Origin of the sequence: Nocardia sp. NPDC051052 (assembly GCF_044456045.1) — a bacterium.
GTDB lineage: Bacteria > Actinomycetota > Actinomycetes > Mycobacteriales > Mycobacteriaceae > Nocardia.
The window spans coordinates 1-57553 of the sequence record NZ_JBITFL010000022.1 but is presented as its reverse complement, the minus strand read 5'-3'; the positions used below and the strand labels follow the sequence as shown (position 1 = coordinate 57553).

The following is a 57553-nucleotide window of genomic DNA, read 5'->3' as shown; positions in this document are numbered from 1 at the left end:
CCGCAGGTGCCATGTCTGGATGCATCGAAGGTAGCTCTGGTCGCGGAGCGTTCGGGGCGCCGACATGGGTCGACGGAATACGCGTCCGTTGATATACCGTCAGGCCGTTGAGCAGCTGCCGTGTTCCGAATTCGCTGCCGATCCTTGTGGCCTGGGAGGGTCTCGGCGCCGGTCAGGGTTTCTCATAGCTTGGGGGCCTCGTTCCCGATCAGGGCTTTGGCGCCTGCCGCTGCGGCGGAGCCGGGGGCGGGCACCGTCGGCACGACATTCGCCCCGAGTTTGGCCGCGGCCCAAGTGGTCTCCCACCGCGTGATCACCTTCGCCGTGCGCAGGCTGCCACAGCACCGTCGCCGGATCGATGAACATCTCGTCGATCGAGTTGTTGAACAGCTCGCGGACGGTGGGCGTCGGTCCGGTCGGCGTCGATCGGGCATTGGATGGTCAGCAGCCTGGACAGAGCCGAGAGCTGCTAGGTTCCACGTCGTGCTCGCGCTCGAGATCTTCGACAACTACGTCTCCTGGCTCAGCGCCAACGTGCCGCTGGCGTATGAGAACCTCGCACCTCCCGCCGCCCCTGCTGAACTCGATGCATTGGACGAGGCAGTCGGCGCCACGATCCCGGCCGAAGTGAAGGCCGTACTCGCGGTCCACAACGGTCAGAAGGCAGCCCTCACGGCATCCGGGTCGGAGCACGGAGTCCCGTGTATTCCCACGCTGAACTTTCTGTCGACAACCGAAATTCAGAAACGCTGGAACTTTTGGGCAGAGATTCGCAACGGACCCGACATCGAAGCGCTCCAGGCCGGAGGCGATGTATTTCATGGTGCCGAGAGGCTGATCAAACCCCTGTATACCTCGCCCGGATGGATCCCGCTCTGGGCAGATCCGGTAAGGGAGGATTATATCGGAATCGACCTCGACCCAGCGCCCGCCGGAACGGTCGGCCAGATTATCAATTTCGGAAGGAATGAGGAAAAGCACTTCCTCTGCGCAACCAGTTTCACCGAATTAATTCGGATCCTGCTCGACGAAGTTCAGTCAGGCGCCTGGCAGGCCTCACAGATAGGCGACGACGAAGAAGCTGACGGCAGCTACGAGAACACAGAGATCCTGCCCTGGTTCGGCGACCCTGACGAGCAATTATTCAACGCACTATATTCTCGCTTCGAGACAGCACAAATGTAAGCTGATGCTCCACAGCAACCGAGCGTCTCGGCTGCTGTGGAGCCCGACGCTAACACCCTGCGTCGTACGAGACGCACAGCTACCGCGCCGCTCGCCCATCAGAATACTTCATAACAGACATCAATCACAAATCAGGGAAATCGAAAAGGCGCCGCGCTCCCAACTCGAGGAGTATAGTGGCAATACGACGAAGCGGCCCAGAGGATCGGGCCGCTTGTCATTTCAGTTGGCAGCGACGTTTTGATTTATGCGTGAATCCGACTCACCCGATACGCGCCAGGATAGCGTCTCGCTTGGAAACAGGCTTGATCAGATCGGCAATTCGACCGAAGCCAGTGGTTGGGCAGCAGTTACGGAGATTCGATATCCGCTGCCCAACTCGGAACGCGCCTACCGATTTCCCGCTTCAACTGCAGCATCTCGTACAACTCGGGAACGTTCGGTGCAGAAGCAGCAAACCATGCCGAAACACTGCGCCATGCCTGACGAGCCTCCTCGCCCTCAACGACATCCCACACCGGCGGATCATCCTGATCAAGCACTGCCCCGTCGATCAACCGGTATGCGTGTCCTTGATGAGCACTGAGCACCAGCATTCCGGGAACATCCCTGATGTCGTGCCGTACACGGTCGACGGTTACGGCTGCGGCACGCTTCGTGCCAGCGTCAAGGGCATGCACACCGAAATGTGTACCAGCGAACCATAATCCCGGTTGACCGCCGATGATCCGTAGGACCTCCCCGACCGCCGCCGGAACCCGGACCACACCCTTCTCCACAGCAAAACGATCGATCTCCTCATCGGAGGCACCGACAACCGACCCATCGACGCCTTCGAAAGTCCTAGATAGTTGAATTCTACCGCCGAAGCCGCATGACACCCTCGATGGTTCACTCCCAAATTACCTCGAAATCAGGAATTGAAGCCGTCTCTAGAATATCGCCGACCGGCGTTGAGCTGGACATCACCTCGAACTCATTCGGAACATTCATCCGAGATAGCGAGATACCGAACAAGCAGGCGTCACACCACAGCAGTCCACTGCCAGCACTGGTTCCCGGAGGGCCGATGAACGCAACCCTGACCGGCACCGCCGCACAGTTCGGGCAGGACGTCTGCGGCAGACTCGCCGGATCATTGATAATTCCGGAAAATACCTCCAACCATATTGCACGACCAACACGGTACCGAGGGCCGCCGGCGTCAGTGTTCTCGATCATCATTTTCCTGTCGCGTCATGTATGTACTTACCCACGGACTCCCACCATTCGTTCTCGGCAGCCCAAGCTCTGATCTCGAACTCAAGCACCTCCTTCGTGTTTCTGGGAGGCTGTTTCATACCCAACTGCTTGAGCTCGTCAGCGTGGAACTTCTCATGATACAAGGTGCGTGCCAATCTAGCCTCGCCGGTCAGGTATATAGTTTCCGGAGTCAATTTCATGAGACCGTCGTTAATAACTCTGATAAATTCAGCCCCCTTCCTGAACGCTTCAGGATAAAGCGTCACGCTATGCGGTGAGGTGGTTTCACCAAAACCCAGCCCGCGCAGGCTCCCGCGATAGTGCTCGAATCGGATACCGCTGATATCGATGCCGTACTTCTGCGCAACCGCGATCGTGGTTTCCTCGCCGAACCTCAGATCCCCCTTGAGCGGAGGCAGTTTCGGAAACTTCTGCGGCTTCCCAGCCTTCCGCATCAGTCGCGTCGGACCTGCGGTTACAGGTTCATACGCAGCGTGACCTACGCGCGTCGCTTCGGCACCGCGGCCGACGTCGGAGGTCGGGTTTGCCGGCGGACGGGAGCCATTGATGCTCACACCGAGTTCGGTATCGACCTCAACCTCAGCGGTTCGCGGGGCTGGCAGCCCGGCTCGTGGCGCATTTGAACCAGCGCGCGGCGGCAGGTCCGCCCAGGGCTCAGCGCCCTGCGCCGGGATAGACGCTCCGCGATCGGGGAGTGTTGTGTGCGGGTGGGCCGCCGGGGCCTGTACGGGCGGCTGGCTGACCTTCGCTGACGGCGAGCCTGCCGAACCGCCCCAGGCGGCCGGTGGCTGTTCGGCGGGCAAGCCGGCCTTCGGGACCGGTTTTGGGGCCGCTGAACCACCCCAGGAGAAGGGTGCGGTGGAATCTGCGATTCCGGCGCGGGCGGTGTTCGCTGCGATACCGGGTGCGGCCTTCGCCGCCGCGGCGGCCGCAGCGGCTTCACTGGCCAGGGCTGCGGCTTCGCGCGCCTTGAAAGCGGCGACAACCTTGGCGCCGGCGCGGAAGGCAATCCGACCGGCACCATCGAGAACCGCCAAGGTCGCCAATTCGAATGCCAGGTCCTCGAACTGCTCCGCGACACTAGGACCGTGACCGGGGTCGGTTGCCCAATGAATACCGCTGGCGTCCTCTATCAGCACACCGCCGCCGGCTACCTTGTAGACCTTGTCGGCGACAACACCCGGCGGCTTGGGAACTTCGGTTATTTCGGCATTGACCTCGGTGTCGGGGCGATGCACGAACCGCCGATTGTCGGTGTACTCGAATGCCTTCGGCTCTACTTCGAAATCATACTTGCCGCCGACGGCGAGGCTGTATTTGACGATTTTGGGTTGGCGGGCTTCGCTACTGTTCGGAATTACCGGTTTACCATCAGGCCCATAACGAATGATCGAACCCTCGACTTGAACTAGATGATTTCCACGAGCGTCGATCATCGATCCGTCCGGATGGCGATCGAACTCCAGGAATCTGTTCGGATCCGACAACTTGCCAGGTTTTTCACCGATCGAAACGACGTGATCTATATCGTTCTTACCGGCTATGCTTACCTGAACAAGTTGCCCGTCTTTCCAAACTGTCTTGATCAGCGCATTACTGTCGCCAGGCAGAGCCATGAGCATGTCGGACAGCTGTTGCGCAGCTACATAATCCTTGTTCGACGTATCGAAGCTGTTGCGATCACGACTGAGCGCCATCGCCGCCATTACCGCCCGATTCATCTGATCAGCGGCCTGCTTTCGCACATCACTCGCCCGGCCGGTGAGTATTTGCACGCCATCAGTAATCGTCGATCCGGAAACCAGCGACCCGACCGAATCGTATAGATCATTGCTGATCAGATGTCCGTACTTGTCGAAGACCTTTTCCCGGAAGTTATCCCCTTCCTTCTGCTGCACATGCAATTCGAGCGCTTTGTAGTCGAAGCCTTCTCTCGACGTCGGCGTCACGTCCCATCGAATGCCGGCATCATCGGTGTCATACCCATAACCATTGGCATTGATATCACTGATGAGTGCGGTATTAATTACGCCATTCGTGCCTGGCGTAGCAACCGTGCTGCTCGCCGAGCCGTTCGGATTGAGGTGATCGGTCCGGATCGTGCCGTCGTCGCGCACCTTGGAATCGGCCTGCGAGAGCGTTCCGTCGGGATTGATGGACTCGGTATGCGTGTTCTTTCCGTCGGCACTGATATCGGTCGAGATCGGGGCCGGGCCGGATGGGTCCTGGCCGGCCGGGACCGTGTAGATCTTCGCCTGGTTGGGTGATGCGCCGTTGGTTCCGTCGGGGTATCGCACCGACAATGAGCCGTCCGCGTTGGCCGTCCACGTTGTCACTCCGCCGTTTCCGTTGGAGACCGAGCGCACCTGGGTGATCGTGCCGTCGGCGTTTCGGATCGTGGTGTCGATCGTTTGCCCACCGGTGCCGGGCACGATCATGCTCGTGGCGGCAGCCCCGTTGTCTGCCTTGGTTTCCCACGGCACACCCTCCGCCGGCAGTGCCGGAGCAGGAGCCGGAGCCGGCTTGTCGGTGCCCGGTGCCGGGTTGCCCGGTGCGGGTTGTGGGTTCTGAATCGGCTGTACCTGCGGCACATTCTGCTGCGGCACCGTATTGTTCGCCGACGGGACCGGCACACCCTGCGACGGCTGGTTGCCTCCAGGCACCGGCGAGAATTGCGTCTGCTCGTCACGACGCGCCTGATTGGCCGCCGCCTGCTCCTCCGGCGCCATCGACCGGTCACCCGGACCGGTCTGGAAACTCACCGGCTTGATCACCGACGGCGACGCGAACGGCACGCCCGAACCCGGAGCCGAATCTGCCACTGTCGAAGCCGAATTCACCGCCGGACGGGCGGCCTCGACCATGTCCTGCCCTGCAAAGATCCGCGCCAACTTCTGACCGGATGAAACCGCGGTCATGCCGTGGAAGTCGTAAACACGTCCGCTGCCAGCACCCGCCGCACGGTCAGCCGACCCCCCATCGGTCGACAACGAGGCCAAATGAGCAGTACGCGCCGACGCCCACGGCGCCACCTCGCTTTGCCCCGGCCATGCCGAATCAGTCGCCACAACAGACCTCAATCACAATCAGAATTTGGAGAACGGAAGCGGCCGCACCGGACCACGGGAACGACAAAGCGACCCGGATGACTCCGGGCCGCTTGTCCTTTCGGGATGTTCAGATGTGTTCGCCGACAGCGTGTTCGGCTTTGCGCCCGCTACGCTACCGGCGCGTCGACCGCGATCCAGGAGCCGTTGCGGAAGACGTGGTGCTCGTAGTACATGATCTGCCGGCCGTCGCGCATCTTCTGTACGCCCAGCTCCCAGTAGCCGTTGAACTGTTCCCCGCCCGCGCCGATCCGCAACCGGTGGACCTCGACGCTGTCCATTTCGTACCGAATGATCAGCCGGGCCGTGTTGGACCGTTCATCGCATTCGACCGCCTGGATTCGCTTGAACCCTGGGATGTGGATGGTGTCACCGTTCAGCGTCGGCTGTACCTCGACGACCATAAAGCTCTCGTACATCGTTACTTCACTCTCTGTGGTTCCCGCAGTGAACGAGGTTGTGCTGCTTTAGATTTCCTCTTGCAGGGAGGACGGGATCCGGTAGCGAGCCTTCGGCGGCTCCTGGCCGGGCACATGCGAGCGAAGGAAGCCGCGCAGTTCGTCGATGTGTTGCTGCAGCGCGCGAATCAGCCGGATCGCTTCGCGGAAGCGCTTCTTGTCGTCTACCGCTTGGGTTTCCAGCACGTCTACGCGGGTGCGGAGTTTGCCGACCTCACGCGCCTGCCAGGCGGTGATCGCCCCGATGACGGTGGCGACCGCGATGCCGAAGGCCTGCACCAGTTCGGGATTCATCCAGTGCTGGCTCATTCATAGCCTGCCTTCCTGCCGGTCGACCGGGGTCACCACCGGTCGGATGAGCAACCCGGCGAGCACCGGGGTGAGCAGGCCGTACACGGCAAGTACCGCCTCGATCCACGCGGTATCGATCTGGTGGCCGAGCACGAAGGCGATCACGCCGGTGACGGCGACGAGCACCGACCGGATCAGCGCGGGTTCGGGAATCCTGTTGATAGACATCAGATCCGTCCTTGCGCCCCGGCAAGCAGCCGGTCGATCTTGAGTTCGAGCGCCTTCAGTCGCTGTTCGTTGCGGAAGTCCGCGGCGTCGGAATTGAGCACATAGCCCGCCACCGTGTCCCGGTATTCCGAGTCCGCGACGCGGGACTGGAAGCCATAGGTCAACTCGAAGTGCACTCTGCGCAACTTGTCGAGCAGTTCGCGCTGCTCCATATCCGAAAGTGCCATCAGTGCACTGCCTTTCATTCGTTCCGCCACATCGGCGCGAAATTGGTTCATATCCATGGCACCCGGGTCCCACTTGCCCTGTTTGGGTCCGGCCCATTCCTTGTGGCCGATCACCCGGTCGGCCCCGTGGCCGAGCTTGCGCAGTATCGCCGCGCAGATCCCGACGTAAGCGTCGTATTGCTGGTCAGACCAACCCTCGGTGCCGTTGTTAGCGGCCTCGATGCCGATCGTGTGATAGTTCGCGTTGTCCTCGGGCAGGCCGGGCCACGAACCGGCACCGGCATGCCAAGCGACACCGACGGCGACCACCGTCACGGTTCCGTCCTGCGCCAGATGCAACTGCGACAGTGGGCCTTCCAAAGACGGAATCCCATAGGCTATTTCGGTCGGCGGGGTATTCGAGCCACCGGTGTGATGGGCGACAATGCCCCATATTTCGCCGAAATCGCCGTGGCCGCGTTCCCGCCAGCCAGGGAATTCCACAACTCGCAGGCCCTCCGCGCGCAATACCTCCGCGAGCCATACCGGATCGCCGGTCCAAGACATGGTTGTCCTGCCTTTCTCTGAAGAGCTGAGAGTCAGGCGTCGTAGTACACGTAGGTATTCGAGCCCGACTGCACGGTTACGCCGCCTTCGGTCGGGGTCGCCATGCGGACCCAGATCCGGTCGTTGGTCACGAGGTGAGGGGAATGTCGCCGACGCCGAGCGCGGCGGTGCCGACCACAAAGTCGACGCTATTTACCTGAGTGTTTCTCTGCATCAACAGGACTCGCAGATGTCGGCTGGACGAACTCCAGTTCGCGGCCAGTTGAACCCAGCAACGCAATGTCACGCTGCCGGGGCCTTGAGCGCATCGACGTCGACTTCTCTGCGAAAGGGGGAAACTCAGCTCGGGACGGCGGGCATCAGGCGGCGTCGAAGTAGACGTAGGTGCCCGCACCGCCTTGAACCGTCGTACCGCTGAGGATGTTGCCGTTGACCATGTTCACCGCGATCCGATCGCCGGCCGCGACCGTAATCGCTTGCGCGGGAATGACCACGACGGTCTGTGCCTGCGCGAATTCGATGCTGGCGACCTCGACACCGTTGCGCACGAGCTGAGCCCATAGGCCGCCCGCGGCACTCCATCCGCCGGCCAGGGTGACCTGGGTTCGGACAACCACATTTCCCGGCGCGTCGACGAGCAGTGTGTTGGCATCCAGCACCGTGCTCGAGTAACCGGGGCGGACGACCCAGTTCACCAGTTGCGTGGTCTTGTTCTTGTCGGCGTTCTGGTTACCGTTCTTGTTCATCCCCATCGGTGCGACCGAGATGGGGACGCCACCTGCCACAATAAAGGTCATTCGGTCATCCCCTTCAGACTGGCCTGCAGCACGAATACCATCGCTAAACCTCGGCCGAAGGCGTTGCGCTCGTGGGGCTCTCGGGCTGAGCGGTAGGAGGTACGCCGGGCTCGTCCGGCTTCGGCGATGTGCCGGAACCGCCGGAGACTGGTAGCTCATTGACATCCGGCAGTGGATAGGACATCGGCCAGCCGACATACATGGATGCCATCAGACGGTCACTCCTTTGAGGCTGGCCTGCAGGCCCTTGCCTGCGCCGGTATCCAGCGTGGTGATCAAGACGGTGACCCGATCATTCGGGTTCAGGGTGTAGCTGAGCGGAATAGTGGTATCCCCGGTCTGATTCGCCGCGGGGATGGTCGTAGACGAGCCCGTCACGGTCATAGTGCCGTTCACCCGCAATTCGACGACAAGGTTTCCGGTGCCCGCGGTTTCGCCTCGATAGGTCACCGAACTGACCGCTACCTTGCGCTCGATACGCAGACCCTCCGGCATCACGTTGCCGACACCGGCGACACGAGTTCCGCTGTGCGACTTGAACGCGATGTCATAGATCTGGCCGACCGGCGTCGGGGTGCGGGCGTCGGACAACCGTGCATCCGTGCTGAGGATCGTATCGATCGCTGTGCGGACGGCCGCCGCGTCGACCGCGGTGAGCAATGTCCGGCCCAGTGCGGTCGAATCGGCGATCTGATTCGCCGGGTGGGTGTGCGCGGTGGGTGTGCGCGTATTCGTCAAACGCGGGTCGTCACCGGCGACCGCCGTGGTCGAGGTAGCGCCGATGACCGGCGGAAACGTCGCGGGCTTGCCGGTGACGCCGGCCCAGTCGGTGGTGCCTGCCTGACCACGGATGACGACACCCTGACCGTTCGGCGACCAGCCCCCCGCCGCCACGTGATAGACGTACAGCAGCCCGTCCGCCCTCACCACATACTGGGTGCCCTCGGCGGGAGTGGCGGGCAGCTGGGCATAGGTGCCGACCTGTCCATCGATCTTGATGCCTTCACCCCGCGGCCCCATGACAACGGCGTTACCGGCCGAGGACGGCACCGGCGAGACCAGGGTCAGATCGACCAGGCCGGTCGCTCCGATATCCGGCTTCTGCGGGTCGGCTCCCGGAACATACTCGGGCACAGTGAAACTGAAGGATTCCATCGGAACCCGTTCACCGTCGTAGGACAGGTCGAACGACACCCGCCAGGTCCACTGCGAGGGATTGGTGGCGGCGCTGGGCGCGACGAGCCGCACGCCCGGCCGACCTCGCCAGGTGATGAAACCCCACTGATCCAGCTGACATTCATAGTGACTCGGCAGCTGGACATAGGTCGCCGGGCCCAACTCCGCACCTGGGACGAGCACCTTCGGCGCGTCGGCGGTGAAGGTCAACGAGCCGGTCAGCGGGACGAACTCGGGGGTGTCACCGACGTCACCGTCGTCGATGACGTTTGCGAGAAAGCGCCCGACGACTTTGCCGTACTTCAACGGGGGCAGATCAGCCATGGATCAATGCCTTTCGGACAGCAGGCAGCCGGAAACGGCATACCGGATTGCGGAAATGAGAGCGGCCGTGTGTTCAGCCGGAAGGGAAATGCGGTTCGACTACACAGGTAGCGCGCGAACGTTGATATGCGAATAGCTGGAGTAGATGTTGTAGCTCCCGGTGCCCTCCACCCGATGCGCGACGACGTACAGCGTCACCGTCTGGTTCGCGGGTACCACGCCGAATGTCGCTCCCGGCTTTGTCGGATACTGAAAACCCGGCGAGATCAACACATACGCGACACGCGGGACCCGGTGACTCCACCCGTATCCGACGAGATCGCCGGTGGGACTGCCGATTCGAACCTCGATACTGCAGCGTGTCGGCTGTTCCGTCTGCACCTGCACGCCGCCCTCGACGAGTGGTCGCCATGCCGTCGGCTGTGCCGGAATCGTTATTGCGGCAAAGGTCTTCACATCGGCCGTGACGTTCTGCGCGGCACTGAATTGCTTCTCCCCGATCACCCATGGCCCGTTCGGCCTCGGGCTCGGTATGGGACGGAATTTTTGCGCCGCGGCATCCCAGGCGAGTACATGGTCCTGATCGAGTGGACGTTCCTGGTTGATCAGGACATCGGAGGCATCCTGGATCCGACCGGTCGCCCCCGGGTCACCTGCGTCGCCGGTCACACCGCGCGGAAAGGTGATCTCCAGTTGCTGGGCCGGCGAGGTGCCCGTGACCCGCGCTGCCGCGGCCGAACCGGTGGCTCCCGCGACGGCGGCTCCGGTCAGTTGGTTCGACGCACCCCGGCTACCGACCGTGCGGAAGGCATTGCTGAAGGCGATGAATCCCATTCCGGTCCAGTAATAGATGCTGTTGTCCGCGACTACGCGCCAAGCTTTCCGCGCGTCCGCCGTGCTGAGCCGAAGTTGGTACAGCGCGGCCACGTCGGCGATGTCGCCCTGCCACGACCACGGCCACGCCGCCTCGCCTTCCGGCCCGATCGCACCCTGGCTCCCTTCCCGAAGCTCGATCAGCGCTTCCCGATCGACCAACTCGAACGGGTTCACCGTGTAGGGCAGCCCGATCGAGTCGGCGACCCCGCGCATGGTGATCATGATGTCGTCCTCGTAGACGACGGTCGATTCGCTGTTCACAGCGTCGTCGGCGGTCACAGCGCCCCCACTGGTCGGGCCAGGCACACCATCTGCGCGTCGGCCATGAAGTATTCGTAGCTGGCCGTGCCGGTGGCCCGGCGCAGCAGCACATACAGCGTCACCGGCTGACCGGCAGGTACGACCCCGACGGTGCTGTCCGGAGTCATTCCGCGCACCCCGTAAAAGGGCTGGAATCGGGCACGAGTACTGGCGCCGGTCACGAAGCCGGAGCCGAGCGCGACAATTTGGCCGGCCTCCGAGCCGATCCGTACTTCGGCATCGATACGGGTGGTGAATTGATCATAATTCTCGGCGGACCGCACGACGACACCCCCGGTGATCATCGGACGCCAGTCGGTGTCTTGTGCTGGGATACTCAGCTGGGCAATGCTTTTCGTAGCGGCGGTGATACCGGTCTCCGAGCCGGCAAAGCCCGGACTGCCATCCCAAGAACGGCCCTCGAGCAGGGTCCACGGTCCACGTAAACCGGGGTAGGGCCGAGGCTTCCACTTCCCAGCGACCGAGTCCCAAGCTGGTACGGCTCGGTCGACGTGCGGACCGTCCGCATAGTCCGGCGCATTGCGGATCGGCCCAGGGCCGCCGACTTCACCCCTTTTGCCCTTGACGCCTCGCGGCACCGTCAGATTCAGCGTCAGATCGGGTGCGGTGCCGGTCATCGTTACCCGGAGGTCTGACCCTACGGGTCCGGTGTCCACCGCGCCGATGGTGATCGTGCACGGCTGACCGTCGGGTCCCGCGGCACCGAAAGCCGCAGCGAACTCGTCGAATCCGGTGCCATTCCAGTAGACCAGCGCGCCGGTGGACAAGACCCGCCACGCTTTGCCCGCATGCGCGATCGTCAGCTTGGGGGCGAGCGCAGAGAGCGCTGGCTGATCCGCGATGTCACCTTCCCAACGGAACGGCCGCGCGGGTGCACCCTGGTCACCCCGGTTTCCGGGCGTGCCGGTCATCAACTCCAGGGAACCGTCGCTTGGCGTACCGTGCATGGCCTGCACTACACCCGGCGCACCGACACCCTCATCGATGCCACGGATCTGCGTAGATGCGAAATACTCTCTTACAGTGGACATCTCACCTCACTCGATAGGTTCTGCGAAGACGACAAGCGACGCGCGGTCGGGCCTGAACCCGATCTTGATGCCGCCCGAGCCGACCTTCTCGACCGCGACCACCAGATTCGCGGGCTGCCCCGCGGGAACGGCGGCGAAATCCGAGGTCGGCGACAACGCTTTCGTCGTGGTGCCGTCGCGGTAGCACGGAGTGACCGGCATGTAGAGCCAATCGCCTGTCGCGGCGATGGAAGTGGCGACGATCTCGCCCTGCGAATGATGTACCCGCACAGTCGCTTCCGCGGCAAGCCCGGCGGTGTTGGGGTCCGCGCGACTGAACATGTGCCCGTACACGACGGGTCGCCAGCGGAAGGGCAATGGCGGGATGGTCAACGTGGCGGCCTCGACACGGCCGGTGTCCTCCAGCCGCAGCGCCGCGAAGTCTTCCTGGTACCACGACCAGGGACCGAGTCCGAGAGGCGCGGCCGACGAACGAAACTTCCGGCTGGACCGGTCGTAGGCGAACACACTGCCCACACCAGGGGTGCGCACCTTGTCGTAGTCCGGTGACTCGGTGATCTGTCCGGATGCACCGGGCGGCCCCTTCGGACCGCGCAGGCCGGCCGGTACGGTCACCTTCAGCTTCTGCTCCGCGCCCGTGCCGCTGAATTCGACGGCGGGCACGGTCAGGTCTTCTCTGCGCACGGTCTCGGTGACGGTGATCGAGGTCGGCGCGGCGACCGGCCCCCGCGTTCCGACCGCGTCCGGCGAATGCCGCCACTCGGTACCGGTCCAGACGTCCATACCGTTGTCGTCGAGCCGATGCCACCAACTGCCGCGATCCTCGGGACCGAGCCCGGTCGGCCGGGCCGCCGCGTTGGCGATCTCGCCCATTTTCCGGAACGTGGTGCGTGGTCGACCGCGCCTGCCGGGCTCACCGGGTGGGCCGGGCGGTAGGTCCAGATTCACGAAGCCGTCAGAGACGGTCGTCTGCGCGGTCAGGACTGGCAACCCGTCGACGTCGGGCGCCCGCCTGATCGTGATGTGGGCGGGAAAAGTTAGGTCCGCCATGGTTTCTCCTCTTCGAAAAGGCTCAGAAGATGAGCAGGTCGAGATCGGCGCCGACGTCGGTAGCCAGATCCTTGATCGCGGCGGCGACGCGGCCGAGCCGCTGCCATGCCTTGACGGTCGAGTCCTCTTCATCGGATCCGTCGCCGACCACGATGTGCCATTTGGCGGCGGTCTCGCGGTCGTCGGTGAAGGTCAGCTCGGTCACGTAATCGGTGAAGATCTGGCCGTCCAACGCGAAGCCGATCTGATCGCCGAGCCCATAGTCCGTACCGAGGATGTAGGGGGCGTTGTCCTCGACGGTGACCCGCTTGCTGGTGTAGCCGCGGGTCAGATGGATGCCCTGGCGAGCGGCGACCAACCCGTCCAGGTTGAAGGCCTTGTCACTACCCGAGATATACAACTCGCGGAAGGCGTACGGCCCGGCACGGTGCACCCGCTCCATATCGCGGTAGACGTTCCACGCGAGGAACACGTCGTTGAGCTGACCGCGGTAGAGCCAGCCGAGCCCGATCAGTGACAACAACCCCTTGATCACGACTTCGATGCCCGCGTTCACCCAGCCGGGCGACCGGCCGCCGACGATGATGTCGGTGGCGGTCGGCTTGTGCAGCGCGACCTCGGACTTCCCGATACCGGAGTACTCCCCTTCGAAGTACCACACCCATGGGAAATTTCGGAACGTGCCTTGACTGAGTCGCTCGCCGTACACCGCTTCGTATTCGGTGGTCGAGTTCAAATTCGGGTAACGCTTGGGCGTGGTGCCGTCGCCCGCGAATTCCTCGAACCAGGAACGGATTCCGTCGAGCAGCGTGCCTGTCGCGCCCACAACACCGGACTTGTCCACGGTCTCGAGAACGACGGTCGGCCGATCCAGGTAGAACCACTCCGGCGCGGGCTGCTCGTCCTCGCCGGGCAGGAAGAACCTGGCGGTCAGCATGACACCGGAGTCTTCGAGCATGGGCGCGAACAGCTTGTCGGCCATGTCGAAGCGCGCCGATGCCGCACTCCATTTACTGGTGTCGTGCATCGGATCCACCGGGACGACAGCGATCGGGAAGAGCAGGTTGCCGGTGCCGCCCCACTCCGGCAACTCGGCGTCCTGGGGTGGCACCCAGCCCGGCGCCTGCAGGCGCATCAGGTTGGTCGTCAGGTAGTTGGTGATGATGGTGCGGACCGGCCCGAACTGGATCATATGTCGCGGGAACTGCGCGAGGATCGGCGCGAAAGGGCTTGCCCAGCAACAGATCGTCGCGATGTGGTTCCAGCAGTGGATGGCTTCGATGTCGACGGTTTCGACGCCGTACTCGTCCCGGACTATCGACGCTTTGGTGATGTAGCCATCCCAGCGAAAACCCTTGGTGTTCACGGTGATCGGGATGGTCGCGTCTTCCTTGAAATCATTGTTGAAGAGGTGGTCGAAGTGGACCATGTCGCGTGGGCAGATCATCTTGAGTCCGCCAGGCGCGTTGCGCGGATAGGTGAATTCCAGCGAGAGGTAGCTGTGTTCCTCGCCGACCTCCTGCATCCATTTGTCCCAATAGCGCACCAGGACATCGGGATCGCGCAGCGATTCCTGCTCGTCCTTGTACGCCTTGTCCATGCGCAGGGCTTCGGCCTGCGGATCCCATGTCGGCATGCTCATCAGAACGGCCTCGACGATCGCGGCGTGACCGAGACGATCAGACTGGACTGCACAGTGCCGCCGTCGATCTGCACGATGATGTCGGTGGCACCCCATGGCGGCAGCGCGGTGAGCCATCGGCGGCCGGCCAGCTGGCCCCAGATATTCTGGAATATCGGCGAATTCCCGGAGTACAGGCGAGCGGTGCGGTGCCGCGGATGCGTATCGATCCGCAGCGTCTGGCCGGCCGTCAGCCTCGGCGTCTGCACCATCCGGGGTTGGGCATCGCCCGTCGGATCCAGAATCGCCCAGCGACCGGGACCATTCATCGTGTATCGCGGCCAGGCAGGCTGGTCGGCCGCGTTGCGCGCCCGCACCTTGCCCTCATTGAGTGCCGAAGTGTTGGTCCACACCGCGGTTTCCTCGAGATGCCGTTCCAGCGGGTCCATCGCCGTCGCGGACATCTTGTACAGCGCAAGAGCATTGCGTGCCGGATCGATCTCGCCGACCGCCTCGGGTGCGCTGTCGAGCTGCACCTGCTGAAACCGCCAGCCCTGATGACGGGTGAAAAACCCGATCGTGGACGGCTTGTCGGTGGACCAGCCGCGGAACCAGGCGTCGTGCACCGCGTAGAAGTCCCGAACCGGGTTGGTGCCGGTGCTTTTCGCGGACTGGGAGATTACGGCGATGAAGTCCCATTCCTTCTTCGCGCGGACCGACCGCTGGAAGGTCGCGCCGTCCTGGCGGGCGCCTTCGTTGACGAGCAGTTGCACCGGGGCGAACATGAATCCGGTCTGGTTCGACAGCCGGACGCCTTCACGACCGGCGTTCGAGCCGGACAGGTGCCACACCCGGCCGTTGATATCCCACAGGACGACCTTCGTGTACTGGCTGTCCAGTAGCTGGTGGGTCATCGGCCGAGCCCTCCTCCGCGTTGTTGCGCCACCGTGCGACGCCGGTGAACCCGCTCCACCGCGATGGCGGCGCTCTTGGGGTCCATGCCGTTGAAGTTGTAGATGTCTCCCCGGGCGGTGCGACCGCCCGGACCTTTGGCAAGGTCGGTCAGGCCGAAACCACTGCCGAGCTCCTCTTTCGCGGCGCCGGCCACGACTTCGATCGGCTTGGTGACGAACTCCGCGGCGGTGCCGGCGACCACCGAACCGATCATCGAGCCGACCGCGGGCGCCAGCGCGCCCAACGGACCGAGGAACGGGGCGACCAATGTCCCGGCGGCCGTACCGATCGTGCTGCCGATCGACGACGCCGCGCCCTTGATCGCGCCGGTGATACCGCCGACCACGCCGTGTTGCTGCAGGCCGCTGATGCCGCCTTGCAAGGCGGCGAGGCCAGTCCGCTGATCGTCGGTCATCTCCGGCGTCGGAGCCTGTGTGCCCGTGGGGTTCCAGTCGACGCCGGTGTACTTCTTGACGACCGAGGCGATGCTCGACGACCACTTGCCTTCGGGATCGGCACTCTTGTAGATGTCACCGAGCGCGTCGCCCTGCGCGGCGCCGAATTGGGCACCGGCCTCGACGATCTGGTTGCCGTTCTCGCCGAGCAGCGGCGCGAGGGTCGCGGCCGCGTCCCCGCCGAGTTTGCCGCCCGCGACGTTGAGGAAATCTTTGAAGCTGCTCTTCGTCGGGTCGTATATCTCGTCGCTCAGCGCGAGTGTTTGCGCCCCGAATCCCGCCGCGCCGACCGACGGCGTTCCCGCGGTCGGTGAATCGCCCTGCGGTACAAGATCATTCGGGGTGTCGAGGGAGCTATCCCCCGGGACCGCCGACCCGGCGCCCGGCTCGCCTCGCAGGCCGTTCTTCGTTGGCCGGTTGCGGATCAGATACGAACCTGTCGGGGATTGCTGGGCAGTCGACGGGCTGGCGCCGTAGCTGTAACTCGACCCGCCGCCACCGGAATACGAGGCCCGCGAGCCGGACGCCTCAGCGCCGGACTCGGTCTGCCGCGGCACCAATGAACTTCCGTCCGCGCCGCCGCCTGCGGCTTCCCCGGCACCGAGGCTGGCCGGCCCGCTGGCGCCGCCGGTTTCGCCGGACAACGTCATCGACGCCGATAGGCTGCCGCCGAACTTCGAGCCGATCAGACTGCCGAGCTGCTCGCCGATCGCCGGCGCCAACTCGCCTGCGGGGCCTAGCGCCGGTGCGAGCACCGAACCCAAGGCCGCACCGACTCGGCCACCCGCCTCCGTTGCCGCACCGACTATCCCCTGCGCCAACGCATTCGACAACGACCCCAGCTGGCTGAAGCCCTCGGGTCCCTCCGACTGACGGGCCGCATTATCGGTCGACGCGGTTCCGATCGGAGCCTGGTACGCGCGACCGAAACCGAGCGCCTCCGGCATGCCCTGGGTCCGCACCTGCATAGCGGCGCCCAACGGATTGGGTTCACCGAGACCGACCGGATCCGAGCTGGTCGCCGACTCCCGGGTCGGGGCCCCTGCGGTGCCACCGGACCCGAAGACCGAGCTCAGCATGCCGCCCGGCCCGAACGCGGGTGCGACTACCGAGCCGAGCGCGGCACCGGCGGCGCCGCCCGCGTTGATGGCGGCATTTCCGATGCCGCCCAGGGCATCTGCCACCAAGCCGAACAGGCCGAAATCCTGTGGACGGAAGGCCGCGTCGGATCCGGCCGTGCCGATCGGATTGCGGAGCAGTTCGCGCCACCGCTGTGCCGCCGAGCCTTCGGCGCCGACCAGACCACCGTCCGCGAAACCGGGCAGCATGCCGCCCAGGTAGGACGCGGATGGCACCCAACCGCCGTTGATCGCGGCCAACAGCGGCAATGCGGCAGATGTCGCCGCGGCGTTGACCACGAACTCGCCGGGGGACAACCGAGCAAGAACCCGATCTTCCCGTGACCCACCGGGGCCCGACACCATGCCGCCGCTCGCGAACCGCTGCGGCGTCCGGCCCCCGATACCCGAATCGGGCACGCCCGATTCATCGACCACCTCGTCGCCGGAGTTGTTGTTGCCCTTGCGATCCTGCGCCAGATTGGACAGGGTGGCCTTCGAGCTGACCCGGACGATCCTGGTCCGAGTCTTGCCGCCGTTGGCTTCCGGGTCGTAGCGGTTGAGCGCGCCGGTCGCGATCCAGTTCGTGAAGAACCTCGGCACCGCGCCGAGGATCTCGTGGAAAGCCTTGGCCAGCGAACCGATTTGGACGAAATCACCGGTGATCCCGTTCGCGGACACCGACGAATCGCCGGCTACCAGGATCGGATCCGCACCGGGGAGGGTGATGATCGAGGTCCCGGTGACCTTTCCGCCCGCCCAGACCGCGCCGCTCGGCAGCGTGACCTTGCGCCCCGGGGCGGGCTGGCCGCTGTTGGCCATGGCAAGGATGTCCGGCATCGCCATGACCGGCGGGCGTGTGGTCGAAGGGCTCCTCGAGTCCGGCGGAGTCCGCACATCGGAGCTCATTTGTTCCTCCACATTCGCATCTACTTTCTGGCCGCTGGCGCAGATCAACACCCGCGAGCTGTTACTCGTCCCAGTCGAGGAACTTGTTCATCTCGCCGATTCCGGTGGCCGTGCCGATTCGTTCGCGACCGGACTTCACGCCGGGCCGCGGGACGAGTTCCGGACGGTTGCGCCCGTTCCTGGCGTCGTCGGTCTTCGCCCAGACAAGCCAGCGCAGTGAATCGGTGATGTCGGCCAGCAAGAACTGGTCGAGTTGCCAGCGGTGGCTTTCGGGGTTCATCGCGCGAAACAGCGCGGATTCGGTGGGCAGCCATCTGATGATCGCCTTGAGCTCACGCCAGCCGAGTACCTCGGTGCCGAGCTGATGCAGGCGCAAGCCAAGCGTGATCAGGTCGTATTCGATTGCCTCGCAATGCTCTTCGACAAGAGCATCGAGGCTTAGGATTCCCCCAGGTTGACTCCCGAGTGGGTGCGCCACGCGTCGAGCAGCTCGTGGTAGGCCTCCGGATCCATGTCATCCAGCACGGCGAGCGACTCAGCGGACAGAGTCAGCTCCAGCAGTGTGTACATCGCGTCGACATCGCCGAGGCGGCGGATACGACGGATCAGACCAGGCTTGAGATAGGACAACGATGGCAGGTGCAACTCGACACCGTCAACCCGGTGGACGAAGTCGTCCTTCACCTGGACCGGGCGATTGAGGGTAATCGGAGCTTTCGGGGAAGTCATTGGTTCGCAGACCCTTTCATGACATGTTATGTGCGCAGGTGTTGGGGATTGTTCGGAAAATAGGGGCCCAACGGCGGCGGGCGGGCCTGCGCAAGGGTGTGTTTACCCGCCGCCGGTGGGGGCTTTTATCAGGCGGACTTGATGCCGTCGTCGAGGTAGCGGAAGGCCTTGACGCCGTCGTCGTTCTTGAACGCTTCGACGGTGATGTTGAAGCCGGCCAGTTCCTTGGACACGAACTTGCGTTCCTGGACCTGCGAGATCGAGGCGTTCGGCAGCACGATGCGCATCTTCTTGTCCTGGCTCAGCATGTCGAACACCCATGCGCGGCGCGGCAGCACCGAGCCGGTCTCCTTGATCGTGTACAGCTTGCCGCTGGTGGCCGACGCGGGGGTCGGGATGACGTTGCCGTCGCCGAACACCTGGGTGAGGACGTCCTCGTCCCACACCGCGTACAGGGTGAGACCGAAGCGGACCGAGTGCTCGGTCTGCAGGTTGGCGATGATGTCGGCGTTCCAGTCCTTGACCTGCTCGATCTTGCGCTCGCCCTTGGACTCGATCCCGTCCTCGGAGACGTAGCCGAGCGGCTTGAACGCGTCGACCGGCTTGGTACCCGCGCCGACCGGCAGCAGGGTGTTGATCGGGGCGACCAGCACACCGCCGGAGACGGAAACCGGAGTACCGGCACCGATGTACTTGCTAGAAGGTGCAGCCATGGTGATTCTCCCTTGGGATTGTTGCGCAGGCCCATGGGAATTGGTTATTCAGTTGTGGCTCCCATGAGGGGGAGTCAGGCGAGGGCTATGCCTCGCACGTTTGATGTAGCCAAGCCGCGCATTCCCAGAGCTGAGAAGAGCACGCGGGCTGACGCAGCGTTCCGGGTCAGTAGACCTGGTTAGCGGGTCGATCGTCGGAGACGGCGAATCCGCCCCAATCAACGATCTCGTAACCGCCGCTGCCACCTGGGAAGCCGGCGACCACCGAGACAAGTAGCTGCTTCACGGTCTGCTGGCCCCAGGTGTCTTTGTAGACGACATGAGAAATCCCCTCGTCGCCGCCCTTACCGACGGTCACGACGCAGTAGAGGGCATAGAATCTGACCTTGATCTGCGGATACAGGGTGACTCCGTCGGCACTCAGCTCAACCGGGTGAATATCGAAAATAAAAGCACTCGGGTCAGGATCACCGCTGGAGATGACGCGAACCAGCCGCGCATACCGGAATGGCTCCGCAATCCACTTCACCAGCAGTGTTTCATCCTTCTTTAGGCTGATCTCACGCTGTGTCACTGTTGCTCTCCTTGTTCAGGCGGTCAGTTGTGCTGCACTATCGGGTGATTCAGGCAAGTGCACCGCGCACGCTCAGGTCGGCGATGAGCACATGCCGCGGGGCAAGGGTCGCTGGTTCGGTAGCGTTCTCGATGCCAACGACTTCGAAGGAGTCACACCAGACGGTGCCGAGATAGCCAGGTATGGCGCTCGTCAGAATGGTGCGGATCAGACTGGCCAATCCGCCTGCGCCGCCGTTGTCATCGATGCAATCGAAGACGACGCGAGGGCGATCGATGATCAACTGCGGGCCACGCGAGTCCGCGCGATCGCCGAGATCCTGGCGCAGCTTTCCGTCGTTACGCACGACGCGAACCATGCGTGGTGGCCGCGGATCCTGGACCCGACTGCTCACGTGCGCGGTGTCGGAAGCGGCGGCAAGTTGGGTGGTCAGATAGTCGACCAGGGTTTTCTCGATGTCAGGGAACACGATTCGTTCGGCCATCGCGTTACCACCTTTCCGTGGCTATCGCGCCTCGCGGGCTTGTTCGATGCGTTGTCGCAGTTGATCGACGACTCCCGCATAGGCTTCGGTCTTGGTCGCGGCGTCGAAGGAGAGGCCGCGGGGATGGACGGCGTACCAGCGACCGTCGTCGGTCTGGCTGACCTGGATGTCGTCGAGGTCGTAGAACGACTCGGGATCCGGTGCGGGCCACTCGCCGTTCTCGTCCTTGGTGACATGGAGGCCGGTATCGAACGCACCGGGCGCACCACCCGGTGTAGCCGCCCAGCGGATCTCCTCCAACTCGGGATGCACTCGCACACCACGCTTTACGAGATATTCGGCGACCCGAGTCGCCTGCTTCATCCCGGTGACAGTCGGTTCCGCGGTCTTGGGCGACTGCGTGCTCTGCCATCGCGGCAGATGGATCACCGACAGCTCTTCGGCCAGCGCTTTAACCTGCGGATCCAACTCCGCGGTGTCCGCGGATTCGGCTAGTTTCCCGCTCAGAGCCTGCTGGATGAACGCGAGAAACTCCGGCGTAACCAGCTGCCCGGTATCGGTCTTCACATACTCCGGCGGCGGCTGATGATTGGCGAACTGGATGGATTCGACAATTTCTCTGTCAGACATGCTGTTCCCCTCGTTCATAAAATTCGGAGCGTCGCGCGTGACCGGATCACAGGCCAAGGAGGGGCAGGATCAGGGGTGCGAGATCGTAGGCCAGTTTCAGCAGATCGAGGACGATGGTGAGCATGGGTTCACCTCCTCTCCTCAGCGGTGCCGGGACGAGTCCGGCACGATGCGGCCCGCGGCGATCAAGGTGTTGAACGCCAGGGCTTTTCGACGGCAGTGGTCGATGGAGCAGGCGCGGTGAACGCGCATCGACTCGTGCGCCTGGTTCAGGGTGAGCGGGTTGGCCGGAGTCGCGTGGTCGGCCAGTTCGAGCAGTTCCAGGAGGGAGTCACCCATGTCGGACCTCGATTGTTCAAAAAATGTTCGGCATCAGATGTTTTGAGTGCCGATTGAATAAGTTGGAGCCCCACCCCCGATCTGGGGGCGTCGGGGGTGGGGCGAACGCCCCGGTCGCTTCTTCCGTCTACTACCGCGAGCGAGAGGGTCGGCGGGAGGCGGGAGCGGAAACCGGGGCGGGTATGTGGCAGGCTCTTGCCCGCTTGTCATCGATCTCGAGGAGGTTTCGGGGGCATGCCACACGTCGGGGGCGGAGCGAGATACGCTCTGCTGCTTCAACGTTCGCGGCCCCGATCACCGGAATGATCGGGGCCGCGACGGAAGCAAGTATGAAAGTTATTGGTAGTACCGGAGATTCCCGGGAAGTTCGGGATGAGGGCGCAGCTCTGGCGCTGCACAAAGCTTCACCTAAAGCCCGGCGGATGTCAACCCCTGAATACGAGTCGAAGTCGAAATAGCATGTCGGTGGCTGTTTTCGAGCGGTCTCGACCGGGTCGGTATAGGCCCGGAAACGACGATTGCCCCACCTCCTGCGAGGTGGGGCAATCACGTCTGCCCTCCGTACCGATACGCCCCGCGGTGTGGATCACGGCATATCGGGGTCTTCGATAACGCTTACTTCGCCGCGCCCGAGCCGGTGCCAAGCGCCTTGATGAGGTCGACGAGGGCGGAGGAGGAACCGGTGCCCTCATCCGCCACGTTGCCCTTGGCGTCGGCACTGAGGCTGGCGGAGCCGGTGTCAGCGGAGCCCGTATCGGCGGCCGAGGCCAGGCCCGAACCGGCCAGGATGATGCCGGCGCTAGCCGCGAACACAACGCCGAACACGCGAATCTTGCTCATTGAGAAATCTTCCCCTTGAAGAATTGAACCCTCCATCGGCGACCTGCTGGTAGCCGAGCAACATTTTTCTATCACAGGGAATCATCGACCAGCGACCTTTCAGCCACACCGTTGACGACGGTATATTGCCCACCGATAACGGGGCATGCACGGCGAGTGATTCGGAATAATATCTGCAAATCTGGTGCCTTACTGCGACTTCTACGGTTTCTCAGGAGACGCAGCGTCTGAATCCGCATACCAGCATGTTGACGACCTGCCAGTAGCATCCGACGGGCGGAGCGACATGTACCCAGCCCCTCGATTCAGCAACTACAGAGCATGAATCCAACAGACGTCCGACCCGGTACTGAGTACCCAGCAATTCAGAGGTTATGTTGTGATTAATTTCATATGAAAACACTGTAACTTTCGGCCACCAGCGCCGATTGTTCTGCGGATCTTGTTTCAAGACGTCAATTCGGGTCTTTCGCGTCGGCCCATACCCGGCGCCGCGTCGGATATGCTAGATGCTCGTCCAAAACCTCACCCACGGTGTACAACTCCGGCCACCCCGGCGCCCACGGTCCGGGGAGCGGCGCGATTTTCCCCGCGTTCCTGAGTGTTTGAATGCGCCGGACGGTAAGTCCCTGGTACTGCGTGCCGAGTTCCTTTGCCAGCGAGACGATCCCGGACGCGTTGAGCCGGTGCCGCCTGGCCTGCTCCACCATCTCCGCGTCGAGCAGCACCGGCGCCGCGGGCGGGCAAACAATCCACAGTGCCGCCTGCACCACGGTTCGGATCTCCTCGGGCGCACCCTGCGCACCCTCGGTCATGGCGAACGCGATCAGGTTCCGGTCGAGCCAGCGGGCGAGACCCGGCGTGGATGGTGCGCCGGTGTAGTCCAGACCGCGCTGCTCACAGACCAGCCGCACCCAGGACACGAGTACCGCGTGCAACTCATCGGCGGCCCGGGAGGCGGCGGGGTTGTAGGGCAGCGGCTGCTCGCTCGGCCGCCGGTTCATCCGATAGTCACCGCGAGTGCTGAGCCGGGACTGCCTGGTGAGTGAGATGCTGAGATCCTCAGCGAGGTCGGGAATTTCGCGAAGCAAATCGGCGAGCGCCCGGAGTTCGCCGCGGTCGAGGTAGAGGTGGTTGGGCTGCTCGGTCGCCGCCGAACCCGTCTCGGCAGACCAGTGCGCGGTGGTCGTCATGGTGTCGCTTCCTCTTCGGTGAAATGCCAGTGGTCGAGCGAGGTCACGGTGTGGTGGTCGCAGCGGAGCACGGGCGGATCGGGATTGACGGCGAGCAGTTCGGCGGGTGGATTGCGCCAGCCCGCGTCGTCGCACATCACGCAGTTGCGGGCGGCCTCGCGGCGCTGCACCGCGTCTATGCGGCGGTCGTCGCCGTGCGCGGCGTCCCACCGCTGCCTGGCCCGGCGGGCATCGGCGCAGGCACCGCACGGTGGCGGCGCCGGGTGAGTGCGGTGGATGGGACATTGCCGAGCGGGCGGTGCGGATCGCGCTCCCCTGGAAGCATTTCCAGGGTCATGGGCAGGGACAGGGGTTGCGGCTTGCTCTGGCAGTTGGTCGACGATCGCCGGAGCATCGGCTGAAGCTGTTGCCGCAGTGGGTGTTCGAGCATGTGACGCAGCACTTGCTTGCGCTCGAAGTTGTCGTGCCTGCCCGGAAACCTGTCCGCCTTTACGACCCGCGTCGGCCCGTTTCCGGCGCCGATCCTCGATCTCGGCTTTGGACATCTGCCGTTCGGCCCAGTTGTGGAATCGATAGCCGCCGTCGACGACGGTCCAAAGGCCCACCTCCACAAGCTTTTTCGCTTGCGTCGCGGAGCCGAGGCCACGCACGATCGCCGCGGGCACGAAGCCCTCGGTGAGCTGCTGCATCGACCACGAACCCGCCCGTACCCACAGGCCCATCGCGGCATTGCCCGCCGCGACGGCCTTGGGATGGAAGCCGAGCTGGTCGTCTACCTGGAACCAAGGCATCAGCGGGCTCCCACAACCACCTCACGGTTGATCGCCTCGGCGAGCAGCCGGGCGTGGCCGTGTCGGATGTAGTCCTCGGTGTGCCGCCCGTCGAACAGATACCCGCGGGCATAGGCGATGGCACCGCCCCAGGTGCGCCAGTTGGCGGGTGACCACCAGCGTTGCAGCTGGCGGCGGGTGGCGACCTCGATGATGCGCTGCCCCCAGCGCACCATGGCATCGGGCCCGGACACACTGAAATACGCACTGAGGTCGGCGATCAGGCGCAGCGGATTCCCGGCGGGCAGCGCGGTGATCGGATCACCGGCCGCGGCAACCCAATACGTCGGGATCCTGGGGATGTTCCGCTGCCCGATCACGCCGTAGCCGCCGGGATCCTTGCCGAGGCACCGCCCCGCGGGCCGCAGCGGGTCCGCGATCAATGCACAGGCAACCACCTCCAGATGCGGGAACAGGCCATTCCCGATATCGGCGGCGAGATCTCCCGCGATGCCGGCGCCCTGTGAATAACCGGCCAGCAGTATGCGATTGGGTGTCGCCTCGGCTGCTTCGATCAGCGCACGCCTGCCGATGGCGACGCTGTCGGCGAACGCGACGTGCCGTCCGTAGTCGGCCGGATAGGGCACCATTCGCACGACAAAACGCCGCGGGTCGAGGGCTTCGGCGAACGCAGCGGTGATCGCGTCGCCGTTCGGATGCCAGGTACCTCCGACCATCAGCACATCGATGATCTCGCCGGGAGCAAGCGACTTGCCGAATAAACGGCGACCGAAAATGGTCACGGGCCTTTACCTTTCGTCGACTGAGCGACCGGATGAGCCCATGACGGAACCATCCGATCAGGTCGGAATTGAGATTCGAGGAGCGCCGTATCAGCGCGGCGCGCGGAATACCGGACCGGGTCGAGCTGCCGCGGTTCCACAGTGATCGCAGGTATCCGCGGCTGCGACAGTCGTTTCCAGCCGAAGATTCGACGGGTGGGTGGCGATGGCATTGCCGAGTTCGGCACAGACGGGATTGGGATATCCGTAGTCGACGTACACCATCCGGTGATCCACGTCGACAATGACGCCGTGTTCGACGGCACCACGTTCGGCCGTGAATCCGGTGCAGCTGACCCGGGCGCCGATATGGTGCCGGAAGATTTCGAGGGCTGGGTTCGCGCGGCGGATCCGCGCCGGTTTTCTCACCGTGGGCTCGGTGCGTTGCCGGTGGGCGATTCCGCCGCGCCGTGCGGTGTCGCGACGAGCGTCGTACTGCGCACCCGTGGCTCACGCGGATCGTGAATGAGAACCACTGCGACGGCATGTGGTTCATCGCCGCCGAGATACGGAATTCCGGAGATTCCTGGGCGCCACGCGCCGAACCCGGCGAGGCGCGGCACGCTCCGCGCCACCTGATCGAGCGCCATCTCGGCGGTAGCTGATCGATCGCTCAACACGGCTGATCCACCCTGCGGCACAGAGTGATTCGCGTCACAAAATGTTTGGTACGACACGCCGGACTCCCCAGTCGAGACGCGCCGATCGGCCGGCGGCCAGCAGTGACAGTCATCGCATATCCCCCTCATCCGGCAGGAAGTCGACAACGCGGCAATTCAGCGCCGCGGCGATCCGAACGAGCTCGTCCACCGTGAACGAGCCGCGCGCGGCGAGCAGACTGCGCAGGTCGGATGCCGGCAGCCCGGAACATCCGGCCAAGTCCTCGAGGCAGCGCCCCGCGTCGGACATGGCACGTCGCACCTTCCCGGCAACCACGTGGTCTAAGTGTTCCATACGGAGCACACTAAGGTCCGTTCGGACCTGTTGCAACTCTTTCGTGACCTTTATGGGCGAAATGCCCCGTTGCCTGCGGGGATCCTCGGCGTTTTTACGGCATGTCGTTTGCCAGGTAGCCATTCGGACCTCAGAATGGTCCGTATGGGTGTGGAAAAGGTACCTTCGGACATCAACCGTGCGGTCGGCGCAGAGCTCAGGGCGGCCAGGGCTCGACGAGCTCTGACGCGCCCGCAACTCGCCGCGCTGACCGGACTCGGCGTCAGCACGATCCAGCGCTTCGAGAACGGCGATCGATCGCCGGACATGCAGCAGCTGCACGCGCTGTGCACCGCGCTCGACATTCCCATGCGAGAGTTCGTCGCCGCCGCATTGCGCGATGTCGAACGCCCGGAGGAGTAGCGCGAAACCCGAAGAGCGCCATACGCTGCCGTCGCCGCGAGGTCTCGGCGGAGCGAAAGCTAGTGCGCGCGAGCGCTGGCGGAACAACTACCGGCGAACCGTTGTGGCGCAACGTTTCACGGCCTGAATCGACACCAGGCGCCATAGATAGCGCTGCGGGGCGCTACCCGCTACGCAGCGAAACGGGTTACGCGCAGCGCGGATCGGCGCCGTCGACCCCCACCGTGTCGTCAACGACCACTCCGGTGGTCGCCTCGGCGTACTGCAATACCGCGTCGGTCGGATCAACACCCATCGCCCAGGCCGCCAACACGACGTCGCAGAGCGTTCCCGCACCCCGCACAACTCGCAGGGCGACTTCGTCTCCAATAGCCATACCCAGCATGACTGCTGCGTCGTTTCCCCGCCCCGCCGCAAACGGTCTGACTGAGTCGATCTGCTCCACGACTGGCATCCCCTTCATACTTCGCTCAACCTTGAGCCCCACTCCGAGACAGAACCGGACTGGCGTCCCGGAATCTGGCGTAGTTATATCCCATTCGCCGGGAGGTCGCTTACCAAAGTCACCCTGCCGCAGAATGATTCGTCGCCCCCTGGCTAACCAGCGACGCGCTGAGGGGTAGCCGGGAGATGGCTCGAGTCGCTAGGAGGCGGCGTCCGGTGGCCCGCCGACGGGGCAGGATCGGCCCCGGAGTCGTTGTGGTCACTCACATTTCACGACGGGGATCGGGTCGTACTTGACCGTCCTGGTGTGCCGGGAGACCTCGCGACCGGAGCGCTTGTCGGTGATGATGCGGGTGTCGGAGGTGGTGAAGCCCGGCGCGCCCTCGGAGGCGATGCAGTCCTTGCCCTTCGGCAGTTTGACGGTGGTCGGCTCGGTCGGCTTGCTCCGATCGCCGGTGACCGATTCCACCTCGACCGTCTTGGTGCCCCATAGTCGAACGGTCACTTCGGAATCCGTGGTGACGGCCTCGATGTAGACACCGGTGGGGGTGTTGTTGCGGAAGCTCAGATCGATCGCGCCGTCGAAGACGGTCGCCTCGCGCGCGGCCGGGTAACGGGAGATGTAGTAGCTGTGCTCGGTATGGCCCGCGTCCTCCATGCCAGCGAAGTACGCGGCGTTGTAGAGGGTGGTGGCGAACTGGCTGATGCCGCCGCCGACGGCGGTGCCCGGCCTGCCGTGGTCGATGATGCCGGATTCGACGTAGCCCTCGGCGGTGCCGCGCGGTCCGGTGAAGTCGTTGAGCGAGAACGTATCCCCCGGCTTCACCACCGCGCCGTTCACCTTTCTGGCCACCACTTTGATGTTCACGCCGGACGGACCGCTGAATCCGTTGGTGGTGAACGAGCCCATCGCCTCGACGACGCCCAGCCCCTGCGCCGCCTCGGTGGTGAGCTTCGGCTCCACCTTTTCGTAGACCGCCTGGCCGGTCCGCTCCTGCGGCGCGGCCAGCAGCGCGGTGAACTGCTCGAACGTCTTCGGCCAGTTGATCTTGTCGCCGACGACGGCGGGCACCACCGTCGGCTTGCCGCCGGTCAGCGCGAACGTCGCGTCCTTCGGCTCGATCTCCGTCGCCACCAGTTGCGGCCCCAGCAAACCGACCGCGATGTTCTGATCGACGGCGAGACCGAGCCCGCCCTGGCCATCGGGCACGAAGGAAATGACGGTCGCGATCTGCTCCGGGTCGAGCTTGGCCGATGCGCCCTTGCCCGCGAACGTGATCGGCGCGCGCACCGCGGGCTCGGCCACCGCGCGCAAGGCCTGATCGACCGCTTCGGGCCGCACGGTGAGGGGCGCGGGGTGCACCGGCAGGTCGACCGTGATGCCGGCGATCCACTGGTCGATCAGCTCGTCGCGCGCGGCGGACAGATCGAGCACCCGGCCTGGCACCGGCGCCACGGCGACGGGTCTTGCCTTGTCGAAGGCGATGGTGCCCTCGACGGACGGTCGATCGTGCACGCGCAGCGCGGTCAGCTGGCGATCCAGCGCGGCGTCGTCGACGGCGCTGGCCACCGCGACATCGCGGGTGGTGAAGAACGAGGCGAGCCGGGTGAACGGATTGAGTGGTTGCTTCCCGACGCGCGCCCAGGTGCCGTCCCAGTCCACCGCCAACCCCGCGGTGGCCGGCACGAGCCGACTCTGCACGTCACCGATGCGCAGCGGCAGCTCCCGGTCGGATCTGGGGGCGAGCTCCGCACGCAACCGCGCGTCCGCGGCGGCGGTATCGAGGCCGCCGACCTCGATGCCCGAGACGACCGTCCCGCGCGGCACCTGCCCGGCCGACAGCACCCAGTCGACCGCGTAGCCGATGCCGGCCACCGCGAGCACCGCACCGACCGCGACGCCGGCCCGCTTCACCACCGTGCGATTCAGCCGCTTCGGCGGGGGCCCGGAGATCGGCCGCCGCGGCGAGCGCTCGCCGGGCTCGGCCCGATGGGTGGCGCGCCGGGACGGGGTGACCTGGATCGGTTCGGTCGGTGCCGAGTCGTCGCCCCACTCTTGGGGGGCCGGGTTCGCCTCGTGGGCCTGGGTCGATTCGAGCAGCTGGCGTAAGCCGACCTCGCCCGCCGGTTGTTGGCCACGGCGTCCGGTGCTCGACTGGCTCGTCACGAACCGTCCTCCCCGCTCGGTTGAGTTGGGACTCACACGATGCGAGTCCTCGCCAACGATAGTGCGCGACGCCGCGACCGGCCGGTGAGCACGGATCTACAGCAAATTCCGTGCAATGCGGCATCGTCGTACACGTAAAAGGCCCCGCGCAGTTGCCGGGTCGGGGGTCTGGCAACTACGCGGAGCCGATCTGATTATCGGTGCGGCGCACCGCGCGTTACACCGCCGGACGGACCAGGATCGGATCGAAGCGGGACAATCCAGTAGACGAGTGTGCGGCCTCGCGCATTCGCGACTCGCAAGCGCTTCAACCGGCCACCGCACACACGAGGGAGATGGATGGCATGCAGCTGGGAATGATCGGCCTCGGGCGGATGGGCGCCAATATCGTGCGTCGCATCGTCAAGGACGGGCACACCGCCGTCGGCTATGAACGCCGCGCGCACCAGATCGACATACTGCGCGAAGAACTGGGTGCGGACTTCCAGGGCTCCACCGACCTCGCGGAATTCGTGCGAACGCTGGCGACGCCGCGGGTGGTCTGGGTGATGATCCCGGCGGGTGCCACCGGGGCAGTCATCGACCAGGTTACCGAGCTGCTCGAGCCCGGCGACATCATCATCGACGGCGGTAACAGCCGCTACCACGAGGACATCAAGCGCGCCGAACAGTTGCGCCCCAAGGGCATTCACTATGTGGACATCGGCACCTCGGGCGGCGTCTTCGGCCTGGATCGCGGCTTCTGCCTGATGATCGGCGGCGAGGCCGAGCAGGTGAAGTATCTGGACCCGCTGCTGAAATCCATCGCACCCGGCGTCGAGGCGGCGGAGCGGACGCCGGGGCGCACCGGCGAGCCGTCGGCGGCCGAGCAGGGCTACCTGCACTGCGGGCCGGCCGGCGCGGGACACTTCGTCAAGATGGTGCACAACGGCATCGAGTACGGCGCGATGGCCGCCTACGCCGAGGGGTTGAACATCCTGCACAAGGCGAACTACGGCGCCGAACACGACGGCGAGTTCTCCGCGGAGGAGACGCCGCTCGAGCATCCGGAGTACTACCGGTACGAGATCGACGTGCCCGAGGTCACCGAGGTGTGGCGCCGCGGCTCGGTGGTCGCCTCCTGGTTGCTGGACCTCACGGCAAGCGCGCTGTACGCCGATCCGAACCTCGATTCCTACAGCGGGCGGGTCTCCGATTCCGGCGAGGGCCGGTGGACGCTCGACGCCGCGATCGACACCGGCGTGCCCGCCCCGGTGCTGGCTTCCGCGCTGTTCCAACGGTTTTCGTCCCGCGGCGAGACGCTCTACGCGGACAAGATGCTGTCGGCGATGCGCAAGGCGTTCGGCGGGCACAACGAGCTGCCGGGTTCGTAACGAACGCCGCGGCTCCCGCGAGGTGCGGGAGCCGCGGTGCTCAGCGATTGGTCAGAAGCCGGCCGCCTGCGCCATCAGCTTGGCGACCGCCAGCGGGCCGTACCAGAACAGATAATTGATGCCGTAGAGAAATGCCATGGCGGGTAATCCTTTTCAGTCGAAGTTGCGGTCTATCCAGTCGATCGTCTGCATGCCGAACAGGTCGGTGCCCCAGCCGTAGATATCGGTGAGCATGCGGACCATGCCGCAGTCGGTGGGCTGGTAGGTCACGTCGGTGCCACCCGCCCGATAGATATCGGCGAGTTCCCGCGAGTCCTTGGCGGGCACCAGCGACATCGGCGAGTCGTCGGCGACGCAGGAGGTGATGGCCACCTTGGCCTTCGGCGTGCCGGAGCGACCGAGGATGTTGTCCTCGAACGCGCGCTGGAAGGCCGGTTCATCGGCGGGACTGAGCCCCGAGTTGAACAGGGTGTTCAGCGGCAGGAACGGCAGCCCGAAGTAGGCCGGCGTCTGGCACTGGGTGCGGAAGGCGTTGGCCAACCCGACGCCTGCCGGATTCAGCTTCGCGTTCACTGCCATCTCCGGGTACGCGGGCTCCAGGCCGAGCAGCGTCGCCAGTGCGAAACCGGAGCCGACCGAACCGTCGGCGACCCGCATGAAGTTGCGCGGATTGACCACCATGCCTTCCAGCACAGCGGATTTCACGTCGAGCTCCGGCGCGTACGCCGGCTGCAGCTCGGCGGCGAAGCCCGCGCCGACGCCGCCGCCCGCGATGCCGAACAACGCCGTCTGCGCCTTCGGGTCGAGTCCGGCCTCGCGATGCGCCAAAGCCGCACGGACACCGTCGAGTTGCGCGTGCGCGGCGAACTTGCCCGCGAAGACGCCGTGCGGCGCCCGGTCCCCGTCGTTGCCGACGTCGGAGATCATCACCGCGTAGCCCTTGTCGAACATCAGCGCCAGCGGGCCGAGCGCCGACCACGACGAACCGTCCAGCGGGTCGCCACCGGTCCACTGCGTGCTCGGATGGCAGGACCAGCCGACGCTGTCGTTGGCCTCCTGATAGGAGATCAGCTTCTTCTCCCCAACGGGCGCACCGTGGTTCGGGATCATCAGGATTCCGGTGCTGATGACCGGGGTGACACCGTCGATGCCGGTGGTCACGTACATCAGCTTGTACGCCTCGACGTCGGGCGGCGTGATGCCGAGAAACATCACGTCGACCTTCTTGGCCTTGAGCAGCGTTCCAGGCTGCTCGGCACCGGTCAGCGGCGGCTCCTGATAGAACGGGTCGTTGGCGAGCAGCGCCTGGAACGCCTGGTCCGGCGGAACCGGTTGCGCGCCTTGGATCTGCCCGACGACGAAACCGTTGAACACTCGGTCCAGTCCCGGCGTCGGCATTTCCCCTTGCGCCGCGGCGGTTCCCGCGCACAGCACCAGCGCGGTGGCCGTCGCGACGGCGGCGGTGAACAGTTTCATCTAGCGCACCGCCATCGTGTCGATCGGGGTCACCTGGATCTGCCTGGCCGCGGAATCCAGCAGCTGCGGGATGTTGAACAGCGGACGATGCGATTCCATTTGGATCTCGTAGGGCGTGCGCATCACGGCTTCCAGTGCGGGCCAGTTGTTTTCGACCTGGAACTTGTATTTCGGCAGCAGCTCGGTGGTGATGTAATCCCAGCGGGCGTCGAACTCCGACCAATTCCATTCCGGCAGTGGCAGCGTCACCAGCGCGGGCTGTCCGTTGGCCATGGTGACTCGCATGCGCACCGGATTGAATTCGCGCGGCGGTGCCACGCCCGCGACCGACGGCGATCCGGCGGCGCCGCTGACGTAGGTGATCGCCTCGCCGACGCTGCCCTTGTAGCCGCGGACCGAATCCCACTGGTCGCGAATCACCCATTCTTGTTCCCGGCGCAGCAGAGTTCCGTTGCCCGAGGCGATTCGGCCGTAGTCGCCGGAGGCCACCCCGCGCCAGGCTTCCATGATGTCGTCGCCGAACAGCCCGGCCGCCTGGAACTCCTGCAGCGCGGGCAGGCCCTCGGTGACGTAGGCGTCGTGCATGGGCATCAGATCCGAGAAGATGTTCTTCTGCATCACCAGGATCATCCCGATGATGTAGTGCAGGTCCGCCGGCGAAATCTGCGAACCCGCCTCGGCCAGCGCCAGCAGGCCGCGCGGAAGTTGGGCCACCGCTTGCGGTCCGGCGGCCTGCTCGACGGCGGCGATGACGCCGCGCGCGGATTCGGAAAGGCCGGGCAGACCGTAGATGTTGCCCATCATCTCGAAATCGACCAGCCCGCCGCCGAAGTCGGCGCCGACCTGCCCGCCCATGCCGGCCCACTGCAGTTCGCGGTGGTTGAGCTGCAGGTCTTCGTAGTAGCGGTAGGACCGGATCAGGTTGGCGCGGTTGGCCTCGACGCCCGCGCGCGGATCCCAGGACCGCAGGTCGATGCCCGCCTTGTCGGTCGCGTCGACCAGCCAGTACTGGTAGAGCAGGGCGGCATATCGAGTGGGCGGCACGCCTTGGGCACGCGCCTCGTCCAACAGTCCGCGCAGTTCGTTCACGTCATAGGGCAGCTCGGGGTTGACGCCGCCGGGGCTGGTGGCGGCATCCCGGTTCACCAGCGGCAGGTCCAGGTAGCGGTCCACCTCGCCCGCGGCTCCCGCCGGGGCCGTGGAAGCGAGTCCGAGACCGGTCGCGGCCACCAGAGCCAGTGCGGTGGCGCGCAGCGCCATACCGATTCGCATCAGCTGTTCAGCCTTCCTCTCTGCTAGCTCGATTCGAGTGATTCGTTAAGCCGAAGAGATGTTCTGCCGGTAGCTGCATGTCGATAAGGCAGCGATAATTCGCCTCACCGATCGCGTAGCCCCGGTAGCACAGTAGGTGACGTGCAGGTAAACACACAGATCAGCCCCGTCGCAAGAAGCGATGTGACGGGCGCTCGGCAGCCGAAGAAAACGTGTAACACGTAAGTTGCCTGCTAGTTGCTACTAAATCGGAGCACTGACGTGGCGAAATGCGGCGACGATGTGAATCGAAATTCATGAGATAGCTCACAAGGGATGCGAACGGGCCATCGAAGTGACGGGGGCTACCCGAATCTCACCGTCTCAGACAGAATAGGTCGGAAGCTACGTCCACGGACCGCGACCGCCGCGGCCCGGATAGTGGGGTGAATCCATGGCCGAGAAACATGTGGTCCGCAATGGCGAGGTCGACATCGCCGTCTACGAGCAGGGCAATTCGGACGGGCCGACCATCCTGCTGTTACACGGATGGCCGGACTCGCATCACCTGTGGGACAACGTCGTTCCGGAGCTGACCGCCCGGTTCCGGGTGTTGAGCGTGGACAACCGCGGGCACGGCGAGTCCACCAACCCGCCCGGCACCTCGGCCATTTCGACCACGACACTGGCCGCCGACTACGTCGCGGTGATCGAGGCGCTCGGCAACGGCGCACCCGTGCACGTGCTCGCCCACGACTGGGGCAGCGTCGCCACCTGGGAAATCGTCTGCGGCCCTGACGCCGGGCGACTGATCGCGTCGTTCACCTCGGTCTCCGGACCGAGCATCGCGCACGTCAGTAAGTGGGCGCGCGCCCGGCTGGCCAGGCCGACGCCGCGCAATATCGCGCTGCCGCTGGCCCAGCTCGGTTCGTTCGCCTATTCGACCTTCCTCGCGCTGCCGGGACTGCCGAAGGCCGTGATGAAGATGGGGATGAGCGAACAGCTGTGGCGCTCCGGGCTTTCCGCCGCCGAAGGCACGCCACCGGAGCGAATTCACCTGGCCCCGACGTTCAAACAGGACATGGCGAACGGGTTGCGCATCTACCGGTCGACCTGGGCCGCGAATCCGCTGCGGGCACGCGACCAATTCAGCACGGTGCCAACCCAGATCATCGTCGGCACCCGCGATCCGGCAGTGCGGCAATCGAGTTACGCCGACGAGGATCAATGGGCCGACCAGGTGTGGCTGCGGGTGGTGAAAGGCGGGCACTGGCTGCCGTTCTCGCATCCACGGCTGCTCGCCTCGGCCACCGTTGAATTGATCGACTCCGTGACGGGTTCGGCACCGGCCCGCGCCCTACGTCGCGCGCGAATGGGATTGTCACGCAAGCAGTTCGAGGATCAGCTCGTCGTGATCACCGGCGGCGGCAGCGGTATCGGCCGGGCAACCGCGCTGGCTTTCGCCCGCGCTGGGGCCGAAGTCGTGGTGTCCGATGTCAACGGCGTCGCGGCCGAGGCGACCGTGGCGTTGATCGCCCAGGCAGGCGGGGTAGCACACGCCTACGAGCTGGATGTGTCCGATGAGGCCGCGATGCGCAAGCATGCCGACGGTGTGATCCGCGAACACGGCGTGCCCGACGTGCTGATCAACAACGCGGGCATCGGGCAGGCCGGGCGGTTCCTGGACACCTCCGCCGAGGACTTCGACCGGGTGCTCGCGGTCAATCTGCACGGCGTGGTCAACGGCTGCCGGGCCTTCGCCGGTGCGATGGCCGAGCGCGGCAGCGGCGGGCACATCGTCAACCTGTCCAGCATGGCCGCCTACACCCCGCAGCAGGCCTTCACCGCGTACTCGACCAGCAAGGCCGCGGTGTTCATGTTCTCCGACTGCCTGCGCGCCGAATTGTCCAGCAGCGGAATCGGTGTCAGCACCATCTGCCCCGGCATCGTGCACACCGATATCGTGGCGAACACCCGGATGTCCGGCGTCTCCGCCGAGGAGGAGCGGCGCAGACAGCAGCTCTACGACCGGCTCTACCGGCTGCGCGGCTACGGGCCGGACAAGGTCGCCGCGCAGATCGTGCGCGCGGTACAGCAGAACAAGGACGTCGTCCCGGTGACACCGGAAGCCCGGCTGCAGTACGTCTTCGGACGCTTCGCACCGAGCGTGGTCCGCTTCGCCGCCGCCCGGGGCAGTTTGGTGCGCTGACCGAAAGAAGGTGGCACCCGGTAGGACCGGATGCCACCTGCTGTCAGGTGTTTTCGAGTTTTTAGCGCTCGACGATCGCGACGACGCCCTGGCCGCCCGCGGCACAGATGGAGATCAGCGCGCGGCCGGATCCCTTCTCCGCCAGCTGCTTCGCGGTCGAGGCGATGATGCGTCCGCCGGTCGCGGCGAACGGGTGGCCCGCCGCCAGCGACGAGCCGTTGACGTTGAGCTTGCTGCGGTCGATCGAGCCGAGCGCGCCGTCCAGGCCGAGGCGCTCCTTGCAGTACGCGTCGGACTCCCACGCGGACAGCGTCGCGAGCACCACGGAGGCGAACGCCTCGTGGATCTCGTAGTAGTCGAAGTCCTGCAGGGTCAGGCCGTTTCGGGCCAGCAGGCGCGGCACCGCGTAGGTGGGCGCCATCAGCAGGCCGTCCGGGCCGTGGATGTAGTCGACCGCCGCGACCTCGCTGTCGACCAGGGTGGCCAGCACCGGCAGGTTGCGCTCGGTGGCCCATTCCTCGCTGGACAGCAGCACCGCGGAGGCGCCGTCGGTCAGCGGGGTGGAGTTGCCCGCGGTCATGGTGGCGTCGCCCGCCTTGACGCCGAACACCGGCTTGAGGGTGGCCAGCTTCTCGATGGTGGAGCCGGGACGCAGGTTGTCGTCGCGGGTCAGCCCGAGGAACGGGGTGATCAGGTCGTCGAAGAAGCCACGGTCGTAGGCGGCGGCCATGTTCTTGTGCGACAGGTAGGCCAGCTCGTCCTGCGCCTCGCGTGGCACGCCGAATTCCTTGGCGGTGATCGCGGCATGCTCACCCATGGACAGCCCGGTGCGCGGCTCGGCGTTGCGCGGGATCTCGATGCCGAGCATGCTCGGGCGCAGCTGGCCGACCAGCTTGAGGCGGTCCTTGTTGGACTTGGCGCGGTTCGCGTCGAGCATCCACTCGCGCATGCCCTCGCTGACCCCGATCGGGGCATCCGACGTGGTGTCGGTGCCGCCGCCGATGCCGGCTTCGAAGCGGCCCTGCGCGATTCCGTCACCGACGGTGACGATGGCCTGGAGACCGGTGCCGCAGGCCAGCTGCAGATCGTGGGCCGGGGTGTACGGGCTGAGCTTGCTGCCGAGCACGCTCTCGCGGATCATGCCGTGCTCGCCGACCCGCTTGAGCACGGCGCCGCCGACCACCATGCCGAGCCGCTCGCCCTGCAGGCCGAAGCGGCTGACCAGGCCGTCCAGCGCGGCGGTGAACATGTCCTGGTTGGAGGCGTGCGCGTACGCCTTGTCGGAGCGAGCGAACGGAATCCGGTTGCCGCCCACGATCGCGACCGGGCGGGTGGTCTTACCGGTCTTGGCGGTGCTCTTCGCCGAACGGGATTTGGTTGTCACTCGAGTCTCCAGGTCTCGTTGGGGGTGTCCGGCGCTCCGGAGCCAGCGTGGAATTCTCCACTGATCGGCGCCCCGTCGCGGTTGGTTTACATTAAACTTACTCTGGAGTAAGTTTGTTGTCGACACCGTACCCCCGCAAATGTGTGTGAGCAGACCAAATGCCGGGGGAACAGCAGACCCGAGAACAGCATCGCGGCGTGAGCGACAGTCCCGGAGGCGGTAGCTTGCGAAGGTAGCTCGCGTAACCACGCAGGGACCGTGAACGCCGCAAAATCCAACACAGAAAAGGTAGGAACAGTGGCAGCCAGCAAGAGCAAGGGTGCGCCCAACCTCTACGGATCGTTCGTACACTCCTCCCCCGGTCAGTTCCTGGCGAGCAAGCTCGGGCTGCCGCAGCCGGAGAATCTGCGTCGCTACAAAGCGGGCGAAGCGCCGCTGCCCGGGCCGGTGCTGCTCGGCGGCAAGGGCCGGGTGGCCGAGCCGCTGCGCACCCTGCTGACGGACTACACCTTCGCCGATTCGGCCAGTGCCGGAACCAAGTTCGGCGCGCTGGTGTTCGACGCGACCGGCATCGGTTCGATCGAGGATCTGTCCCAGCTCTACGAATTCTTCCAGCCCGCCATGCGCAGCATCGCCGCCTCCGGTCGCATCGTGGTGATCGGCACGACGCCCGAGCTCGCCTCGTCGGTCGACGAGCAGATCGCGCAGCGCGCGCTCGAGGGCTTCACCCGCTCGGTGGCCAAGGAGCTGCTGCGCGGCGCCACCGCACAGCTGGTCTACCTGCACCCGGCGGCATCGACCGGCGCGACCGGCCTGGAATCGACGCTGCGCTTCCTGCTTTCGGCCAAGTCGGCGTTCGTCGACGGCCAGGTCATTCGGGTCGGCAAGGACGACGCCACCGCGCCGGCCAGCTGGGACCGGCCGCTGGAGGGCAAGGTCGCCGTGGTCACCGGTGCCGCGCGCGGCATCGGCGCCACCATCGCCGAGGTGTTCGCCCGAGACGGCGCCAAGGTGATCGTCGCCGACATCCCGGCCGCCGGTGAGGCGCTGTCGCAGACCGCGAACAAGGTCGGCGGCACCGCGCTCGCGCTGGACGTGACCGCGCCCGACGCCGCGGCGAAGCTGGCCGAGTTCGCCACCGAGCGCTTCGGCGGCATCGACATCGTCGTGCACAACGCGGGCATCACCAGGGACAAGCTGCTCGCCAACATGGACGACGGCCGCTGGAACTCGGTGCTCAACGTGAATCTCGCGGCGCCGCACCGGATCACCGAGGGCCTGGTGGCTCGTGGCGCGCTGAAGGAGGGCGGCCGGGTGATCGACGTCTCCTCCATCGCAGGCATCGCGGGCAACCGCGGCCAGACCAACTACGGCGCCTCCAAGGCCGGTGTCATCGGCATGGTCAACGCCGAGGCGCCGAAGCTGGCGGAGAAGGGCATCACCATCAACGCGGTGGCGCCCGGCTTCATCGAGACCGCGATGACCGCGGCCATCCCGCTGACCACCCGCGAGGCCGGCCGGCTGATGAGCTCGCTGCTGCAGGGCGGCCAGACCGTCGACGTCGCCGAGACCATCGCCTTCTTCGCCAGCCCGGCGTCGAACGCGGTGACCGGCAACATCGTTCGCGTCTGCGGGCAGAGCCTGATCGGAGCATGATGACGCAAGTGATCTCGCTGAAAGAGACACCGAAGAACGGCCCGCTGTACCTGAAGGCCGCGCTGGGCGCCGTGCCGCTGCCGCTGGTTTCGGCGCGCAAGTCGACGCTGCCTGATCGGGCGATCCAGCTCGACGGCCTGCGGGTGGACCCGGATCACCTGGCCGCCTACTGCCGGGCGACCGGGCTGCGGTTCGGCGATGCGCTGCCGCTGACCTACCCGTTCATCCTCACCTTCCCGATCGTGATGCAACTCGTTGTGCAGCGCGACTTTCCGTTCGTCGCGGTCGGTGCGGTGCACGCGGAGAACGTGATCGAGCGGACCCGCGACATCTCGGTGAGCGAGCCGCTGGATATCAAGGCGCGCATCGAGAATCTGCGCGAGCACCCGAAGGGCCTGCTGGTCGACGCGATCACCGAGATCAGCGTCGGCCGGGAGCTGGTCTGGCGGCAGGTCACCACCTTCCTGCACCAGCAGCGCACCTCGCTGTCGGGCGGGCCGAAGCCCGAACCCAAGCCGGAAGAGGCCGCGCCGCCGCCGTTGCGCACCTGGCGGGTCGATCAGAAGACGATCAACCAGTACGCCGCCGCGTCGGGCGACCACAACCCGATCCACGTTTCGACGTTGGGCGCCAAGGCTTTGGGGTTCCCGAAGACGATCGCGCACGGCATGTGGTCGGCCGCGCATATCCTCGGCACGATCGAGGGCCGGGTGCCCGGCAAGGCTACCTACTCGGTGAAGTTCGGCAAGCCGATCTTCCTGCCCTCGACGGTGAACGTGTACGCGGATCAGGTGACCGGCGGCTGGGATCTGGCCGTGCTGAACCCGAAGAAGGGGTTCCCGCACCTCACCGCGACGCTGCGCTGACGCACTGAACGAACAGGAGCCGCACCCGCGCCGGGTGCGGCTCCTTTCGTTTCAGCAGGGTGCCGCTTTGCCGCGAGAATTGTTGCGCGGCAAGTGGTTCAGCAGCTGCAGTCGCAGCAGCCACAACAATCGCCGCAGCCGCAATCACAGTCGCCGCAATCGCAACAGTCGCTGCAGTCGCAGTTGTTGATCCACGGCTGCTTGCGTTCGCCGGTGCACGGCTGAGTGTGTTCGGCGCAGCAGGCGTAGCCGGTGCAGTACGAGCCGAGGATGAGGGTGAGGGATTCTCCGAGGCCGGGGCGCTGACCCGTTCGCCGCGAGTGCATATGAACGTCGGCGCGGTCGTGCGTTATCCCGCAGGAGTGGCCGACTACGGTGCCGATGCCGTGGCCGAGTTTGCGGAGCACGGACGCCAGCGGGTCGAGCAACATCCAGCGGACGGTGGGCACCTTGTCCAGTTCGGCTTGCGCGACCGCTTCGCGCAGTCGCGAATCCGATTCCCGCAGCAGGTCATACGCCTGCGGCATGGTGGTTCCGGTGGCGGCGAGCGGATTGAACCGGCCGCGCGTCAGGTCCTGCTCATAGTCCTGCACGGCATCGGCGAGATGCGCGATCCGGCCGAATTGCCAACCCGCCGTGCGCATTGCGTCGACGTTGTCCGGGCGATCAGCCAAAACCGCCGTGTGCGCGAAGAACTCCGATGCGCAGAGTTGGGTCGGTGCGGTCAGTAGCGCCAGCGCGTCCGGCCCTTCGCCGACGGCCCGTTCCAACTGCGTCTGCGTGTTCAGCGCGGCGACGAGCGGTGCCACATCCAGGCCGATCCGCTGTGCGCTCACCTGCGCCTGCCCGGCCCACCGACTCGCGGCCTTCGCCATCGGTGTACGCGCCAAAACGGCCGCATCACCGTCGTCAACATGGTCACGAACCTTGGCCGACGCCAACAACAGTGACGCCGTCGCGGCCAGCCGCACACCGGGCGAATTCGCGGACGCGACCGACGCGCGCCGCATCCCCCGCAGTGCGCACCGCCCCGCAGTGCTGCGCTCGACCGCACCGCCGGACTGCGCCTCGGTGAGCATGCTCAACACGATCGCGTCGACATTCGTTGTCGCACGGGCCAATTGACCGTGCCCGTCCCGTAGCCCCAGACACAGCCCGCACATGTGTGCGCGCCATTCGGCCGCATCGATCCCATACTTCGCCGCGCCGTGCGAACACGGCCTGAGCAACCCGAACAATTCCGCCCCGTTCTCCCCGGCCGCCCTGGTTGGCGCCGGCCTGTACTTGGTGATCTCCGCACTCTGACAGGGGAGTCAACCGCACGGCAACCGCGACGCACCGATTACCGCGGGCAGCGCGAACCGACCGCTGTCGGTATCCGGGCGTCGCTTATTCCGCTTTTTTGCGTCCCGCCAGACCACGCCACGCGAGATCGTCGAGCAGGTCGACGGCCTCGGAGACCTCGATGCGGCCGCTGGCCACCCGGTCCGCGATGGCCTCGCCCGCGCCGATCACGGCAACCGCGACCACGTCGAAGTTGGTGCCGGGCTCGGGGTGTTTGGCACTGGATTCCAGCAGCTTGGCGGTCAGTTCGATGACGCGCTCGCGGGCGTTCTCGATCTCGGACGCGAACGCTTGCTGGCCGATGGCCTGCCGGTAGAGCACCTGCCAGGAGCGGCGATTGCGGTCGACGAACCCGAGGAAACCCTCCAGCGCGACCCGCACCTGTTCATGCGGCGACAGCTGCGGATTGCCCGCAGGCACCACCGATTCGATGAAGCGCAGCCCCTCGCGCTGGATGCAGGCGCGGAACAATTCGTCCTTGGAGCCGTAGTACAGATACAGCATCGGCTTCGATATCTTCGCCTCGGCGGCAATGGCATCCATCGACGTATCGTGGAAGCCTTTCCGCGAGAACACCTCGACGGCGGCATCGAGCATCTGCTGCTCACGAACCGCCCGAGGAAGTCGCTTCGTTCCGCCCGCCATCCACTCTCCTACCAATGGTGAATCTCATATATTACTCCAAGGTAAGTTCCGCGGGCCGTATTTGCTCAGCAGTCGCGGAAACAGTGGCTCAGCAGCGCGGAAGCGCGCCCTTGAAGGTGGCCATCCGCAACACCGACGCGTCGACCCGCGCCGAGGGCAAGCGGCCGGCCGCGACCGCCTGCTCGAGCTGATCGAGCACGCTGGATACCGCGCCGGTGCTGATCCACAGCGCGTTGTCGGCACCGGCGACCAGCGCGGCCTCCACCGCGTCGGCGATGGACAACCGGCTGGTGATCGCGGCCATACCGCTCAGGTCATCGGTGAAGATCGGGCCGTCGAACGGCGCGGCACCATAGCCGCTTCCCCCACGCAGCAACGCCATGACCTCCGGGCTGATGCTCGCGGGCACGTCGTTGGTGGTGAGCCCGGGGACGTCGAGGTGGCCGACCATCACGCCCGCGCCGGAGGAGATCAGGTTGCGGAACGGGACCAGGTCGACGGTCTGCAGGCGCTCCAGCGGCGGCGTGCGGACCGCACCGCGATGCGAATCGCCCGAGCCGGAGCCGTGGCCGGGGAAGTGCTTCAGCACGGTGCCGACACCGGCCTCGCGCATGGCCCGGATGTAGGCGTCGGCGTACTTGGTGACCACGGCCGGATCATCGGAGAAGGAACGGTCGCCGATGACGGAATCGTCGGGCTGGTCGCTCACATCGCTGTCCGGCGCGAAGTCCACCGTCACGCCGAGGTCCTTCAGCGCTCGCCCCCTGGTCAGCGTGGCGTCGTGGAACTGTTCGGCGGTCATGGTCTGCGCGGTCGCCCTGGCCGATGGCGCTTTACCGATCAGGCTGCCCACCCGGGAGACGCGGCCGCCTTCCTCATCGATGGTCACCATCAGCGGCACCTTGGCCGACTGCTTGACCTGGTCGAGCTGACCGCTGGTAAGCAGCGTGAGATCGGTCCAGCTGCCTACAAAGATTCCGCCGACCTGTTCGGTGCGCACCACATTCGCGGCATCGGCGTCGCCGGTGATGCCAACGGTCAACAGCTGCGCCAACTTCTGCCGCAGGGTGAACTGCGCGAGATAGCCTGCCGCGCAATCCGGTTTCGCGGATGGTGTTGCCTGCGTTGACGATCGAGCCGTCGATTCGGCACCCGCCGCCTGCGACGGCGTGGAATCGCCAGCACCGCCGCTCGAGCAGGCGGTCGCGACGGCGGCCAGCACGGCGAGCATGAGCAGGGGCGTCTTCCGCATGGAGGTCAACGGTACAGAGCGCTCGCGAGCCGCGGCTGCGCGAGGGCGCCCTGATCGCCCAGTGGGCCGGCCCGCGTGGTTACCCGGGCCGGGTGTCCTGACGCGAGATCGATTCCGCGCGGCAGCAGGTGGGCCGGGCCCGGCCAAGGTAGCCTTAATCAACAGCCGTGAGTCTCCCACCAGGAGGTCATCGTGCCTTGCGATCTGATGCTCATTGCCTACGACGGGTCCGAGAACGCCAAGCGGGCCATCGAATACGCCGGGCGGTTCCTCAGCGCGGACCGTGCCATCGTGCTCACCGCGTGGGAGCCGATGGTGCGCCAAGCCGCCCGCCTGTCCGGCCTGTCCGGGGTGATGCAGCCGGAGTGGGTGCCCGACGAGGAGATCGAGGACGTCGCCTACGTCGACGCCCGCACCGTCAACACCGAGGGCGTCCGGCTGGCCAAGCTCGCCGGGCTCAATGCCGAGGCGCGCACCGCCGAGTGCACCACGACCATCTGGAACGCCATCGTCGAATGCGCCGACGACCTGGACGTCGACATCATTGTCGCGGGCACCCGGGGCGCCACCGGCATCCGCGCCCTGATGCACAGCAGCGTCGCCGACGCGGTCCTCAAGCACTGCCACCGCCCGGTCCTCATGGTCCCGCCGGGCAAAGAACCAGTCGCCAAAACGGGCTAGCCGGCCCGCTCATCACGCAGCCGAGCGCTAGCGAAGTGGAGTCGTGAGGGCGCTCACGGGCAAGGCTCGAGGGGCCGGTGCGGGGTTAGGGTCGAGGGACTATGGATGGATTCCTGCTTGCCCAGCCGGACGGGGTGGTCCGGGCCTTCGGTAGCCGGGTCGCGTTCGACGAGGCTGATCGGGCGGTGGCCGCGCTGCGCGACGGCGCGGCGGTGATCGTCGGCGCGCTGCCCTTCGATCCGCGTAGACCTGCCGCGTTGAGCGTGCCCGAGCGGGTGCTGCACACCGCGGGGCCGTGGCGGCCCGCCGCGCTGCCCGAGCTGCCCGCGGTGCAGTTCGTCACCGAAATCCCCAGTGCCGCTGAACATATCGCGCGGGTGACGAAACTCGTTGAGCAGCTGAGGGATCCGGCGCAGCCGCTACGCAAGGTGGTGGCGGCACGCTCGGTGGTGGCGGAGGCCGCCGACGCATTGGAGCCCGAACTCGTCGCGGCCCATCTCTTGACGCGGCATCCGCACGCGAATGTGTTCGCGGTGGACCTGACCCCCGCCGGGCGTACCGGCGCGACACTGGTCGGCGCCACACCCGAGGTACTCATCGCCCGGCACGGCGACACGGTCACGCTCCGCCCGCTGGCGGGCACCGCACCGCGCCGCGCCGACCAGGACGACGACGCGGCCCAGGCCCGAGACCTGCTGGCCAGCACCAAGAATCGCGACGAGCACGCCTTCGTCATCGACTGGATTCGGGAAAAGCTCGCCCCGGTCTGCGCCGAGCTGGCCATCCCCGACGGCCCGGAACTGATCAACACGCACGAGGTGTGGCATCTCGCCACCCCGATCACCGGACGGCTGCGCGACCCCGCGACCACCGCCCTCGAGCTGGCGCTGCTGCTGCACCCCACGCCCGCCGTGTGCGGTACCCCGACCGATCTCGCGCTCGACACGATCGCCGATCTGGAGGAAGACCGCGGCTTTTACGGCGGAGCGGTCGGCTGGTGCGACGCGAGCGGCGACGGCGCGTGGGTGGTCGCTATCCGCTGCGCCGAGTTGTCGGCCGACGGACGCACCGTGCAGGCCTACGCGGGCGGCGGCATCGTCGCCGCCTCGGAACCCAAGGCCGAGCTCGACGAGACCACCACCAAGCTGCGCACCCTGCTCGGCGGCCTGCACTGCGCGATCCCGGCACACTGACCCGACCCGATGGGTGCCGCCCCGCGCGCGCTGATAGCGCCGTGAATCCACTGTGATCACCGCCCCAGCCGCGTTACCTGCCGAGAATCGGCGGGCTGAACGCACCGGAGACCGGACCGGGCTGCTAGGTTGACCGGGAATGTGCCTGCATCGATGTATTGGAGTGCCGCAATGAAGTTTGCTGTTCCTGGTGTTGCGAGTGCTGTCGGCGGCGCCGTACTCGGCGTGATCGCGGTGCTCCTCGTCACGGTGGCGGTACAGCAGAACTCGCGGCCGGACATCGACCGCAGCGGCGACAAGGACTCCTCGTTGCTGAGCAACGTCGAGTACGGCAGTCGCTGAGCTGACCCCCGCTTCACCTGCCGACTCGCTCGAACCGGCGGCGCGGCGGCACGATGCGGCCGCGCGCATCCGCGGCTCGCAAGCGCTCGGTACCGCGCCGCTGGGTAGCCGCTGGTTCGCCGCGACGGTGCTCGCGGCGTTCCTGCTGACCTTCCTGCAGACGCCAGGACGCACGGTCGCCGACACCAAATACGACCTCGCGCAGAATCCGCTGGGATTCCTCGAACGCGCCAGCCACCTGTGGAGCAGCCAGGCCCCGATGGGTCAGGTGCAGAACCAGGCCTACGGCTACTTCTTCCCGCACGGCACCTTCTTCTCACTCGGCCATGTACTCGGCCTGCCCGCCTGGGCCACCCAGCGAATCTGGTGGGCATTACTGCTGCTCGCCGGCTTCTGGGGCATCATCCGGCTCTGCGAGACCCTCGGCATCGGCAGCCGCGGCTCCCGCATCGTCGCGGCGGCCACGTTCGCGCTGTCCCCCCGCGTGCTGACCACGCTCGGCTCGATCTCCTCGGAGACGCTGCCGATGATGCTGGCGCCGTGGGTATTGCTGGCGCCGGCCGCGCTGGGCATCGGCTACCGAAAGCGGCGGCGGGCGAGCACCGCGCAACCACCAGAGCCACCCGGACGACGCGGCGGGGCGGCATCGGCGGCCGGAAGCGCGCTGGCACTCGCGCTGATGGGGTCGGTCAATGCCGTGGCGACGGTCGCGGCCTTCTTGCCCGCGCTGCTGTGGTGGGCCTCGTACCGGCCGAACCGGGAGTGGTGGCGGTTCACCAGAGCCTGGGTTCCGTTGCTCGTGCTCGCCACGTTCTGGTGGGCGGTGCCGCTGCTGCTGCTCGGCAAGGTGAGTCCGCCGTTCCTGGATTACATCGAATCCTCCGGGGTGACAACGCAATGGGCCTCGCTGGCCGAGGTGCTGCGCGGTACCGACAGCTGGACGCCGTTCGTCTCGCCGGAGCGCATCGCGGGCGCGGTGCTGGTCACCCAACCGGCGGCGGTACTCGCCACCGGGCTGCTCGCGGCCGCGGGCCTGGCGGGATTGGCCATGCGGTCCATGCCGTTTCGCGGGCGGCTGACATTGATCCTCTGCGTCGGGCTGGTCGGCATCTGCGCCGGATACGTCGGCGAGCTCGGCGGGCCGTTCGCGAATTCGGTCCGGGTGTTCCTGGATTCCGGCGGCGCGCCGCTGCGCAATGTGCACAAGCTGGAGCCGCTGATCCGCATCCCGTTGGTGCTCGGCCTCGCTCAGCTGCTGGCCAGGGTGCCGCTGCCCGCCTCGGTGCCGATGCCGCAGTGGCGCAGCGCGTTCGCGCATCCGGAGCGGGATCGTTCCGTCGCGGTGGCCGCGCTGATCTTGACCGCGCTGACCCTGTCCACCTCGCTCGCCTGGACCGGCAAGCTGGCCCCGCGCGGCGCCTACGACGCGGTGCCCGCATATTGGCAGCAGACCGCGGACTGGTTGCACCACAACGCTTCCGACACCCGCGCGCTGGTGGTGCCGGGCGCACCGTTCGGCAGTCAGGTGTGGGGACTGACCCGCGACGAGCCGCTGCAGGCATTGGCGAGCACGCCGTGGGCGATCCGCGACGCGGTGCCGCTGAACCCGCCGGGCACCATCCGCGCGATGGATTCGGTGCAGCGGCTGATCGCCGACGGCAGACCGTCGGCCGGACTCGCGGCGACACTGGCCGGGCAGGGCATCGGAATTCTGGTGCTGCGCAACGATCTCGATCCGGAGACGTCGCGATCGACCCGGCCGATGCTGGCGCACAGCGCGATCGAAGGTTCGCCCGGCCTGACGAAGGTGGCCGAGTTCGGCGATCCGATCGAAGCCAAGGTCATCGCCGAGGATCTGGTCGCCGACGGTGATCTGCGGCCCGCGTACCCGGCGGTCGAGATCTACCGGGTGCGGACACCGACGCCGGGAACGCCGACCGAGGTGCGCGGCGGAACCGGTGCGCCGCAATCGTTCCCCGGCGCGTACACGGTTCCGCTCGGCGCGGTACCCGTCGTGCAAGGCGGGCCCGAAGTGCTCGAGCGGCTGCACCGCGACCCGGGGACCACCGCCACCCCCTTCCTGCTCGCCGCCGACGCGACGCGCGCCGGGCTGCCGAGTGAACCGTTGACCGTCACCGACACCCCGATGGATCGGGAGTCGGACTTCGGTCGCGTCGACAACCACAATTCCGCCGTCCGCGCCCCCGACGACGCCCGCCGCACGCACAACCTGGTGCCCGACTACCCGGTGCCCGGCGCCGAACTGGTGCGCGGGGAATGGTCGGGTGCGACCATCACCGCGTCCAGCTCGGCCGCCGACGCCACCCAGCTCGGTGGCGCCGCACCGGGCAGCTCCACCGCTGCCGTCGTGGACGGCGATCCGGCAACGGCTTGGATCAGCAATGGCGCCGAACACGCACTCGGACAATGGCTTCGACTCGACCTGGCGCAGCCGATCCGCGTCGGGCAACTGACCTTCAGCACCAGCGCGGCGGCAATCGGCGATCCGGTGAAGTGGGTGGAGGTGCGCACCGCCAACGGCACCGTGACCACTCGCATCCCCGAACCCGGTAAGCCGGTGTCGGTTTCGCTGCCGGCGGGAAAGACACAGTGGGCCACCATCACCGCGGTCCGCACCGAGACCGGCAAGAGCGGCGGGCAGTTCGGCATCAGCGAGCTCACCCTGGACGACTACGCCGACCGCGAGCAGCCGGTCCGCGTCGACATCCGGCACCGGACCGTACTCCCACCGACGCAGGCGGGTGCGCGAGTCCGTTGGTGGGATCTCGGGCAGGAATTTCCCGGGCGCAGTGCGTGTTTCGATACGCCGAATCGCGTGCGCTGCAGCAAGGCCCTCGCCTTGGCGCCCGAGGAGCCCGGCACCTTCGAGCGCACGCTGCCGGTGCCCGAACCCATGTCCGTCACGCCCGAGCTGACCGTCCGGACCAGGCAGGGCCCCGCGTTGGAGGCGCTGCTCACCGACCACGACCACCCGGTGGCCAGAGGCAAGGCCGACGTCGGCGACCTGCGCGGCGCCGCGTTCGCCGCGACCGATGGCGATCCGCGCACCAGTTGGACCGCACCGGAAGACTCGGTGCGGACACTGACCGGCGCCAAGCCCACCCTCACCATCGAACTGCCCGAGCCCGCGCTGGTGACCGGGCTGGCCTTGACCCCGTCGCTCGGTGGCCTGCCCGCCGCACCCACCTCGGTGGCGGTCAACCTCGGCGACGGCCCGCAGGTGCGCGAGCTGGAAAAGCGCGATCCCGGCACGCCCGCTCGAATTTCCTTGCATCCCTATGTGACCGATCGCATCGAGCTGAGCATCCAGTCATGGCAGCCGGTGCTGGACATGACGGCGCTCGGCTTCGTCCAGTCGCAGCCGCCCGGCCTGGCCGAGGTGTCGGTACTCGGCCCGGACTACCCCGCGCCCGCTGCGCTGGACCGGGAGATCACCGTCCCATGCGAAATCGGCCCCACCATCAATATCGATGGACAGCTGCGGCGCACCACGGTGACCGCCACCGCGGACCAACTCCGTTCCGGCACCCCGGTTCCCGCCCGCCTTTGCGCGGACGACAGTGCGCCCCAGCCCGATTCCGGCGCGCTCGCGCTGCCGCAGGGCCGCGCCGATGTCACCGTCGGGCCGACCGACCTGTTCTTCGTCGACCGACTCCGCCTCGACCGCGCCGGGCTCGCCGCACCGGCCGAATCGGCTGCGGGGACCCGGCTGCTCGTGCTGCCGTTGAGCACGAACGTCGGCTGGCACGCAACGACTTCCGACGGACGCGCCTTGAAACCTGTGGTCATCGACGGCTGGCAGCAGGCCTGGCTGCTGCCAGCCGATGCCACCGGACCCGTCACCGTCTCGTTCCCCACCGACCGCTGGTACCGCCTCGGCATCTTCGGCGGGCTATTCCTACTCCTCCCACTGATCGCATTGGCCATTCCGCGGCGCGCACGTGCCCCCAAGAAGGTGGCATCCAAGGCGGATCCCCTGCCTGATCAGGCCGACTCCGAAGTGAATGCCATTGGCGGCGAATCGGATTCCACACCGCGTACCTGGGGCCCCCGCTGGCTCGGCGCGATCGGCCTGGCGGCCGCGGCGACCTTGATCGCCGGTCCGGTCGGAACCATCATCGCCGCAGGCACACTCGCCGCCGCCCACTTCTATCCACAGTTCGCGCCGAGAGCGCTGGTCATCGTGGCGGGTGTCGGCACGGCACTGTCGGCGGCCGCGCTATCGACCGGCCCGTGGCGCGCCTCGGGTGGCTACCTGGGCGGTTCGCTGTGGGCACAACTGCCCGCCGTGCTCGCGGTGGTCGCGGTGGGCGTCGCCGCGCTGCCGCCCGGTCGACCATTCGGGCTGCGGCGCAACGGACCTCGTTGATAATGTGACGCCGCGTGAGCGAGCGTCAGCGAGAGAACCGAAACGACTGCGTGCGGGTACGCACGATGGGACCGAGCGCTAGCGAGGTGGAGGCGTGAGTACCTGTGCGGAATGCGGTTTCATCTACGACCTGACCCGCGCGGCCGATGTCGCGCCGTTGGCCAGAGAGCACGCGGTGGAATACGCGGACCTGCTCCTCACCGACTCACCGAAACTGCGGCAGCGACCGAAGCCCGATACCTGGTCGCCACTCGAATACGCGTGCCACATGCGGGATGTGCTGCTCATGCAACGCGAGCGCGTACTCGCGGCCCGGCGCAGCACGACGCCCGACACCACGCCGATGGGACGCGACGAGCGGGTCGAGCACGACGGCTACGCGGACCAGAAGCCGTCGGATGTCGGCCGCCAGCTCAGGGACGCGGCGCAACTGTTCGCCAATGTGCTCGAGCGGCTGCCGGCCGCCGACTGGGAACGGACGCTGATCTTCAGTTACCCAGAGCCGCAAGAACGTTCGCTACGCTGGCTCGCGGTGCACACGCTGCACGAACTCCGTCACCACCTGCTCGACATGCACCGGCAGCTGGACAACTGAGGCGATCACGGTGCCGCGAGCCGGTCTTCCTCTTCGACCTCTTCGGTCGGCTTCGCCCGATCCCGGCCGCGCGCCCACTGCCGCATCGGCTCCTCGATCAACGCGTAGCTGGCCGCCGCGACCGGCAGGGTCAGCACGATCGTGAGCACGACGACGTATCCGAAGTCCCCGCTGAACGGCACGATCCCGAATACCGGGAACACCACCCACAGCACCGCCAGATGCCAGAGGAAGATTCCGTAGGACCAACGCCCGATGGTCGCGGCGACCCGCGATGTCAGCCATCGATGCGGTCGGCCGGGATCGCCGAGCACCAGCGGGGCCAGCAGCGCGAAGCCGATGATCGCGCCCAGCCCCATCTTCGACGCGTACTGCCACGGCTCGGCGTGCGTCAGCCCGCCGGGACCGCCGATATCGGTGGCCGAGACCAGGAAGGCGGCCAGCGCGATGGTCCACATCAACCACTGATTCCCCGCCAGCCGACGCCACGGCGATAGCCGTTGGCTACCAAAAGATAGTTCGGCGAGCACCATTCCCATCGCGAACCACGGCAGATATCCGGGCAACCAATTGTCGGAATGGATCGCGTCGGGCGTCGGCACCGGAATGAAGTTCCAACTCAGGCACACCGCCGCCAGGCCGAGCAGCACCGGAACCCGCCACCGAACCGCGCTGCCGCGCAACCACACCGCCGCGAACGCCAGCACCGGCAAAACCAGATAGAAGGCCACCTCGACCGAAAGACTCCACATCTGAGTGAGCCCATCGGTCAGCGTCAACGGCACGAACACCTGCAGCAGCGCCAGATTCGACACCCAGACACGCAACCCCGCGGTCCCGGCCGCGCTCGGCAGCAGCACCAGCACCACACAGACCACAGCCCAATACGCGGGCAGGATGCGCGCCGCGCGATGCCGCAGGTAGTAACCGAGCGACGGCGCACGGCCGAGCCCGCGCGCCGCGGCGGCATGCGGACGCCAGAGCAGAAAGCCGGAGAGCGAAAAGAACACCGCGACCGCCATATCGAACCGCCCCCACACCCGCCCGATCACCGGCATCCCGGCGGCCCCGGTCTGGAACGCGACGTGCGTCAGCAAGACACCGAGCGCGGCCATGCCACGCATGCCTTCGAGCGCGGGGAGAAAGGCGCGGGTCGACACCGAGTCGGTCGCCGGGGCGTCGGCAACAAGGGCGGTCGGCGATCCTTCAGTCATCGGGCTCCAGTCTGCCTTGCCAATTATTAGGTGATAACTCGACGTTTCACATTCCGCGCTAAACTCGGGCGATTTCTCGGCCGTTTCCGGCCTCGGCACCGCATGGTACGACACCGGACTGTTAGTGTCGGGGCTCACGAGTGCCGCGGTCGGCCCGCCGTACTCGCCGGAACGACCCCTGTTCTACGACGAGGAGAGTTTGCATGGCACTGAGTGCCGGAACCAGAAGGACGGTGGCCTGCCTGCTCGTGGGTCTCGGCGCGTTGCTGATTGTCGCCGCGCTGCTGATCCCGACCTACACCGTCGGCAAACTGGCGAAGACTCCTCTCGATCTCGAGATCACCACCATCGCGACCAATGTGCCCGGCGAGGACAGCCTGGTGCTCGACTCCAAGTCGCTCACCGCGCCGGAGGGTGCCGCGAAGATCGACTCGAACGTGCCGCTGGTCTCGCAGCGCTTCCTCACCGTCGAAGAGCCCTCGGATGCCGACGAGATGACGGTGCAGGCGGGTCAGACGTTGCGCCGCATCGACAAGCAGGGCGACACCGGCCTGCTCACCGCGACCATCGACCGGGTCACCATCGACCGCAAGTCCGGTGAGCCCGTCGCGAAGGATCCGAACGGCTCCATCGCGGTCACCGTGGACAAGAACATGAAGTCGGTCGCGGATCCGGTGCAGCACACCGGCCTGCAGTACCGCTTCCCGATCGGTACCGAGAAGAAGTCCTACCCGTACTTCGATCTCAACGCGCGCAAGACCTCCGACGTCAACTTCGTCGAGGAGTCCGAGATCAACAACATGAAGGTCTATCACTTCCAGCAGACCATTCCGGCGACCAACCTGTACGACGTGGTGAAGGCGCCGACCAACAAGCTCACCTTCCCCGCCGCGAAGTGGGGCGTGCCCGGCGACGGCGACGTCACCATGGCGCGCTGGTACACCAACACCCGTGACCTGTGGGTCGAGCCGAAGACCGGCACCGTGATCAAGGGTGGCGAGCAGATCCACCTGTACTACGGGCGGGATGCCAAGCCCGAGGTCACCGCGCTGAAGTCGCACATCGTGTTCGACGAGAACACCATCGAGTCGCAGATCTCGGTCGCCAAGGAGAACATCGACAAGCTGTCGCTGTACGGGCGGATCATGCCGATCGTGCTCGGCGTGCTCGGTGTCATCGCGCTGATCGTCGGTGCCGTCCTCGGGATTCGCGGCGGCGGTTCGACGGCTGCCGCGGCGGGCGGCGGCGGGCCGCTCAGCCAGGGTCGTGGCGCGCGCCGGGCGGACAATGAGCCGCCGACCGAGCAGATCAAGATCACGAAGCAGCCTTGAGTTAGTTGAGAAGTTCGGCCCCCGGTCACACCGACCGGGGGCCTTTTCCGCCTCTCCGCGTATTCAAGCCAGACTAAGTGCCGCACAATAGCGTTGGCGGCCGGCGGACTGAGGAATTGGCCGGGTCAGCTGGTGCCCGATGAGTTACCCATGTACTAACGAAATCAGTTGATGCGTTGGGTCCTCAACGTGTACACAGCGATACATCGCTGCTTAGGCGAATTACGTGGCGGCACATGCTCCTTCAGTGATTTCGTTGGCGTCGGGCAAATCTGTGCGCACCGGCGGTCGGAGGTAGACGAGTCGGCCGGTTCAGTTGGCACCCGACGGCCACAGCGATGCGTCGCGCGCACGAATTATGTGACAGCGCATGGCTTCTCCAGTGAATTGGTTCGCGCCGGGCAAAGCTATGTGTGGGGCTTCGCGGCGGCGCCGTGACAGGTTACGGCAATCGCTCGGGTTCGAGGGCTCGCACGCTACTATCACGATCGGCGGTGCGCAGGACGATGATCGCGACCACGATGGTGGTGACCGAGGCGACCGAGGCGACCGTGGTGATGAGGGTCGGGATCGAGCGGGCGAACGAAACCATCAGTGTCACTTCGACGGCCAGGCCGAGCCAGGTCAGTGCGGCCAGGGCGGTGCGGTCCACCGCGATCGCGGAGAGCATCGCGCCCTGCAGGACCGCGAGGATGGCGCCGTGCAAGGCGAACAGCCACAGCAAGCCCTGGATCGGGGCGTAATCCCGGCCTGCCAGTAGCGGAGCCAGCGGCGCGGCGAGAGCGGCGCAGCCAACAGCGACGACACCGATGCCCGACAACACCGCGAGTGCCGATCTGATCGCGCGCGCCGAATGCGTGGGCTGGGCCATCCGTGGATACAGCACGACACCGACGGCCTGCGGCAACCAGAACGCGATCTTCGCGGCGATGGTGCCGAGCGCGTAGCGGCTGGCGTCCGCGTCGTCGAGGACCATCCGGACCACGATCAAGTCCGTGGACGACAGCGCCATCAGCGCCGCCTGTACCTGCGCGGCCCGCAGCACTGGAAGTACCCCGATGGCGTGAGCTATCTCGTCGGTGCCGGTACGAGTTCGCGCGGACGGCGTCCCGGCGACGAATCGCGCGAACACCGCGGCAACCGCGATGCCCAACGCGGCCGCGCAGAGGGCAAGCGCGGCGCCACCACCCACGGCGAGCACCACAAGCGCGGGCGCGACCCGGAGCATTCCGGCGGCACCGAGCACCACGCCTAACGCCCGAAACCTCCTGCCGCCCTGCAGAACTCCCTGCTCCCCCGACAGCAGCACCAACGCGGGCGCCGCACCGAGGGCCGCCGCACACGCCGCGACGCCGACATTCAACGCACTGGTCACCACCGGCACCAAGACCGCGACAACCACCGCGACGATCACCGCGCACCGCCACTGCAATCCGCGCAGCGCCGCGACGCCTGCCCCCCGGACCAGCTCCCTGGCCACCACGTTCTGCAACGCCAACGCGGGCACCGCACACAGCAGCTGCACCGCGAGCAAACTCGCGAACTCGCTGTACCCGGAAACCCCAAGCCACCGCCCGGCCAGCAACTGCAGCAGATACCCCGCCACATTGGCGGTCATCGCCCCCGCCGTAACCAACGTCAGATCCGCCACCACAGGAAACCGACGGACAGCAGACACGTCCGCCATCGTCCCACCTGCGAGTCAGCGGCGGCGTCCCGCCCTGCCGCACCTGCCCCGGGCCCGGCTCAGATCGGCCGATCAACCGCCTGTCGCCGGTCGAGCCGCCAGCGCAGGTGCACGGCGAGTGGGACGTCGGGGTGTTTCACGAATGCCTTGGGGCGGCGACCGCGCAGGCGCACGTCGGCGGCGTCCGAGACCTCGACATCGAGCAGCCCGGCGGCGCCTTGCAGATCCTGGTGAGCCCGGTGCCGGTTGGCGCGGTGCGCCCGCGCTCGTGAGCGCGGCAGGTTCTTGCGCGACGCCTTGTCGTTCTCGCCGTAGCTGTTGCGGCGGTCCTTGGCGTAGCTCAGCTGCTTCTTCTCCTGCGGGGATCTCCGAACCGCCGAATCAGGATATGGCTGCCGGACGTGCGTGCCGAATTCTTTTCCGACCGCCGCGGCGCCGTGTGCGGGTCGGTGCGGTGCGACGTCGGACCGTAGGGTGCACAAGCGTGACGGAGAGCGGGCGGACGCGACGCGACCGGTGGGTGCAGCTGGCCCCTGCCGGGTACAGCGCGGTGCTTGCGCTGCTCATCATGGGTCCGCTGCTCGGTTCCGGGTATCTGCTGCTGCGGGATGCGGTGAGTACGCCGCGGTCTTACCTGACCGATTCGGCGCTCGGGCTCGGCGATGCCGCGCCGCGGGCCGTGCCGCAGGATGCGTTGCTCGCGGTACTGTCACCGGTCATCGATGGCGGTCTGATCGTCAAAGCGATTCTGCTCGTCGCGCTCTGGGCAGCAGGCTACGGAGCCGCGGTGCTGGCGCGCGAACTGTTGGGCGCGTCGATCGGTGCACAACTGGTGGCCGCCACGGTGGCGCTGTGGAATCCGTATGTGACCGAACGCCTTGCGCAAGGTCACTGGAGTTTGCTCGCCGGGTATGCCGCGCTCCCGTGGGTTGCCCTGGCCGCGTATCGGATTCGGACCGACGGTACCGCGGGCGCTTGGGCAGGTGTGGCGGGATGCCTTGCCGCGGCAGGGCTTACGCCGACCGGTGCCCTGCTCGCCGGTATCACCGCGTTGTCGCTGGCTGGGCGACGGCGGCTGGCCGGCGTGCTGGCATTGCTGATCGCCACGTCCGTGCCGTGGTTGGCCGCCACCACGTTGTCCGGGGCAGCCAGCGAACCGTCGGATCCGGCGGGTATCGCCGCGTTCGCCGCCCGCGCCGAACCCGGTCTCGGCACGCTGGGCAGTCTGGCCGGGCTCGGCGGCATCTGGAACAGCGACGCGGTACCCGGTTCGCGCACCACACTTCTCGCGTTGTTCGCAACTGTGCTGCTGCTCGTCATCGTCGCGACCGGCGTGCGTTCGGTGATCTCCGACGGCACCGATCGATACGTGCGCCGCGCACTCGTCGTGCTCGCGGCGTTGGCCATTCTGCTGCCCGCACTCGGCGCGACTCCGTGGGGCATGCACGTGCTGGAGTGGCTCGTCGCCCACGTGCCCGGCGCGGGCTTGCTGCGCGATACCCAGAAATATGTGGCGCTGGCGATGCCGGCCTACGCGTTGTGCGCCGCCGCGGGGTGCGGGGCGCTCGCCAGACGATTCTCGGCCGGCCAGGTGGCCGCGCCAACCGACAACCCACCTGTCTCGAAGTTATCCCCAACTGTGACGGGTACGGTCGCGACGATTCTCATCAGCCTGCTGGCGCTGCCGTTGCTCGATCTCGCGTGGGGTGTCGGCGGCGCGATGCGACCTGTGCACTACCCGGCGGGGTGGCAGCAGGTCGCCGGACAGATGGCGGGCCCTGGCGATGTCGCGGTAGTGCCGGGCGGGATGTTCCGGAAGTTCCGATACAGCGGAAAGGCACCGGTGCTGGACCCTGCTCCCCGCCTGCTACCCCAGGACGTCCTGCAAACCGGCGAACTTCCGGTGCGCGGGCGTACGGTATCCGGTGAAGGAAACCGCGCACGCGAGGTGGAAACCCTGCTGCTGCACGGTGGTTCAGCTCAGCAGCTGGCCGACCTCGGCGTCGGCTGGGTCCTTCTCGAACGCGGAACGCCGGGCCCGCTCGGCGAATCGAAAACAGCACTCGCACAACTCGAGCCGATGTTCAGCGACGCCGACCTCACGCTGTACCGAGTCCCCGGAACGATCCAGCAGCACGAGGCGTCGTCGACGGATCGCACCTTTGCCATTGCGGCACACGCACTCTGGGTAGCCCTCCTCATCGGCGGCCCACTCATCGCAACGGTCACCCGCCGCAAGCGCTGCCCCGCGGCGATTCGCGCCGACCCGACAGACGCAACGGGGCACGGCTGAGACGCGACCTCGGCGGCGGTATGCGCAGGCTCAGTGGGTGGAGCGGGGAGCGATCAGTCCGGAAGAGTGCGCTCCGCGAGCGATGGCGGACAACACGTCGTACACCCCATTTCCCGTTTGCTCCCAAGAGAATTCACGCGCCCGTGAGCGCGCCTTCTCCCCCATGACGGTGCGCGCGGCCCGGTCGTCGAGCAATTCGCCTACCGCATCGGACAATTGGGCGACGTCATCGACCAGCAGACCGGTCACGCCGTCGACAATGGAGTCGGTGAGGCCACGCGAACTGCGGTAGCCGATCGTCGGCACCCCGTGCTGCGCGGCCTCGATCACCGCGAGACCCCAGCCTTCCTTGCGCGAAGGCAACACGTGTACCCAAGCGCGGGAAAGCAATTCGTGCTTACGGCGTTCATCGACGTGACCATGGAAGGTGACCGCGCCTGCGATGTCGAGGCGCTGCGCGCCGGCCTTCAGGTTGTCGCCCCACCAGCCGTCGCCGATCACGTCGAGGTGCAGGCCGGGAATGCGGGTTCGTAGTCGCGCGACCACGGCGAGCGCGTCCTCGATCTGCTTGTGCGGCACCAGGCGGGACAGCACCACGATGCGGGGGTTCGCGGTGCGGGTTTCGGTGGCGCCGGTGGGCGCGTCCGCGGGAACCGGTTCGGCACCGTTGCGCACCACCGCGATCCGGGACTGTGCGACGCCGAGGGTGGCCAGTTCTTCGGCCGAGGGCAGCGAGACGGTCAGGTACTGGTTGCGCCGATGCACCCGCGGCGACAGCCGCGACTCGATCCACCAGCCGATCCGGCCGACCAGGCGTCCGGCGACCGGCCACTGTTCCCGGTGCCCGTGGTGCACCAGCACGACGGCGGGCGCCTTGGTGGCGGCGGTGGCGAAGAATGGGATGCCGTTCTGCGTGTCGATCACCGCATCGGGCCGCAGGCCGCGCAACGGTCCGAGGCCGAGCCTGCCGAGTGCCATCGCGGCCAGTGCCCGCGGGTACACGGAGAAACGGCCGCCTGCCCGGCTGATGTCGATGCCGTCGATGCGCTCACGTTTCGGCGCCCCGGGATAGCGGGCCGTGCGCAGGGTGACCTTGACCCCGCGTGCGGCGAGCTGCGCGCCGACCTGCTCGAGGTACCGCTCGCTGCCGCCGCCCTGCGGGTGCCCGGTGTCTCGCCAGCACAGCAGGAGGACTTCGCGCACGGTCGAGCTTCTCTCGGTCTGGTGGTCCCGGTCGGGAACGTCGGATATCGCGGTACACCCTAATGGGAAGTGATCGGCGAGCCTACGACCGGGCGTGAATGGTTGGGGTGAGGCTGGTCAACCGAGCCACCGGCCGGTGAGCACTACTGC

At 66.3% G+C, this 57553-nt stretch carries 55 protein-coding genes; 13 read left to right on the top strand and 42 right to left on the bottom strand.

Going from position 1 to position 57553, the window contains the following annotated elements:
* Positions 1 to 182: 182 nt before the first annotated feature.
* Positions 183 to 317, bottom strand: coding sequence for a hypothetical protein (locus ACIBCN_RS42540; protein WP_396998317.1), 135 nt, complete (start codon positions 315 to 317; stop codon positions 183 to 185).
* Between the two features lie 166 nt (positions 318 to 483).
* On the opposite strand from ACIBCN_RS42540, the gene ACIBCN_RS42535 reads away from it, so the two are divergent.
* Positions 484 to 1185, top strand: a complete 702-nt coding sequence (locus ACIBCN_RS42535) for an SMI1/KNR4 family protein (RefSeq protein WP_396998316.1) — start codon at positions 484 to 486, stop codon at positions 1183 to 1185.
* A 350-nt stretch (positions 1186 to 1535) separates the two neighbouring features.
* On the opposite strand, the gene ACIBCN_RS42530 is transcribed toward ACIBCN_RS42535, so the two are convergent.
* The 29 genes from ACIBCN_RS42530 to ACIBCN_RS42390 all read right to left on the bottom strand — a co-directional run bounded on the left by ACIBCN_RS42530 (position 1536) and on the right by ACIBCN_RS42390 (position 26005).
* Positions 1536 to 1964 (bottom strand): hypothetical protein, encoded by a 429-nt coding sequence (locus tag ACIBCN_RS42530; protein ID WP_396998315.1) that lies wholly within the window; start codon positions 1962 to 1964, stop codon positions 1536 to 1538.
* A 112-nt stretch (positions 1965 to 2076) separates the two neighbouring features.
* A complete protein-coding gene (locus ACIBCN_RS42525; RefSeq protein ID WP_396998314.1) occupies positions 2077 to 2409 on the bottom strand; it encodes a hypothetical protein in 333 nt (110 codons plus the stop codon).
* Positions 2406 to 5366: a hypothetical protein gene (locus ACIBCN_RS42520; RefSeq protein WP_396998313.1), complete on the bottom strand. Its 2961-nt coding sequence runs from the start codon at positions 5364 to 5366 to the stop codon at positions 2406 to 2408. Before ACIBCN_RS42520 ends, ACIBCN_RS42525 begins: the two co-directional genes overlap by 4 nt.
* 299 nt (positions 5367 to 5665) lie before the next feature.
* Entirely contained in the window at positions 5666 to 5974 is a 309-nt protein-coding gene (locus tag ACIBCN_RS42515) for a hypothetical protein (protein ID WP_396998312.1), read from the bottom strand.
* A gap of 48 nt (positions 5975 to 6022) precedes the next feature.
* Positions 6023 to 6322 (bottom strand): hypothetical protein, encoded by a 300-nt coding sequence (locus ACIBCN_RS42510; RefSeq protein WP_396998310.1) that lies wholly within the window; start codon positions 6320 to 6322, stop codon positions 6023 to 6025.
* Positions 6323 to 6532 (bottom strand): hypothetical protein, encoded by a 210-nt coding sequence (locus tag ACIBCN_RS42505; RefSeq protein WP_396998309.1) that lies wholly within the window; start codon positions 6530 to 6532, stop codon positions 6323 to 6325. It abuts the gene before it with no gap.
* Complete coding sequence (locus ACIBCN_RS42500; protein WP_396998308.1) at positions 6532 to 7305, bottom strand: N-acetylmuramoyl-L-alanine amidase; 774 nt, start codon at positions 7303 to 7305, stop codon at positions 6532 to 6534. Before ACIBCN_RS42500 ends, ACIBCN_RS42505 begins: the two co-directional genes overlap by 1 nt.
* A gap of 359 nt (positions 7306 to 7664) precedes the next feature.
* The gene (locus tag ACIBCN_RS42495) at positions 7665 to 8102 is read right to left on the bottom strand and encodes a hypothetical protein (RefSeq protein ID WP_396998307.1); all 438 of its coding nucleotides are present in this window, start codon (positions 8100 to 8102) and stop codon (positions 7665 to 7667) included.
* A gap of 210 nt (positions 8103 to 8312) precedes the next feature.
* On the bottom strand, positions 8313 to 9602 hold the full coding sequence (locus tag ACIBCN_RS42490; RefSeq protein WP_396998305.1) for a hypothetical protein: 1290 nt from the start codon (positions 9600 to 9602) through the stop codon (positions 8313 to 8315).
* Between the two features lie 99 nt (positions 9603 to 9701).
* Positions 9702 to 10757: a hypothetical protein gene (locus tag ACIBCN_RS42485; protein WP_396998304.1), complete on the bottom strand. Its 1056-nt coding sequence runs from the start codon at positions 10755 to 10757 to the stop codon at positions 9702 to 9704.
* On the bottom strand, positions 10754 to 11830 hold the full coding sequence (locus tag ACIBCN_RS42480; protein ID WP_396998302.1) for a hypothetical protein: 1077 nt from the start codon (positions 11828 to 11830) through the stop codon (positions 10754 to 10756). Before ACIBCN_RS42480 ends, ACIBCN_RS42485 begins: the two co-directional genes overlap by 4 nt.
* A 6-nt stretch (positions 11831 to 11836) precedes the next feature.
* A complete protein-coding gene (locus tag ACIBCN_RS42475; protein WP_396998300.1) occupies positions 11837 to 12880 on the bottom strand; it encodes a hypothetical protein in 1044 nt (347 codons plus the stop codon).
* Positions 12881 to 12902: 22 nt separating this feature from the next.
* On the bottom strand, positions 12903 to 14522 hold the full coding sequence (locus ACIBCN_RS42470) for a phage tail protein (RefSeq protein WP_396998299.1): 1620 nt from the start codon (positions 14520 to 14522) through the stop codon (positions 12903 to 12905).
* Positions 14522 to 15415, bottom strand: a complete 894-nt coding sequence (locus ACIBCN_RS42465; RefSeq protein ID WP_396998298.1) for a phage tail protein — start codon at positions 15413 to 15415, stop codon at positions 14522 to 14524. Before ACIBCN_RS42465 ends, ACIBCN_RS42470 begins: the two co-directional genes overlap by 1 nt.
* The gene (locus tag ACIBCN_RS42460) at positions 15412 to 17937 is read right to left on the bottom strand and encodes a hypothetical protein (protein WP_396998296.1); all 2526 of its coding nucleotides are present in this window, start codon (positions 17935 to 17937) and stop codon (positions 15412 to 15414) included. Before ACIBCN_RS42460 ends, ACIBCN_RS42465 begins: the two co-directional genes overlap by 4 nt.
* 61 nt (positions 17938 to 17998) lie before the next feature.
* Positions 17999 to 18313 (bottom strand): DUF5361 domain-containing protein, encoded by a 315-nt coding sequence (locus ACIBCN_RS42455; RefSeq protein ID WP_396998295.1) that lies wholly within the window; start codon positions 18311 to 18313, stop codon positions 17999 to 18001.
* A 62-nt stretch (positions 18314 to 18375) separates the two neighbouring features.
* The gene (locus ACIBCN_RS42450; RefSeq protein WP_396998293.1) at positions 18376 to 18666 is read right to left on the bottom strand and encodes a hypothetical protein; all 291 of its coding nucleotides are present in this window, start codon (positions 18664 to 18666) and stop codon (positions 18376 to 18378) included.
* A 128-nt stretch (positions 18667 to 18794) separates the two neighbouring features.
* Positions 18795 to 19379 (bottom strand): hypothetical protein, encoded by a 585-nt coding sequence (locus tag ACIBCN_RS42445; RefSeq protein ID WP_396998291.1) that lies wholly within the window; start codon positions 19377 to 19379, stop codon positions 18795 to 18797.
* Positions 19380 to 19545: 166 nt separating this feature from the next.
* Positions 19546 to 19953 carry a hypothetical protein gene (locus ACIBCN_RS42440; RefSeq protein WP_396998290.1) on the bottom strand — a complete coding sequence of 136 codons (408 nt, stop codon included), beginning with the start codon at positions 19951 to 19953 and terminating at the stop codon, positions 19546 to 19548.
* Between the two features lie 49 nt (positions 19954 to 20002).
* Positions 20003 to 20437 (bottom strand): hypothetical protein, encoded by a 435-nt coding sequence (locus tag ACIBCN_RS42435; RefSeq protein WP_396998288.1) that lies wholly within the window; start codon positions 20435 to 20437, stop codon positions 20003 to 20005.
* A 21-nt stretch (positions 20438 to 20458) separates the two neighbouring features.
* The gene (locus ACIBCN_RS42430; RefSeq protein ID WP_396998286.1) at positions 20459 to 21067 is read right to left on the bottom strand and encodes a hypothetical protein; all 609 of its coding nucleotides are present in this window, start codon (positions 21065 to 21067) and stop codon (positions 20459 to 20461) included.
* A 141-nt stretch (positions 21068 to 21208) separates the two neighbouring features.
* Complete coding sequence (locus ACIBCN_RS42425; RefSeq protein WP_396998284.1) at positions 21209 to 21406, bottom strand: hypothetical protein; 198 nt, start codon at positions 21404 to 21406, stop codon at positions 21209 to 21211.
* A gap of 615 nt (positions 21407 to 22021) precedes the next feature.
* Entirely contained in the window at positions 22022 to 22246 is a 225-nt protein-coding gene (locus tag ACIBCN_RS42420) for a hypothetical protein (RefSeq protein WP_396998282.1), read from the bottom strand.
* Positions 22247 to 22701: 455 nt separating this feature from the next.
* A complete protein-coding gene (locus ACIBCN_RS42415; protein ID WP_396998280.1) occupies positions 22702 to 23439 on the bottom strand; it encodes a hypothetical protein in 738 nt (245 codons plus the stop codon).
* Positions 23436 to 24230 (bottom strand): hypothetical protein, encoded by a 795-nt coding sequence (locus ACIBCN_RS42410; RefSeq protein ID WP_396998278.1) that lies wholly within the window; start codon positions 24228 to 24230, stop codon positions 23436 to 23438. The genes ACIBCN_RS42415 and ACIBCN_RS42410 overlap by 4 nt, the downstream gene beginning before the upstream one ends.
* A complete protein-coding gene (locus tag ACIBCN_RS42405; protein ID WP_396998276.1) occupies positions 24230 to 25012 on the bottom strand; it encodes a hypothetical protein in 783 nt (260 codons plus the stop codon). Before ACIBCN_RS42405 ends, ACIBCN_RS42410 begins: the two co-directional genes overlap by 1 nt.
* 90 nt (positions 25013 to 25102) lie before the next feature.
* On the bottom strand, positions 25103 to 25420 hold the full coding sequence (locus tag ACIBCN_RS42400; RefSeq protein ID WP_396998274.1) for a hypothetical protein: 318 nt from the start codon (positions 25418 to 25420) through the stop codon (positions 25103 to 25105).
* Complete coding sequence (locus ACIBCN_RS42395) at positions 25417 to 25668, bottom strand: hypothetical protein (RefSeq protein ID WP_396998272.1); 252 nt, start codon at positions 25666 to 25668, stop codon at positions 25417 to 25419. The genes ACIBCN_RS42400 and ACIBCN_RS42395 overlap by 4 nt, the downstream gene beginning before the upstream one ends.
* A gap of 112 nt (positions 25669 to 25780) precedes the next feature.
* Positions 25781 to 26005 carry a helix-turn-helix domain-containing protein gene (locus tag ACIBCN_RS42390; protein ID WP_396998270.1) on the bottom strand — a complete coding sequence of 75 codons (225 nt, stop codon included), beginning with the start codon at positions 26003 to 26005 and terminating at the stop codon, positions 25781 to 25783.
* Between the two features lie 144 nt (positions 26006 to 26149).
* Between ACIBCN_RS42390 and ACIBCN_RS42385 the strand changes: the two genes are divergently transcribed.
* Positions 26150 to 26407 carry a helix-turn-helix domain-containing protein gene (locus tag ACIBCN_RS42385; RefSeq protein WP_191093744.1) on the top strand — a complete coding sequence of 86 codons (258 nt, stop codon included), beginning with the start codon at positions 26150 to 26152 and terminating at the stop codon, positions 26405 to 26407.
* A 187-nt stretch (positions 26408 to 26594) separates the two neighbouring features.
* Here ACIBCN_RS42385 and ACIBCN_RS42380 read toward each other — a convergent pair whose 3' ends face one another.
* Positions 26595 to 26783 (bottom strand): hypothetical protein, encoded by a 189-nt coding sequence (locus tag ACIBCN_RS42380; protein ID WP_396998268.1) that lies wholly within the window; start codon positions 26781 to 26783, stop codon positions 26595 to 26597.
* 327 nt (positions 26784 to 27110) lie between these two features.
* Positions 27111 to 29018: a VanW family protein gene (locus ACIBCN_RS42375; protein ID WP_396998266.1), complete on the bottom strand. Its 1908-nt coding sequence runs from the start codon at positions 29016 to 29018 to the stop codon at positions 27111 to 27113.
* Positions 29019 to 29362: 344 nt separating this feature from the next.
* On the opposite strand from ACIBCN_RS42375, the gene gnd reads away from it, so the two are divergent.
* Positions 29363 to 30391: a phosphogluconate dehydrogenase (NAD(+)-dependent, decarboxylating) gene (gene gnd / locus ACIBCN_RS42370; protein WP_396998264.1), complete on the top strand. Its 1029-nt coding sequence runs from the start codon at positions 29363 to 29365 to the stop codon at positions 30389 to 30391.
* Between the two features lie 153 nt (positions 30392 to 30544).
* Here the strand turns inward: gnd and ACIBCN_RS42365 are convergent, their stop codons facing one another.
* The gene (locus ACIBCN_RS42365) at positions 30545 to 31867 is read right to left on the bottom strand and encodes a lipase family protein (RefSeq protein ID WP_396998261.1); all 1323 of its coding nucleotides are present in this window, start codon (positions 31865 to 31867) and stop codon (positions 30545 to 30547) included.
* Complete coding sequence (locus ACIBCN_RS42360; RefSeq protein ID WP_396998259.1) at positions 31868 to 33139, bottom strand: hypothetical protein; 1272 nt, start codon at positions 33137 to 33139, stop codon at positions 31868 to 31870.
* 433 nt (positions 33140 to 33572) lie between these two features.
* Between ACIBCN_RS42360 and ACIBCN_RS42355 the strand changes: the two genes are divergently transcribed.
* Entirely contained in the window at positions 33573 to 35327 is a 1755-nt protein-coding gene (locus ACIBCN_RS42355; protein WP_396998257.1) for an SDR family oxidoreductase, read from the top strand.
* A gap of 61 nt (positions 35328 to 35388) precedes the next feature.
* On the opposite strand, the gene ACIBCN_RS42350 is transcribed toward ACIBCN_RS42355, so the two are convergent.
* Positions 35389 to 36711 (bottom strand): acetyl-CoA C-acetyltransferase, encoded by a 1323-nt coding sequence (locus ACIBCN_RS42350; protein WP_396998255.1) that lies wholly within the window; start codon positions 36709 to 36711, stop codon positions 35389 to 35391.
* Positions 36712 to 37008: 297 nt separating this feature from the next.
* On the opposite strand from ACIBCN_RS42350, the gene ACIBCN_RS42345 reads away from it, so the two are divergent.
* Both ACIBCN_RS42345 and ACIBCN_RS42340 read left to right on the top strand, forming a co-directional pair.
* Positions 37009 to 38367, top strand: coding sequence for a 3-oxoacyl-ACP reductase (locus ACIBCN_RS42345; protein WP_396998253.1), 1359 nt, complete (start codon positions 37009 to 37011; stop codon positions 38365 to 38367).
* Positions 38364 to 39233: a MaoC family dehydratase gene (locus ACIBCN_RS42340; protein ID WP_396998251.1), complete on the top strand. Its 870-nt coding sequence runs from the start codon at positions 38364 to 38366 to the stop codon at positions 39231 to 39233. The genes ACIBCN_RS42345 and ACIBCN_RS42340 overlap by 4 nt, the downstream gene beginning before the upstream one ends.
* A gap of 98 nt (positions 39234 to 39331) precedes the next feature.
* Here ACIBCN_RS42340 and ACIBCN_RS42335 read toward each other — a convergent pair whose 3' ends face one another.
* The 3 genes from ACIBCN_RS42335 to ACIBCN_RS42325 all read right to left on the bottom strand — a co-directional run bounded on the left by ACIBCN_RS42335 (position 39332) and on the right by ACIBCN_RS42325 (position 42474).
* Complete coding sequence (locus tag ACIBCN_RS42335) at positions 39332 to 40462, bottom strand: DUF5685 family protein (RefSeq protein ID WP_396998406.1); 1131 nt, start codon at positions 40460 to 40462, stop codon at positions 39332 to 39334.
* 160 nt (positions 40463 to 40622) lie between these two features.
* Positions 40623 to 41222, bottom strand: coding sequence for a TetR/AcrR family transcriptional regulator (locus ACIBCN_RS42330; protein WP_396998249.1), 600 nt, complete (start codon positions 41220 to 41222; stop codon positions 40623 to 40625).
* Between the two features lie 88 nt (positions 41223 to 41310).
* Positions 41311 to 42474, bottom strand: coding sequence for a glycoside hydrolase family 3 N-terminal domain-containing protein (locus ACIBCN_RS42325; RefSeq protein ID WP_396998247.1), 1164 nt, complete (start codon positions 42472 to 42474; stop codon positions 41311 to 41313).
* 192 nt (positions 42475 to 42666) lie between these two features.
* On the opposite strand from ACIBCN_RS42325, the gene ACIBCN_RS42320 reads away from it, so the two are divergent.
* The 5 genes from ACIBCN_RS42320 (at position 42667) to ACIBCN_RS42300 (ending at position 49675) form a co-directional block, all read left to right on the top strand.
* Positions 42667 to 43155, top strand: a complete 489-nt coding sequence (locus ACIBCN_RS42320; protein WP_396998245.1) for a universal stress protein — start codon at positions 42667 to 42669, stop codon at positions 43153 to 43155.
* A 101-nt stretch (positions 43156 to 43256) separates the two neighbouring features.
* On the top strand, positions 43257 to 44348 hold the full coding sequence (locus ACIBCN_RS42315) for an isochorismate synthase MenF (RefSeq protein ID WP_396998243.1): 1092 nt from the start codon (positions 43257 to 43259) through the stop codon (positions 44346 to 44348).
* A gap of 171 nt (positions 44349 to 44519) precedes the next feature.
* The gene (locus ACIBCN_RS42310) at positions 44520 to 44690 is read left to right on the top strand and encodes a DUF2613 domain-containing protein (protein WP_396998241.1); all 171 of its coding nucleotides are present in this window, start codon (positions 44520 to 44522) and stop codon (positions 44688 to 44690) included.
* A gap of 127 nt (positions 44691 to 44817) precedes the next feature.
* Positions 44818 to 49080, top strand: coding sequence for an alpha-(1->3)-arabinofuranosyltransferase family protein (locus tag ACIBCN_RS42305; protein WP_396998239.1), 4263 nt, complete (start codon positions 44818 to 44820; stop codon positions 49078 to 49080).
* A gap of 121 nt (positions 49081 to 49201) precedes the next feature.
* Positions 49202 to 49675: a DinB family protein gene (locus ACIBCN_RS42300; RefSeq protein WP_396998404.1), complete on the top strand. Its 474-nt coding sequence runs from the start codon at positions 49202 to 49204 to the stop codon at positions 49673 to 49675.
* 5 nt (positions 49676 to 49680) lie between these two features.
* On the opposite strand, the gene ACIBCN_RS42295 is transcribed toward ACIBCN_RS42300, so the two are convergent.
* Positions 49681 to 50889, bottom strand: a complete 1209-nt coding sequence (locus tag ACIBCN_RS42295) for an acyltransferase family protein (RefSeq protein ID WP_396998237.1) — start codon at positions 50887 to 50889, stop codon at positions 49681 to 49683.
* A 203-nt stretch (positions 50890 to 51092) separates the two neighbouring features.
* Between ACIBCN_RS42295 and ACIBCN_RS42290 the strand changes: the two genes are divergently transcribed.
* Positions 51093 to 52220, top strand: a complete 1128-nt coding sequence (locus ACIBCN_RS42290; RefSeq protein WP_396998236.1) for a DUF3068 domain-containing protein — start codon at positions 51093 to 51095, stop codon at positions 52218 to 52220.
* Between the two features lie 442 nt (positions 52221 to 52662).
* On the opposite strand, the gene ACIBCN_RS42285 is transcribed toward ACIBCN_RS42290, so the two are convergent.
* Positions 52663 to 53907 (bottom strand): polysaccharide biosynthesis protein, encoded by a 1245-nt coding sequence (locus tag ACIBCN_RS42285; RefSeq protein ID WP_396998235.1) that lies wholly within the window; start codon positions 53905 to 53907, stop codon positions 52663 to 52665.
* A gap of 59 nt (positions 53908 to 53966) precedes the next feature.
* On the bottom strand, positions 53967 to 54389 hold the full coding sequence (locus ACIBCN_RS42280) for a hypothetical protein (RefSeq protein WP_396998234.1): 423 nt from the start codon (positions 54387 to 54389) through the stop codon (positions 53967 to 53969).
* 86 nt (positions 54390 to 54475) lie between these two features.
* Between ACIBCN_RS42280 and ACIBCN_RS42275 the strand changes: the two genes are divergently transcribed.
* Positions 54476 to 56200, top strand: a complete 1725-nt coding sequence (locus ACIBCN_RS42275; protein ID WP_396998402.1) for a hypothetical protein — start codon at positions 54476 to 54478, stop codon at positions 56198 to 56200.
* Between the two features lie 30 nt (positions 56201 to 56230).
* On the opposite strand, the gene ACIBCN_RS42270 is transcribed toward ACIBCN_RS42275, so the two are convergent.
* Positions 56231 to 57403, bottom strand: a complete 1173-nt coding sequence (locus tag ACIBCN_RS42270) for a glycosyltransferase family 4 protein (protein ID WP_396998233.1) — start codon at positions 57401 to 57403, stop codon at positions 56231 to 56233.
* Positions 57404 to 57553 lie beyond the last annotated feature (150 nt).

Bases quoted from the DNA above. Each gene is read 5' to 3' on its own strand.
- ACIBCN_RS42525 (WP_396998314.1), bottom strand. From the start codon at position 2,409: ATGATGATCGAGAACACTGACGCCGGCGGCCCTCGGTACCGTGTTGGT.
- ACIBCN_RS42520 (WP_396998313.1), bottom strand. From the start codon at position 5,366: ATGACCGCGGTTTCATCCGGTCAGAAGTTGGCGCGGATCTTTGCAGGG.
- ACIBCN_RS42515 (WP_396998312.1), bottom strand. From the start codon at position 5,974: ATGTACGAGAGCTTTATGGTCGTCGAGGTACAGCCGACGCTGAACGGT.
- ACIBCN_RS42510 (WP_396998310.1), bottom strand. From the start codon at position 6,322: ATGAGCCAGCACTGGATGAATCCCGAACTGGTGCAGGCCTTCGGCATC.
- ACIBCN_RS42505 (WP_396998309.1), bottom strand. From the start codon at position 6,532: ATGTCTATCAACAGGATTCCCGAACCCGCGCTGATCCGGTCGGTGCTC.
- ACIBCN_RS42500 (WP_396998308.1), bottom strand. From the start codon at position 7,305: ATGTCTTGGACCGGCGATCCGGTATGGCTCGCGGAGGTATTGCGCGCG.
- ACIBCN_RS42495 (WP_396998307.1), bottom strand. From the start codon at position 8,102: ATGACCTTTATTGTGGCAGGTGGCGTCCCCATCTCGGTCGCACCGATG.
- ACIBCN_RS42490 (WP_396998305.1), bottom strand. From the start codon at position 9,602: ATGGCTGATCTGCCCCCGTTGAAGTACGGCAAAGTCGTCGGGCGCTTT.
- ACIBCN_RS42480 (WP_396998302.1), bottom strand. From the start codon at position 11,830: ATGTCCACTGTAAGAGAGTATTTCGCATCTACGCAGATCCGTGGCATC.
- ACIBCN_RS42475 (WP_396998300.1), bottom strand. From the start codon at position 12,880: ATGGCGGACCTAACTTTTCCCGCCCACATCACGATCAGGCGGGCGCCC.
- ACIBCN_RS42470 (WP_396998299.1), bottom strand. From the start codon at position 14,522: ATGAGCATGCCGACATGGGATCCGCAGGCCGAAGCCCTGCGCATGGAC.
- ACIBCN_RS42465 (WP_396998298.1), bottom strand. From the start codon at position 15,415: ATGACCCACCAGCTACTGGACAGCCAGTACACGAAGGTCGTCCTGTGG.
- ACIBCN_RS42460 (WP_396998296.1), bottom strand. From the start codon at position 17,937: ATGAGCTCCGATGTGCGGACTCCGCCGGACTCGAGGAGCCCTTCGACC.
- ACIBCN_RS42450 (WP_396998293.1), bottom strand. From the start codon at position 18,666: ATGACTTCCCCGAAAGCTCCGATTACCCTCAATCGCCCGGTCCAGGTG.
- ACIBCN_RS42445 (WP_396998291.1), bottom strand. From the start codon at position 19,379: ATGGCTGCACCTTCTAGCAAGTACATCGGTGCCGGTACTCCGGTTTCC.
- ACIBCN_RS42435 (WP_396998288.1), bottom strand. From the start codon at position 20,437: ATGGCCGAACGAATCGTGTTCCCTGACATCGAGAAAACCCTGGTCGAC.
- ACIBCN_RS42430 (WP_396998286.1), bottom strand. From the start codon at position 21,067: ATGTCTGACAGAGAAATTGTCGAATCCATCCAGTTCGCCAATCATCAG.
- ACIBCN_RS42425 (WP_396998284.1), bottom strand. From the start codon at position 21,406: ATGGGTGACTCCCTCCTGGAACTGCTCGAACTGGCCGACCACGCGACT.
- ACIBCN_RS42420 (WP_396998282.1), bottom strand. From the start codon at position 22,246: ATGAGCAAGATTCGCGTGTTCGGCGTTGTGTTCGCGGCTAGCGCCGGC.
- ACIBCN_RS42415 (WP_396998280.1), bottom strand. From the start codon at position 23,439: ATGACGACCACCGCGCACTGGTCTGCCGAGACGGGTTCGGCGGCGACC.
- ACIBCN_RS42410 (WP_396998278.1), bottom strand. From the start codon at position 24,230: ATGCCTTGGTTCCAGGTAGACGACCAGCTCGGCTTCCATCCCAAGGCC.
- ACIBCN_RS42390 (WP_396998270.1), bottom strand. From the start codon at position 26,005: ATGGAACACTTAGACCACGTGGTTGCCGGGAAGGTGCGACGTGCCATG.
- ACIBCN_RS42385 (WP_191093744.1), top strand. From the start codon at position 26,150: ATGGGTGTGGAAAAGGTACCTTCGGACATCAACCGTGCGGTCGGCGCA.
- ACIBCN_RS42380 (WP_396998268.1), bottom strand. From the start codon at position 26,783: ATGGCTATTGGAGACGAAGTCGCCCTGCGAGTTGTGCGGGGTGCGGGA.
- gnd (WP_396998264.1), top strand. From the start codon at position 29,363: ATGCAGCTGGGAATGATCGGCCTCGGGCGGATGGGCGCCAATATCGTG.
- ACIBCN_RS42365 (WP_396998261.1), bottom strand. From the start codon at position 31,867: ATGAAACTGTTCACCGCCGCCGTCGCGACGGCCACCGCGCTGGTGCTG.
- ACIBCN_RS42360 (WP_396998259.1), bottom strand. From the start codon at position 33,139: ATGCGAATCGGTATGGCGCTGCGCGCCACCGCACTGGCTCTGGTGGCC.
- ACIBCN_RS42355 (WP_396998257.1), top strand. From the start codon at position 33,573: ATGGCCGAGAAACATGTGGTCCGCAATGGCGAGGTCGACATCGCCGTC.
- ACIBCN_RS42340 (WP_396998251.1), top strand. From the start codon at position 38,364: ATGATGACGCAAGTGATCTCGCTGAAAGAGACACCGAAGAACGGCCCG.
- ACIBCN_RS42330 (WP_396998249.1), bottom strand. From the start codon at position 41,222: ATGGCGGGCGGAACGAAGCGACTTCCTCGGGCGGTTCGTGAGCAGCAG.
- ACIBCN_RS42325 (WP_396998247.1), bottom strand. From the start codon at position 42,474: ATGCGGAAGACGCCCCTGCTCATGCTCGCCGTGCTGGCCGCCGTCGCG.
- ACIBCN_RS42315 (WP_396998243.1), top strand. From the start codon at position 43,257: ATGGATGGATTCCTGCTTGCCCAGCCGGACGGGGTGGTCCGGGCCTTC.
- ACIBCN_RS42310 (WP_396998241.1), top strand. From the start codon at position 44,520: ATGAAGTTTGCTGTTCCTGGTGTTGCGAGTGCTGTCGGCGGCGCCGTA.
- ACIBCN_RS42295 (WP_396998237.1), bottom strand. From the start codon at position 50,889: ATGACTGAAGGATCGCCGACCGCCCTTGTTGCCGACGCCCCGGCGACC.
- ACIBCN_RS42290 (WP_396998236.1), top strand. From the start codon at position 51,093: ATGGCACTGAGTGCCGGAACCAGAAGGACGGTGGCCTGCCTGCTCGTG.
- ACIBCN_RS42285 (WP_396998235.1), bottom strand. From the start codon at position 53,907: ATGGCGGACGTGTCTGCTGTCCGTCGGTTTCCTGTGGTGGCGGATCTG.
- ACIBCN_RS42275 (WP_396998402.1), top strand. From the start codon at position 54,476: ATGGGTCCGCTGCTCGGTTCCGGGTATCTGCTGCTGCGGGATGCGGTG.